This window comes from Methylotenera sp. L2L1, assembly GCF_000744605.1.
In the GTDB taxonomy this organism is placed as follows: domain Bacteria; phylum Pseudomonadota; class Gammaproteobacteria; order Burkholderiales; family Methylophilaceae; genus Methylotenera.
Genome location: NZ_JQMG01000001.1, coordinates 2,075,673 through 2,133,343, shown reverse-complemented (window position 1 = coordinate 2,133,343; position 57,671 = coordinate 2,075,673). Strand labels below are relative to the sequence as shown.

The window sequence follows — 57,671 nt, the reverse complement described above, 5'->3', positions numbered from 1 at the left end:
ACGCGAGGACCCGCTAAAGCCCCTTCTTTTGTCACGTGGCCAACCAATATCACAGTAATGCCTGCTTGCTTTGCCAAACGTGTCAGCTGCGCAGAGCATTCTCTTACTTGTGCAACAGACCCAGGGGCCGATTGTAGCGCCTCAGAGTATACAGTTTGAATAGAATCGATGACTGCAATATCAGGCTTATGCTTTTGCAGCATGCTGATAATTTTTTCTAGATTAATTTCTGCAAGTAATGATATCGGGCTTGCGTCTAAACCAAGTCGCTTAGCACGCATGGCAATTTGCTGGGGTGACTCTTCACCACTGACGTAAATTGCTTTTCTTACACTGCCTATATGGCATAAGGTCTGGAGCAATAAAGTAGATTTACCTATACCGGGGTCGCCGCCAATTAACACCACGCCGCCGGACACCAAGCCACCGCCAAGCACGCGATCAAACTCACTCACGCCTGTAGGTTGTCTTGGTACTTCCGCAGCTTCCACTTCCGCTAGCTTTTGTAAACCAGCCGTTTCTGCCAGTGGCGCGAAACGGCTTGCACTTGCTGTTTCAGCGATGGTTTCAACCAGCGTATTCCATGCATGGCAGCTTGGACATTGCCCCTGCCATTTGGGCTCGCTTGCGCCACATTCAGTACAAGTATAAATGGTTTTGGCTTTAGCCATTAATCAACCACTTTCATTGGTACGCGTGGGGCAACCGCACAGAGCAATTCATAACCAACTGTATCAGAAGCTGCCGCGACGGCATCTACAGGCACTTGCTTACCCCACAGCTCGACTGGGGAGCCAATGTTCGCTTCGGGTATGTTCGTTAGATCGCAAAACAACATATCCATTGAAACACGCCCCAATGTGGAGGTTAATTTTCCCGCAACTGCGATTGGTGCGCCGCCCTGCTGATAACCATTCACCAAACCAGCATGTCTCGGGTAACCATCAGCATAACCACAGGCTACGATACCGATACGTGTAGCTTTTATAGCCGTAAAGCGGTTGCCGTAACCAACAGTTTCACCAGCTTGAACCTCTTGTACCCCAATAATTTCTGAAGTAAGTTGCATCGCTGGCACCAAGTCATATGCAGCTGCGGCCGTATCACCTACTGGGCTAGCGCCATAAAGCATAATGCCAGGACGCACCCAGTCTGCATGCGCATCTGAATGTCGTAAAATAGTGGCAGAGTTAGCCAAAGACACGGGAGAGTCTAATCCCTGCGTAATTCTTTTAAACAAACTCAAGGGCTTCTCAATACCAACGTCATCATCTGCAGTTGCAAAATGTGTCATTAGCGTAATGTCAGCAACGTTTTTGCAAGCTTTCAACCGCTCATAAGCTGCAATGAAAATGTCGGGCTTGAACCCTAATCGATTCATGCCTGTATTCATTTTAAGGTGAACGTGCATTGGTTTGGCTAAGGTAGCAGATTCCAACATAGCAAGCTGCTGTATAGAATGAATGACAATATTAAGACCAAAGCCAGACGCAACATTAAGCTCTTGCTCGCAAAACACGCCTTCTAGCAATAAGATTGTTTGCTGAAACCCAGCATCACGCAAATCAATGGCTTCATTAATACCAAGTACGGCAAAGCCATCAGCAGCGCCTAATCCATGTGCGACATTGATTAAACCATGTCCGTAGCCATTAGCTTTAACTACTGCCATCACTTTTGAACGAGGTGCAAACTTTCTTACAGCAGCTAAATTATGCCGTAATGCATGAAGAGAGACAGTGGCTAGGATTGGACGCATTGCTTCACTCTAGTATTCTTGCGACTAATACTATTAAGACTAGTACTCATCGGCCATGTGCCCACTACCAGCAAAATTCTCAAAGCGCGTATGTTGGCCAAGGAACGTCAATCGAACTCTACCGATTGGGCCATTCCGTTGCTTACCGATAATGATCTCTGCAGTGCCTTTGTCTGGAGAGTCTGGGTTATAAACTTCGTCACGGTAAATAAACAAAATGACGTCCGCATCCTGTTCAATCGCACCAGACTCACGTAGGTCACTCATCACCGGACGCTTATCCGGACGCTGCTCTAGGCTACGGTTTAACTGAGAAAGCGCAATCACCGGTACATCAAGCTCTTTAGCCAACGCTTTTAATGACCGTGAAATTTCCGAAATTTCTGTTGCACGGTTTTCGCCCTGCTTACCTGATGGCGCTGTCATTAACTGTAAGTAATCGATAACGATTAAACCTAATTTACCGGTCTGACGATGTAGCCTTCTCGCTCTTGCTCGCACATCGAAACTGCTTAAACCAGCACCTTCATCAATAAACAGAGGCGCCTCATTTAACTTGCCTAGCGCGGTTGTCAGCTTTTCCCAGTCTTCATCTTCTAATCGACCTGTACGCATACGATGCTGATCTAATCGACCTACAGAGCCAATCATACGCATTGCAAGCTGTGTACCTGCCATCTCCATTGAGAATACAGCCACAGGCAAGCCAGTATCAAGCGCTACGTTTTCTGCAATATTCAGTGAGAAAGCAGTCTTACCCATAGAAGGACGACCTGCGACAATGACCAAGTCACCGCCTTGAAGGCCAGAGGTCATTGAGTCTAAGTCAGCAAAACCAGTTGGAATACCAGTGACGTCTGATTGATTATCACGTGAGAATAATTGATCGATACGATCGGCCACCTGCGGCAACAACACTTTAATGTCAATAAAACCCTCAGTGCTACGCTTGCCGCCTTCAGCAATTTGGAATATCTTGGCTTCGGCTTCATCCAGCAATTGCTGCGCATCGCGACCATTCGGCGCGTAAGCACTTTCTGCAATCCCTGAACCCACAGCCACCAATTGACGCATCACATAACGCTCATGCACAATCTCTGCATATCGACGAATATTGGCTGCAGTTGGAGTATTTTGTGCCAACAAACCTAGGTAGGCAATACCACCAACTCCAGAAAGTTCAGCGGAGTTTTCCAGCGACTCAGCCACTGTGACAATATCAGCGGGCTTGTTGTGCTCGATCAGCTTGGAGATATGTTCAAAAATAAGCTTGTGGTCGTAGCGGTAAAAGTCTTTACCACTAAGAATATCAGCGATTTTATCAAGCGCCTCATTCTCAAGCAGCAAGCCGCCAATAACAGATTGCTCTGCTTCTACAGAATGTGGAGGTATTTTAAGTGCATCTAATTGATCATCGGCCATAGCCATGATTATATCAGTGCACGATTAACTCGCTAAGCGTTTATGTCATCAAAATTTTATTATTGATTTCTACTGGCATAGTATACGTTTCCGGTTTTCGACTAGCGGAACCAACTAGCTGATTCATAAATATGCGCATAAAACATTTAGCTTAAGTGATGACCTATTTAGATGAAAATGTGAATGAGACGCCAAAATGCAAAAAGCCGACCATTTAGGTCGGCTTTCTTCAAAGCTATAACTTAATTACGCTTCAGCAACCACTGTAACAGTGATGTCTACTACAACGTCGTGATGTAACGCTACTGTTACTGCGTGATCACCAATTGTTTTCAATGGGCCGTTTGGTAAACGAACCAATGATTTAGCAACTTCATGACCTTGAGCAACTAAAGCTTCAGCGATATCACCGTTTGTTACAGAACCGAACAAACGACCATCAACACCAGCTTTTTGAGTAACTGTCACAACAAAACCAGCTAATTTCTCACCACGCGCTTGTGACGCAGCCAAAATTGCAGCTTGTTGTTTTTCTAATTCAGCACGGCGCGCCGCAAATTCAGCTTTGTTAGCTTCTGTTGCACGTTTAGCTTTACCTTGTGGGATCAAAAAGTTACGACCGAAACCGTCTTTAACTTTAACAACATCACCTAACACACCAAGATTAGCTACTTTTTCTAATAAAATTACTTGCATGCTTATATCTCCTTAGCCTGGGTGTTTGTCAGTGTATGGTAACAATGCCAAGAAACGAGCGCGTTTAACCGCTGATGTTAATTGACGTTGATAGCGAGCTTTAGTACCCGTCATACGTGCTGGGATGATTTTTGCATTTTCAGAGATGAAATCTTTTAAAAGATCAACATCTTTGTAATCTACTTCTTTGATGCCTTCTGCTGAAAAACGGCAGTAACGGCGGCGTTTGTACATATCTCTTGCCATCTTAAACTCCTAAATTCTTTAATTTATGTAAGCACTGCTTACATCGTCTTTATGTCATTAATATGCATAACCAATTGTGTGCTTTTAAGACTGCGTTTAGCTAAAAAACCTTGCGCCATTATTTGAACGCCTTGCTTTAAGCCTTTTAATGCTAGGTCACCTAAGACTACTGCATTAATTTCACACTCTGCTTTACGTTTCATGCCAGCTTCAACTTGCTCTGAAACATGCCGCAATACAACACTTAACAACGGTATGCCTGCTGGTGTGTAGCGAAGCGGTTCAATTTGCACCACCTCAGCCTGTATCACCAATTTATTCAATTAAGCAGCAGCTGCCTCAGTTGGCGCAGCCGGTGCTGCATCTTTACTCAACACTGATTTAGATTTCTCTTCTTTCATCATTGGTGATGGTGCAACTACAGCAGTTTTAGTAGCCATTGTTAGATGACGCAATACTGCATCGTTGAATTTAAAGCCATGCTCTAATTCTTCTAACACTGTTTGGTTACATTCAATGTTCATTAACACGTAGTGTGCTTTGTGAATTTTTTGGATTGGATAAGCCAATTGACGACGGCCCCAGTCTTCTAAACGGTGAATTGCACCACCGTTAGTAGTGATGAGTGCGCGGTAACGCTCAATCATCGCTGGCACTTGCTCGCTTTGGTCCGGATGGACGATAAATACTACTTCATAATGTCTCATAGACACTCCTTTTGGATAAAAGCCACCCACTTTATGCAGTGTGACAAGGTAAAAAAACAAAAACTACTCGATATCACTACCGAGCAAGCGCAGAATTATAGACAAAAGCACAACACTAATCAAATTATATTTAATAAAATCAATCGTTTTGCACTATAAAACTTAACTATCATGTAGCTTTAGGCATTTAACGTTTACCTAAGCACTAAACAAGGTCTGGCATTTCCGCACCATAAAATTTAATTCTGAGCTTTTTAAGCTGATCCCTAAAGTCTGCAGCTTTTTCAAACTCCAGGTTTTTAGCGGCATCGTGCATGGCTTTTTCCAAACGCTTCATTTCTTTAGTGATTTGTTTTTCACTTAAAGATTCGTAATTCGCCTGATCTTGCAACGCCTTACGTTCGCGCAAGGCTTCATCTTTATCATAAACGCCATCAATAATATCTTTAATGCGCTTAGATACACCCTTAGGCACAATGCCGTGTTTCTCGTTAAAGGCTTTTTGCACTCCACGCCTGCGTTCGGTTTCATCCATCGCCAACTTCATACTGCGCGTGATTTTATTGGCGTAAAAGATTACCTGACCATTTAAATTACGTGCTGCGCGCCCTGCCGTTTGAATCAAGCTGCGCTCAGAGCGAAGGAAGCCTTCTTTATCTGCATCCAACACCGCAACTAAAGACACCTCAGGGATATCCAGACCCTCTCGCAGTAAGTTAATTCCAACCAGCACATCAAACTCGCCCAAGCGTAAATCCCTAATAATTTCCACACGCTCTACGGTATCAATATCGCTATGTAAATAGCGCGTTTTAACGCCATGCTCGCTTAAGTAATCCGTTAAGTCCTCAGACATGCGCTTGGTGAGCGTGGTCGCTAACACGCGCTCGCCAACATCAACACGCTTTTTGATTTCGCCAAGCAGGTCATCCACTTGTGTATCTGCTGGTTTGACGATGATTTCAGGGTCTATCAAGCCGGTTGGGCGCGCAATCATCTCCACCACTTGCTGCTGATGATTTTTTTCATAGTCCGCAGGGGTAGCAGAAACAAACACACTTTGACGCATGATGTGCTCAAACTCTTCAAACTTTAACGGCCGATTATCCAGCGCAGATGGTAAACGCCAGCCGTAATCCACTAAATTCTCTTTACGCGAACGGTCACCTTTATACATAGCGCCAATTTGCGGCACCGTCACGTGGCTCTCATCGATAATCATTAAAGCGTTATCGGGCAAATAATCAATCAGGGTTGGTGGCGGATCACCCGGGTTACGCCCAGATAAATGGCGTGAGTAGTTTTCAATCCCCTTGCAGAAGCCAATTTCATTCAGCATTTCAAGGTCAAAGCGTGTACGCTGTTCAATTCTGGCTGCTTCTACCAGCTTATTATCTTTCAGATAAGCACTTACGCGGTCTTTGAGCTCATGCTTGATTTTTTCCATCGCACGTATTGTTGTCTCGCGTGGTGTCACGTAGTGGCTAGACGGATAAACCGTATAGCGCGGGATTTTATTAAAGACTTGCCCAGTCAGCGGGTCAAACAAAGTGATTGATTCAATCTCATCATCAAACATTGAAATGCGTACCGCAGTTTCGTTGTTTTCAGCGGGGAATACGTCGATTACATCGCCGCGCACCCTGAAAGTACCGCGCGAAAAATCAAACTCGTTTCTATCGTATTGCATGCCTACCAAGCGCTGAATCATATCGCGCTGCGCTATTTTTTCACCCACCTGCACATGCAGCACCATGCCGTGATAATCGGTTGGGTCGCCAATACCATAAATCGCCGAAACAGTCGCCACGATAATACTATCTTCGCGCTCCAGCAGTGCCTTGGTTGCAGAAAGCCGCATCTGTTCAATATGCTCATTGATGCTGGAATCTTTTTCAATAAACAAATCACGCGACGGCACATACGCCTCAGGCTGGTAGTAATCGTAATAGCTCACGAAATACTCAACAGAGTTATTTGGGAAAAACTCTCGGAACTCACTATATAACTGTGCGGCCAATGTTTTATTCGGCGCCATGACGATTGCAGGGCGACCTGTACGCGCAATTACATTAGCCATCGTAAAGGTCTTACCGGAACCGGTCACACCGAGCAAGGTTTGAAACTTAAGCCCATCGTTAATGCCTTGCGTTAATTTATCAATCGCCTGCGGTTGATCGCCTGCGGGAGGAAAAGGCTGATGGAGCTGATATTTACTATTAGGAAATGTAACGAACACGTTATGCTTTATATTGATATAAACACTTAAATTTTAACAGAAAATTCAATAACAACCGCCAACTAATATTGGCCTGCATTTTCTTAAAATTTGAATGATTCGAACTTTGCTAATGATGCAGAGTCTTTTAACAAAGACTGGGCTAAGAGCATACAAAACATCAATCATTAACACTGTTAGCGATTACCCGTTTCTATTAGCACGTATTAATAATCAGCATCATTAACTTTTGGAGTCACTCATGCGTAGATTTGTTCTGCTTGTAGTATTAATGAGCCTTACACACACTGCCTCAGCATTAGATCAGGCTAAAGTTCTTAAATCTTTACAATCAGTAGTGATGATCCGTGGGTACAACAGTAGTGGCGGTTTAGCATATGGCTCTGGTGTTGTTGTCGCGGAAAATAAAGTCATTACCAATTGCCATATTTTCCGCAGCACTAAAGCCCCATGGGTAACACGTGGAGAAGATACGTATGAAATTGATTCGGTTCAAGCGGATCGCTGGCATGACCTATGTTTAGTCACAGCAAAACTACCATTCACCCCAGCACCTATTGGTAGTAGCGCTAATATAAAAAGAGGCCAAGAGGTACTATCTATAGGCCACTCTAATGGTGTACTTGCGCCAATCACCTCCTCAGGAGTCATTAAAACCACTTATGACTTTGATGGTGGAAAAGTTATCCGCAGTAGTGCCAAATTCTTAATGGGTGCGAGTGGAAGTGGAATATTTGACACTGAAGGCACCCTTTTAGGCATTAATACATTTAAAACACCTGGTCGCCCAGCCTACTTTTACTCACTCCCTATCGAGTGGCTAGCAAACTTACAAAAGCTACCAGTTGAAACCACATTCCCAATTACTGGCAAAGCATTTTGGGAGGAGGACGATAACAACAAGCCATTTTTTATGCAGATGGCTATCCCTGAAATTAACCAAGACTGGCCTAAATTAATGCAGGTCGCGACCAAGTGGACTGAAACCTACCCTAAGGATACTGAAGCATGGTACGAACTTGGCGTCGCTCAAGAAAAATTAAATAAATTAGATGATGCAAAAAAATCCTACTTACAATCAGTGGCGATTGACCCTACGAACACCAACGCCCTGTTTAGACTAGGTGCAATTGCGCAATCGACCGGAGATCAAGTCAGCATGAGTAAAATCAATTCAACGATTGCTAAAATTGATGAAAATCTAGCCAAAGAATTTAGCGAAATGTTAGGTTGCAACATCCACTGCTAGACTAGCATAACTCAATCCGCAGCCAATCAATCCGAGACGGCATCTATTTGCTTGCCGTCTTCTTGCACTTTTTAGGCGTCGCGCTATTCCTAATCCACATATTTGTGCGTAAAATGGCGGCAATTCAACCGGTTACATACAAATTTGTCTTAAGGAACAGACCTTGTCACACTCCGTATTATCTCAACGCGTTTTATCAATCAAAGAGTCTCCTACACTAGCCATTACAGCAAAGGCTGGCAAGTATAAAGCTGAAGGTCGTGACATTATCGGTCTAGCAGCTGGCGAACCAGATTTTGATACGCCCCAACATATTAAAGATGCAGCCAAAGCTGCTATTGATGCTGGCTTTACAAAATACACCCCCGTTGCTGGTATTCCAGGGCTTAAAAAGGCGATTGTTGCAAAATTCAAGAACGAGAACGGCTTTGACTACGCACTGAATGAAGTGATTGTAGGCGTTGGTGGTAAACAAACTATTTTTAACCTTTGCTTAGCCGTACTGAACAAAGGTGATGAGGTGATTATTCCTGCACCATACTGGGTGTCTTATGCAGATATCGCATTGGTGGCAGAAGCTACACCGGTAATTCTTGAGTGCGGCATTGAACAAGGCTTCAAACTGACAGCTGCCCAATTAGAAGCGGCAATCACACCAAAAACCAAGTTATTCATGATCAACTCACCGTCTAATCCAACGGGCGCTGTCTACACACTGGCTGAGTTGCAAGCATTAGGTGGAGTTTTGCTGAAGCACCCACATGTTTTAGTAGCAACAGATGACATGTATGAACACGTGAACCTCACCGGCGACAAGTTCTATAACATCCTAAACGCTACACCAGCGTTAAAAGACCGTTGCATCGTGCTTAATGGCGTATCCAAAGCGTACTCTATGACCGGCTGGCGTATTGGCTATGCAGCAGGCCCCGCTTACATCATTAAAGCGATGGAGATCTTACAGTCTCAATCAACCAGCAACCCGACTTCTATCTCTCAAGTGGCAGCACAAGCAGCACTAGAAGGCTCTCAAGAATGTATCGTACCGATGGTCACTGCATTTAAAGAGCGCCACACTTATGTTGTTAACCGCTTCAACAGCATGCCAGGGCTAAGCTGCCTAATGGCTGGCGGGGCGTTTTATGCATTCCCAGATGCACGTGGCGCAATTGATAACTTATTTCAGGCTGGAAAAATTAAGGCAGCAACGGATATGGCGCTAGCTGAATATTTGCTTGAAGAATTTGACGTTGCAGTGGTACCTGGCTCCGCATTTGGTGCAGAGGGTTACTTCAGAATTTCATTTGCAACATCAATGGATAACTTACGTAACGCACTAGATCGCATTGAAAAAGCACTAAAATAACTTAGCACTAGCGACTTGCCCACATGGCTTAAATTGAACGATTTAAGCCATACAAGGTTTACATGTCAGACCACACATGCAAACTAAGAGTGTAATCACAAATAAAGGCTTGTTTCGAACAGTTAATCGTTCTGAAATAAGCCTTTAAGTTTATCTAGCGCACCAGCGGCTTTTATACCCACACTAGTACCAACACCAGGGCCTAAAATTGCAGTTCCAGCTACAGCGCCAGCGATTGCTGCTTTCGAAGGTAAAACCACAGGATTATCAACGGTACCAGACACATCAAGCGGGATTGCAACCAAACTGACACTACGCTTGAGCTCTATTTCACCAGTACCGTCCAGCTCTTTATTCGCGTTAATCTTAACCTGCCCTGTTCCAGACAATAAACCTGAAGTCATTTTAAGATGACTTAAGTAATATTGCTTACCCTTAGCATTGAGCGTCCCCGAGAACTCATCAAACGCCGTTTGGCCACCTGCAGTTTGCTTGGTTAATAGACTTGCTACTTTTATTAAATCCAGCCCATGCAATACACCATGATTCACTGTAAATTTAAAATCTGCATTTAAATAATCTGCCAAGGCACTAACATCTTTTGCCGAGCCAGAGAAGCGACCGTTACCTGACAAATCACCACTCAAATAAACGGCTCGACTTACCAGCCTGCTTGGTTCTTTAACAGCAAGATTTTCTATGTTCACGTGGCCGCTGGTGCGCCAATTCTTGCTCCAAAACACATTCAGGTTCGCAGTAATTTTGCCACCGTACAGAGCAACATCCACACGTGGAATTTCCAATCGATCCGCTTTTAAATGCATATCTAGCTCAGCGCTATCAATAAACAAGGGCAAGCCAGCTGGTAACGTCCATTTCTTAGCCCTGACAGAAATCAAATGTGCACCAGCCTCAGGCGTTATATTGGCAACTAAAGTAGCATCTAGCGTCTCAAGTTTCGCAGAGTCTAATTGATTAGCATTAGTTAAATTAACCTCAAGGTTAAGCGCAGGCAGCTTCATATCAGGCCAATCAAGGGTTAGCGCATCAACAGCAACATGCCTCACATTAACAACAGTACTAGGCTCACTAGTCTCTTCTTGATTTTTATCAAGCAGCGCAGACAGGATAACTACCGCCGCTTTTTTGACTGTTGGTCTAGTAACGCTAATATCAACGACTCTAGTCTCAGAAAAAACAGTACTTAAAGATGGAATAACAGCAAGCTGTTCCACCTTCAGCTCATCGTCATTTCCCACACTTAAACCATCGATAACAACGCGCGGACTAGGAAACAACATCAAGTGACCAGAAGAAATACTGACAGGCACCCCTAATTGATCACTAGCAAGCTTTTCTGCTTCATTTAGGTAAGTTCTAATCGGAATGAAAAAAGGTAGAATAATCAACACGCTAATTAAAGCCAGCATTCCAATTAATATTTTTTTATTTTTTTTCATTAAAATTTCCTAGAATTTAGCGAGTAGTGATTGACCAAAGCGCGCTCCATAAGTATTATAGCGCCTTCACCGATTCCTCAATAGCTCAGTTGGTAGAGCGCCGGACTGTTAATCCGTAGGTCCCTGGTTCGAGCCCAGGTTGAGGAGCCAATTTAAGCCTTGCAATAATAGGCTTTATATCGAGTGAAACCAATATTCCTCAATAGCTCAGTTGGTAGAGCGCCGGACTGTTAATCCGTAGGTCCCTGGTTCGAGCCCAGGTTGAGGAGCCAAACACAAAAAACCTTGCAGAAATGCAAGGCTTTTTCTTTTGCAGCAAAGACTCCCCGCCCTTTTCATACATCACATTAGCAATCACTAGTGATTACCCATGCCAACGCCTATGTACAATGGCATAAATCCAAGTCAGCTTATTGCACATTCAATACGTTCGGTGCAATATACAGCGTATATGTAATTAAGGTATAAAAAACCATGCTCTGGAAAAACTCAAATACGCGCTACGGTAGCATTTCAATCATCTTGCACTGGTTAATGGCATTGGTATTTATTGGCGTATATGCTTGTATTGAGCTACGCGAGCTTTATCCTAAAGGCAGTGACCCTCGCGAAGCGCTAAAAGCTTGGCACTTTATGCTGGGATTATCGATACTACTTCTAGTGACGATGCGCTTATACTTTAAAGCCACCTCATTAACTCCAGCCATCACCCCTCTGCCTGCAAAATGGCAAATACTCAGTGCAAAATGGGCGCACCTAGCACTTTATGTGCTGATGATCGGCATGCCCGTACTCGGTTGGTTTCTACTAAGTGCGGCTGGCAAACCCATTCCGTTTTTTGGCTTAGAGCTACCGGCGCTCATCACAAAAAATAAAGACTTGGCTTCATCCCTAAAAAAACTGCATGAAACCATCGGTGTGTTAGGTTACTACCTGATAGGATTGCATGCCATAGCTGCGTTATTCCATCATTACGTCGTCAAAGACAATACATTGGTTAGAATGCTACCTCGCCGTTAAGAAGTACATGTTGTTATAACAATTAACTATAAATACTAGATACGAATAAAAATGAATAGGCTTGAGGTTTAAATGGCACGTCCTGAAAAGATTCGCCTTGGTGAAGTGTTGGTTCAGCAAAATTTAATTACTGCTGAAGATTTAAATAAATCTCTTGAAGAGCAAAAACGTACAGGCCGTAAGCTTGGCCGTATTTTTGTAGATAGCGGCTATGTCACAGAAACACAGATTTCTGAGGCGTTGGCACATCAGCTAAAAATCCCTTACATCAATATCCAGCAATTCAGCACAAAAACTGAAATCATTAATAAGCTACCAGAAGCACAAGCACGACGTTTTCGCAGTGCCGTATTAGAAGATAGAGGCGGCACTTATTTAGTGGGTATGGTTGACCCAACCGATCTGTTTGCCTACGATGAAATCGTACGCATATTGCGTAAAGACATTGAGCTTGCTGTTGTGCAAGAAAATGCCCTACTGCAATTGATTGACCGCAGTTACCGTCGCACCGACGAGATTTCAAGTCTTGCCATGGAGCTTGGTCAAGACCTTGGTGATACCACTATTGATTTTGCAGCACTTGGCATCACAGGTAATAGTGAAGAAGCACCCGTTGTTAAATTGCTTCAAACTATTTTTGAAGATGCTGCACAAGTACGCGCATCTGATATCCATATTGAACCACAAGAAAATAAGCTGCATATTCGCTTTAGAATTGATGGTGTGATGCATCTACAAACTGAAGCTGAACTAAAAATTGCTTCAGCATTAGTTTTACGCCTTAAGTTAATGTCTAGTTTAGACATTTCAGAAAAGCGCCTACCCCAAGACGGTCGATTTGCATTAAAAATCAAACAACAGCCTGTTGATGTACGTATATCCACCATGCCAACACAATATGGCGAGTCAGTGGTCATGCGTATGCTGATTCAAAATAGCAGTAATTTTTCATTAGAAAAATTAGGCATGCCGCCTGATATGCTTGAGCGTTTTCGTAAACTGATTCATCGCCCAAGCGGCATGGTGTTGGTTACCGGTCCAACTGGTAGCGGTAAAACAACTACGCTATACGCGGCTTTGAACGAACGCAACTCAGCTTCTAATAAAATCATCACTGTTGAAGACCCTGTTGAATACCGCTTGCCTGGCATCAACCAAGTGCAAGTGAATGAAAAAATTGATTTAGACTTCTCACGCGTACTTCGCTCAGCCTTAAGGCAAGATCCAGACATTATTCTTGTGGGTGAAATGCGCGATCATGAAACAGCGCAAATCGGCTTAAGGGCTGCGATGACAGGCCATTTAGTACTATCAACATTACATACCAACGATGCAACTAGCACCTTGGTTCGAATGATAGACATGGGCGTACCCCGCTACATGGTAGCAACCTCCATATTAGCCGTGATTGCACAGCGTTTAGTACGCATTATTTGCGAGGGCTGTTCTGAACCTTATGAACCCCAACCATTTGAGCATGCATGGTTACGCTATGAACTTGGAAACGACACCGAGCGTCATCAATATGCTCAGGGCAAAGGCTGTAGTTTATGCAATGGTACTGGCTATCAAGGTCGACTTGGTGTTTACGAACTGCTCGAAATGAATAATGAGCTGATTGATGCCGCAAGCCACCATGACCCCAATCACTTTATTAAATTAGGTCGCCAAACCATGGCGGGTAAAACTTTGCGTAAAAGTGCAATTGACCTCGTCATCACTAAGCGTACGACCGTTGCCGAAGCCATGCGCATTAGCAATCAGTTTGAGGAATAAGCAGCATGCCATTGTTTGCTTATAAGGGTAGAGACACTCAAGGTGCACTAGTACAAGGGACGCTGGAAAGCACAGACAGCAGCAATGCCGCCTCTCAACTGGCAAACCTCAACATCACCCCTATAGAAATAAAACCACAGACAGCTAAAGCTACATCAAAAGAGATAAGCTTTGATTTTTTTGAAGAAAAAATCAGCACACTGGATGTGATGCTATTTAGTCGCCAAATGTACACCTTGCTTAAAGCAGGCATTCCAATCATGAATGCGCTTAATGGTTTGCAGGCTTCCACACAAAACAAAACCTTTTCTGTAGTGATTGGCAACATCCGTGAAAGTCTTGCTGGCGGACGCGAGCTTTCTGTCGCGCTGGCACAACACCCTAAGGTGTTTTCCAGCTTTTATATCAGCATGGTGCGTGTAGGTGAAAGTACCGGCTTATTAGACAGCGTATTCTTAAGGTTATTTGAGCATCTTGAGTTTGAACGCTTCATGCGCGATCAAATTAAAGCCGCCTTGCGCTACCCTACTTTTGTCGTCATTGCGATGGGCGTTGCCATTGTCGTCGTCAACTTATTTGTGATTCCTGCATTTGCAAAAGTATTTGAAAGCTTCGGGGCGGAACTTCCACTAATGACCAGAGTGCTTTTAGGCTTTTCAGGGTTTATGCAAGCATCATGGCCTTATTTGTTAATCGCAGGGATAGGCGCAGTACTTTTGTTTCGCTCATATATTGCAACAAGTATTGGCAAATATAACTGGGATAGTTTCAAACTAAAGACCCCTATCGCAGGTAAGATTATTCATAAAGCCACCATGGCGCGCTTTGCCAGAAGCTTTGCACTTGCCAGTAAAAGCGGTGTCCCTATTACCAATGGGCTAAAGCTTGTTGCCCAAACTGCCGATAATGATTATGTAGGTAGTCGCATTGACCAAATGCGTGAAGGCGTAGAACGTGGCGAGAGCATTTTACGCACAGCCACTAATAGCGGCGTATTTAACCCGATTGTTCTACAAATGATTGCTGTAGGCGAAGAATCAGGCTCATTAGATGACCTGATGGAAGAAGTCGCCGACATGTACCAACGTGATGTTGAATACGAAATTAAAACCTTAGGCGCACAGATTGAGCCTATCTTAATCGTATTTTTAGGGGTAATGGTATTGATTCTAGCTTTAGGTATCTTCTTACCAATATGGGATTTAGGCAGCATTGCGTTGAATAAAGGTTAATCACAATGCCGGCTTTTATAAAAAAGCACAATATTGGCCTACATCGGTTTGACTTTGCCATTACCTTAATCATTATCAGCATATTAGTAACAGTGCTACTGTATAGCGTTAACCGTATTCAGACTAACATTCAAAAGCTGACACATGAGGCTGAGCTTAATAATATTAGGCTAGCCATTGCAGAAAGCTGGGTACATAAACACGCGATACATGAATCTGTGAATGTACAGGATTTAGTGAACACCAACCCCATGCGCTTTATTAACGAACGGCCGAGCAACTATATTGGTGAAAAATCCGTCAAACCGAGCGGTTTATATAGCATTTGGTATTTCGATACACTAAAAAAACAGTTAGTATACGTATACAGTAATCATGCAGAAGCACGATATATACTCACTAACACAGCAAGCAAAACCAGAGCGTCACTATTAAGTACGGGTGGTCTAGATTTAGTGCTGATAGCAAACCAATAGTTTTATCAATAAAAAGGAAATGCGAATGAATAATAAAATTAAAGGCTTTACCCTCATTGAGTTAATTGTCGTGATTATTATTCTTGGCATTTTAGCCGCGGTTGCATTGCCTAGATTTACCAACTTACAACGTGATGCACGTGTTGCCAAGCTTAATGCAGCTAGAGGTAGTGTTGCAGCGGCGGCGGCATTAGCACATGCAACAGTATTGGCCAGAAACAACGTAGCTGACACAACGGCTTGCCCGGGTGGCGGAACTGCAGATAATAGCAATGCCGCAACCGGTACAGTATGTACTGAAAATGGCATTATTAACCTAGTGAATGCATACCCAGATGTCACCGCTATTGGTGTAGCTGGCGTACTTTCCGCAGCTGGTTTAACTACCACATTTAATCCAACCCTAGCGCAATTGCAGGCAGATGGTTATAACTACACTAGCACAGCTACAGTTGGCACGTTCCAAATCCAAGGTGCGCCTACGCCTGCACAATGCCAGTTTACTTATACAGAGGCGGTTGCAAACGGTGCACCAGATATCACACCAATTGTGACAACAGGATGCTAGTTTAATCGCTATCAAATTAAATCAGCATAAATGGTGTTTAAAACCAAGAATCGCATATTTGAAGTACTGAGGGTAGTTTCAACAAAGCAATTAACCACTAATTTTTAATCAGTCTTGTGTTTGTAAGTAAAAAAGTTTAGCTATTTCAGGTTTATTTAAAGTCTTAATTTTTAACGTTTAGGGAGTCATCTGTAATGAAACATCAACAATCTGGTTTTACTTTAGTAGAGTTAGTCGTCGTTATTGTGATTTTAGGTATTTTGGCAGCGACTGCATTACCTAGATTTATCAATCTAACTGGTGATGCCCGCATAGCTGCAGTAAATGGCTTAGCTGGTGGTTTACGCTCATCTGTAGGCATAGTGCAAGCAAGACACTTTGCAAGCGGTGGTATAGCGGCTACAGTCAACATGGTTGACGGAACAGTAGTTGCCGTTGCCGCAGCCACAGGCATACCTACAGGCGCGCTAGCTGGTATCGGGGCAGCAATGACTGGCTTAACAGTAGCTGAAGGTGTTACTCCTGACTACACAACCGCAACAGCGGTTACATTCCGCCCAGTTAACGGCGGCAGCGCCACCTGTCAAGCGAGTTACAACGGCACTACAGGTGCAGTCACCGTGACGACCACTGGCTGTTAGTTGCTTACATAATTGACGCTTAAGGTCCCCCCCATAAGTATTGGTGCAGCGCATACCTGTTCAAGCATGCGTCAATTAAGAGGCTTTACTGTAGTAGAACTTGTGGCAGTCATTGTCATTACAGGGTTAATTGCCGCAATTGCTGCTCCTCGTTTTATTGGTCGAGATGCTTTTGATGCTAGGGGTGCTTATGGCACCCTTACCTCAGCTTTACGCTATGCTCAAAAAACTGCAATTGCGCAACGTACCAACGTATTTGTGAATGTAAACCTAGGCACAAGAACAATTTGCTTAGGCTACACTAGCAACTGTAACGTTGCGGTACTCGACCCAGCAACTCAAACAGCCTACATTAAAATATTGCCAAATAATATAGCGCTTAACACTGCCACACCTACTATTGGCTTTGATGGATTAGGTAGACCAATCCCCAATGCCACAGCTACTTTTCAAATTCAAAATACCGTTGTGCCTGCCGAACCTGCACGTACTATTACTGTAGAGGCAGAAACTGGCTATGTACGATAAGCCAAGTCGGCCTAGTAACGGGTGCGAGGAGACGCAACCCTCACCTAGTAAAAGATTTTGTAAAGCTGCATTTCAATCCGGCGTGACTTTAGTAGAGTTGGTTGTTTTTATTGTCATTATGGGGGTTGCGCTGGCTGGTGTACTTAAAGTACTTGAAATCACTAGCCGTAACAGTGCTGACCCACTCGTCAGAAAACAAGCTTTATCGATAGCAGAATCATTACTGCTAGAGATACAACAACAGTCTTTTACCTTTTGTGACCCTGAAGACGCCAATGCTTCAACCGCAGCAAACCATGCTAGCTGTGCAACACAATCACAAGACACAAACCCAGCAGGAGCAGGTGCTATCACTGGCCCCTTCCCTAATACTGAAAGCCGCTATAGCAATACAGATCCTTATGACAATGTCGCCGATTATGGTGGATTTACCATGCCTAACGCGCAATGTGCTGGCATTTGCAACCCTGGCAACAATACACCACTAGCTGGTTTAAACGCATATGCGGCTACGGTCACCATTACCAGAGCTGGTGGTGTTTTAGGTTTGAATAATGATGCAGCGCTTAGAATTACCGTTAGCGTCACTGGTCCGGCTAATACCGTAGTGACACTAACAGGTTATCGGGTTCGTTATGCGCCTAACATTTAACCTACCCTTATCACTAAAAAGGTTGCCACCATCGCAATTGCAGATGCGCATGTTTACGCATCAAGGCTTCACACTGGTTGAGTTGGTGGTGGTGATTACAATTGTTGGCATACTTGCAGGTGGCGTAGCGCTATTTATTGGCAGACCTACGCAATCATTTTTTGATACTGAACGTCGTGCAGATTTATCCGACCGTGCAGATACCGCCTTACGCAGAATGGCGCGCGATATCAGAAACGGATTGCCAAACAGTGTTAGAACCACAGTAAACGGCGCTGATAGCCTGCTTGAGTTCACACCAATACTTCAAGCAGGACGCTATAGAGCCGCTGTTGGCACAAATGCAGCAGACAACCCTTTAGATTTTTCTGACCCAGCAGACAAAAGTTTTAATCTATATGGCACAACCATGACTGTCGCCAATACCGATTCATTGGTTATCTACAATTTAGGCATTGCTGGTGCCGATGTTTATGAGGGTTCTAATAGACGCGCATTAAATACCGCAAACAACAGTAATACGCTTACCTTTACTGGAAATAGCTTCCCTTTAGCCTCACCTTCCAGCCGATTTTACGTAGTTTCCACTCCCGTAACTTACGCATGCGATATGACTCTCCGTGTATTGTGGCGTTATGAAGGCTATGCGTTCCAAGCGGCACAACCTGCAAGCATCGCAGCATTAAATAATTTAGCTGGTGTAACACGAAACCAACTTGCAAACACTTTAACTGGCTGCACAATTACCTATGCCCCTGGCATTTTGCAAAGATTAGGCATTGTTACTATTAATTTAAGCATGGCAGAAGGCACTGCAAACATCACACTCATGCACCAAGTCAATGTCACTAACTCACCATGAATAAACACTACGCTCGAGGGTTTTTACTACCAGCCGCTATTTTTTTATTAGTAATTTTAGCTGCGCTAGGTGCATATGCTTTAAATATAAGCAGCACTCAGCAAGCAACATCAAAACAAGATGTGCAAGGAGCAAGGGCTTATCAAGCCGCGCGCACTGGCTTAGAGTGGGGAATATTTCAAGTACTAGCGCCAGGAACTGCTAACCTGGCAAGCTGCCCAGCCCCTAACCCAACTGTTTTTAATATTGAAACCTATGTCATTACCGTCTCTTGCGTTCAATCTGCTGACGTTAACGAGCAAGGCACAGATCGTACGATTCGTTTATTTGAAATTACATCCAGAGCAAGTTTTGGTGTTGCTGGTACAATTGACTACAGCGATCGCCAATTACAAGCAACCGTTAGCAAATGCCGTGCAACTGACGCAATACCGGCTTATGAATGTCAATAAACGTTAGTCAAATAAATACGTGAATACTTTATTTTAACTGCATCATCAACAGAGCTGGGTAATGTCCATTATCAATCGTCTACAGTTTAAAAAATGCCTTCAAGCGGGCTTAGTATTTTTTATTGCTACGCTAGTATCCATCAGTGAGGTATTTGCATACACATTACCTGCAGACATTGGTACATCACCATTTAATAACTGTAGTTTCTCGGCTGGCATCACTTACAACTGTACAGGTAACATTTCCTTCGGTAATAACCAAACGATTAACATCACAACGCCCATCACACTAAACCTTGTTTCAGGCTCTTTAACGGCTGGCAACAACTTTATAATTAACAACAATGGCCACAACTTCAATATTGTTGTTTCTGGAAACATCACGATAAATAACAACTTTGAGGGTTCGGTTAACTTAAGTGCTAATGGCACTATTGATATCGGCAACAACGCAGACATCACTGGCAACTTGACTGCTAATACACTAGTGCTTGGCAACAATACAACGGTGCTTGGCAATTGCACGCCTAGTAACAGTAAATGTACAGCGCCTCCAGCTCCAGCTCCTATTGCAGAATTTCGAATGAATGAATCAGCATGGTCTGGCACAACAGGAGAGGTAATTGATGCTATTGGAAGCTACTCTGGTGTGGCTGCCAGTTTAAATGCAACGAAACCAAGTACAGCAAATCTATCTCCCGCTATCGCTGGCAGCCCTGGCACGTGTCGCTATGGTGTATTTAATCGCACAAATAAAGACTATGTAGCACTACCCTCAAGCCTTCCTAATTTAGGTGCCAATGGAACATCCTTTACTATTACAGCATGGGTGAGAACAACCAATAACAGCCTTTCAGGCCAGCGTATCTTTGTGGATGATGAAAACAATAGCGGTGGCTTTGGTTTTAGTATTGGCGATAGCGGTGTTGGAGGTTTGCGTTTTTTTAGTCGAGGAACACCATCAGCGCTTAGCTTGGATACTGGAAATATCATTGCAAATAACACTTGGTATTTTGTAGCAGCAGTCGCTGATATCCCAAACAAAAGAAAACATATTTATATTTTCAACACGTCAGGAACGCTATTAACAAACGTCAGTGCAACATGGACAGAAAATACGTTTGGTTCAGATAGTGGCATTGCATCGATTGGCGGTGAAACTAACGCTTCGGGAGAAGGTAACAATAGCTTTGGCTTTGCCGGCAATATTGACGAATTAAAAGTTTTTCAATCTGCACTGGGCAGTAGCCAACTTAATGAAGTTCGCCAAGACAGCAATATTTGTGCAACACTAGACCACGTAAGACTTAGCCACACAGGAAGCGGCGTCACCTGCACGGGCTCATCCGTGACCGTGAATGCATGTAATAGTTTTGACACAGGAAATAGCTGTACGGTTAACACCAATGGACTAAGCGGCAATGTCATCGCAAAAAGCGCTAGTGGCGTTATCTTAGCTACAGTTCCATTTACTATTCCAGTAGGTAGCAGTGCCACAACCATCATTGTACCTGTCACCTCAGTACAAACGGCAACATTTGAAACTAGCGGACTGTCCGTTACACCAGCGAATTTATGGACTTGCTGGAATGGTAGCACCGCCAGTTGTAGCCATACTTACAACGACTCTGGTTTTATCTTTAATGTACCTAACCATGTTGCTGAAACCACTCAAACCGTTAATGTTAGTGCTGTCAGAAAATCAAACAGCACGCTTGCATGTACGCCAGCATTTGCAAGTTTGAATAAGAACGTTAACTTCAAATGTAGCTACAACAACCCAGTTACTGGCACGCTTCCAGTCCGTGTCAATAATATGCCACTGAATACTACCAATAGCGCATCAGCCGCATGTGATGCCACGGGGCGAAATGTTAGCTTGTCTTTTAATGCATCGGGTGTTGCTAGCACTAGCTTTCAATATGCCGATGTTGGCAATATATTGCTCAATGCAACTTATACAGGTTCAGGGGCTGATGCCGGCCTCAGTATGACTGGCAGCGATAACTTTATTGCAGCGCCTAAAGACTTTGTATTTAGCAATACCAGCGCTGCGCCGATCAAAGCTGGTAATAACTTCAACACAACAGTAACCGCCAGAAATAACGCTAACACAACCACACCAAACTTTGGTAAAGAAAGCACCCCAGAAAATGCGACACTGGCTTTTAGCAAATGCCAACCTACGGGCACTAGCGCGGTTAATGGTAGCTTTACCGGTTCTTTAGGGGCTTTTACCAATGGCGTAGCAACATCCAGCAACCTCAATTGGTCTGAGGTTGGTAATGGAGACCTCACCGCAACGTTAACAAGCGGCAGTTATTTAAGCTCGGGTATTACTGCAACTGGCAACACAGGTACAAGCAGCGCAGTGTGTAATGGTGTGGGTAATGTTGGCCGCTTTATCCCAGACCATTTCGACACCATCGTGACACAAGGGTGCAATGCTGGAAACTTTACCTATTCGGCACAGCCTTTTAATGTACAAGTTAGAGCGATGAACGCGTTTGGTAATATAACGCAAAATTATGATGGCTCAGCAAACACCACCCCTACTTTTTCTAAAGCCACCACACTCAGTGATGCTAACGCCGTAGCTGGTTCATTTTTAAACAACAGCATACCAGCAACCGCTTTTTCACAAGGCATTGCTAACGCCACACCAAGCTATACATTTACTAACGTGCTTACCTCGCCTGCTATCATTAAGTTAAGAGCCACTGATGCAGCCCCTAATCCAGTTAGTTCAGCCACAGGAACAGAGGGCGTAACGACAATACGTAGCGGACGCATGCGTATACAAAATGCTTACGGCTCGGAGTTTTTAGACTTACCTACCTCGCTTATCACACAATACTGGAATAACGGTTCATGGGTACTCAACAGCAGTGATACCTGCACGACGGGTGTCAGCCTTGCATTTACTGATGTAAACCCAGCAGATGGGCTCCAACCAAATGAGGTGTGTGTGTTAGATACAGGAAGCCCAGGCAACAGTGGCTTAGGTTGCAACGCGGCTGGTAGCGTACTTAAAAGGTTTAACGAACCGCCAGCAAATGGCAATTTCAACTTAACGTTAAGAGCACCAGGTAGTGGCAACTCAGGCTCTATCAACATAACAGCAACCGTACCTGACTGGCTAAAATTCAATTGGTCAGGGACTGGAAATACCAACCCAAGTGCACGTGCTACTTTTGGTATTTACAAAACGCCTATCATTTACTTACGTGAAAATTACGGGCCTTAATTCAATGCATTTTTTGATTAAGGTCATATAGCCGTTAAAAAATTATATTTTCCAATAAAATAATTACAATAAATACATATATTACAATAAGTTATAACGTACAACTTAATGTGGTATATACTGTTTGCAAACGATAAGAGACTTTTGGTTTCGATAAACACTCATGATGAAATTTTTTACCAAGAAAAAATCGCAAGGTTGGCTTTCTATAGAGCCATCAGAGCAAAGCACACAGCTTGTGCATATCGTAAAAAGCAATGGGCAAAAACCCATGGTAAAGCTGACTTTTTCTCAGGTTAAAAGTGGTAAAGAAGCCTTTGATATTCAATCCATCATTGCTGACATTAACCTTGATATAGATAGCTATCATTGCACCTTGCTGATTAGGCAAGGCGAGTACCAAATATTTCAGATTGAAAAACCGAATGTTCCTGACAATGAGCTAAAACAAGCCCTTAGCTGGAAGCTTAAAGACATGGTTGACTACCCTGTTGAGCAAGCAACCATTGATGTTATTCACATTCCAACCGATGACAGCAAATCTAATCGACAATCTTATGTTTATGCTGTTTCTTCAAAAAATGCACTGATTGGTGACTTTATGCAGAAGTTTGCCGATGTTGCTAAATCAGGTTTAGAAGTGATTGATATTCCTGAAATGGCGCAAAGAAATATTGCAGCTTACATTGAAGAAGAAAACCGCGGCTTAGCTTTGTTATCCATTAATAAAAACGGTGGTTTGCTTACATTCACAGCTAACAAAGCGCTATATCATGCAAGGCAAATTGAACTCAATACTGAAGCAATTTCCAGTAACAATAGCGAACAAAAGTCTAATATTTTTGAAAGACTCGCGTTAGAAGTTCAACGCTCGCTTGATAACTTTGAACGGCAATTTCCTCAACTTGCCATCAATCGCCTTGTATTAGCGCCATTTGTTGGTCGCGAAGATTTTTATGACTACCTTACCTCTTACTTATACATTAAAGTTGAGCGTTTAGATTTAGCTGATATTTTTGATTTTGAAGGTAGTGCTAAACTTAACACTCTAGAATCCCAAGCCTTGTTTTTCCCCGCACTCGGTGCTGCATTACGCGATGGAGATGAGCTGTGAACCAACAGATTAACCTCGTTAACATTGCTTTAGTCAAACAAAAGAAGTTTCTAACGCTCAACAGTATGGCCGCGATGCTAATTGCAATGACGCTTGTACTGCTAGCCTATTACGCTTACGCGCAGAAAGAGGTTTCAGCGCTCAGCATGCAACGCCAGCAAGTAGCAAACGAGCTTATTAAAATACAAAATGAACTTAAAGCCTTGGCTTTATTGCATACACCACTCGAGAAGGACCTATCGCTAGAGAAGCAAATTGCACAGTTAGAACAAAAAGCACAAGTACAACAACAAATACTTAACATACTCAGCCATAGCACCAATACACCAGATAACAGCTATGCAGAATTAATGCGCGCATTCGCTAGACAAAGTATTGAAGGCCTTTGGTTAACTGGCTTTAGTGTTGACAGCCAAACCGATACACTTAATATTCAAGGTAGAGCATTGCAAGGGGATTTAGTACCGCTATATATTAACCGCCTGAGCAATGAACCTGCGTTAAAAGGTAAATTATTCTCTGGTTTAAATATTAGTTTGCCTAAACCTGATACTGTAGCTAACAACCCTTTAGCCAACAATCAAACTACACCAAACACCGCACCGCAAACGCTGCCGAGCAAAACAGCTGCTGTAGCAGGAAAGCCCGGCGTGCAAAATGCATCGCCTATTACAAACGCACCCAATTACATTGAGTTCTCGCTAACGTCCAAACTTGACGAGGCATCGCCCCCTACCCCTAACGGCCAATTAAACACAGCTCAGCAAACGCCTGCCACTGGAGATAAACTTTGAAAGCCACTTTTATAGAAAAATGGTTGTTGCTCTCCGATAAATTTGACGCGCTCAATAATCGTGAGCGTTTAATGGTATTTGGGGCCTTAGCATTAGTGACGTACACGGCGATTAATATGCTATTAATCACGCCATTAGACATTAGCAAACAACGATTTTTATCTGAGATATCGACAGATCAATCAGTATTGTTAGATCTACAGCAACAAGTGAATTTGTTAAAAAACAAACAACCGATTGATCCAAATGCACAAAACAAACAACAAATTTCAGTGCTACAAGCTGAATTACTTTCGCTTAATACCGCACAAAATCAGCTAGATATCACCTTAATTAGCCCTGATAAAATGCCAGAGCTACTACGAGACTTATTAGCCAAAAATGGCAAATTAAAACTAATTTCACTCAATACATTACCCATTCAAAACTTATTAGAACAACATTTGAACGCCACTAACGATTCAGCCACTCAACCGACACCTAATCAAATTGCCGAACAGGACAACCCTGTATTTAAACATGGTGTAGAAATTACTATTGAGGGACGTTATTTAGATTTACTTGAGTATGTGTCTACTATTGAAAAAATGCGTTGGCACGTACTTTGGAATAAGGCTGAACTCACAACCAAAACATATCCGAATAACCAGCTTAAGCTCACTGTGTATACGCTGAGCTTAGATAAAGCATGGTTGAGCATTTAAACATGAACTCGCACTTAATCCCTTTTAAGCACTTTGCAAAACAAATACCTAAATGGCTAATAGGCACTGTATATTTATTGTTACAAAGTAATGCGTTGGCCGAAACGCTTAAGGACCCAACACAACCCCCTACAGCCTTTTATCATCAATCATCTAGCAGCCTAGGTGACGAGTTGTTGAGCGGCCCCGTGTTACAATCGGTCATCCTTGGTTCTAATTACCATGCAGCGATTATTAATGGGCAAAAAGTAATGTTAGGGCAAAAATATGATGGCGCTACATTAATCAAGCTTAATGAGCGAGAGGCTGTGCTACGTAACCCCGACAGAAGTTTGAAAACATTAACGATGGACTACTCAATACAGAAAAAAATACTGCCTGCTAAAAATCAGGCTGACTTTTCTAAGCAAAGAAGCCAATCTAAGTAAAAAATATTGCTCAATATAGTTAGAATGAACTGAACGAGAACAACATGCCAACAATCGCAATACGACTATCTCCACTATTGATTGTAATGCTACTCACTAGCTGCGCTGGCTTTATGCAAACTCATCACCAAAGCACGCTAAGCACGATCAAAGATGAGCTAAGCACTGGCGCAGAAATCAAACCATCCGCACCAACGCCGGTTGAAATCAACGATGCGCTTTTACCACCCTTAAAAATTGAGATTCCAAAAGCAACAGCAAAGAAGCTTGAGCAACGTTTTGATTTAGTAATCAACAATGCGCCAGCTAACCAAGTATTGATGGGTATTGTTGGTGGTACACGCTATAGCATGCTTGTTCATCCAGACATCACGGGCGATATCTCAGTAAATTTAAAAGATGTCACCGTATTTGAGGCACTAGATGCACTAAGATCCTTATATGGCTATGAATATAAAGTAGATGGCTCACGCATCTTTATAGAACAACAATCAATGCAAACGCGCGTGTTCCAAGTGAATTATATTGTTGGTCAACGTAGAGGCTCCTCTGACACACGCGTGACATCAGGCTCTATCAGTGGCGGACAAAATAACCAACAAGGTGCTAATAACACTGGCGGTGCGTCACAAGTCACAAACAACATTGGTAATTCAGGTAACAATACAAACCGCGCGTTAACAAGCACAAGCATCACCACCTCTTCTAACAATGACTTCTGGCAAGATTTAACCGATTCGCTTAATGGGATTGTCGGTAATGAAAATGGTCGCCGTATTATTGTAAACCTACAATCTGGCGTGATTGTTGTGCGCGCTATGCCCAATGAGATTCGTAATGTTGAATCCTTTTTACGGCTAATGCAGGTATCAATCGAACGACAAGTGATTCTTGAAGCAAAAATCATCAATGTACAGCTTAATGATTTATCTCAAAGTGGGGTAAATTGGTCTGTCTTTGGCAGTAGAGGTTCTACCACAGGTATCGTAGGCAATATTAACGCAAACACACAACTGGCAAGTAGCGGCAATGGCAACTTAATCAGTGGAGATTTAGCTGCGGCTAATGGTAACGTAATCGCCAATGCGGCAACAACAGCGTTGGGGGGACCATTGTTTGCCATCGCACTGCAAGGAGCTAACTTTTCAACGTTACTATCGTTCTTAGAAACACAAGGCGATGTACAAGTGCTATCTAGCCCGCGCATTGCCTCTATCAACAACCAAAAAGCTGTGCTAAAAGTAGGAACAGACGAGTTTTTTGTGACAGGTATCTCATCAAACACCACCGCATCTGTAGGCGCAACGACCACCGTTCCTGAAGTGATATTACAACCGTTTTTCTCTGGTATTACGCTGGATGTCACCCCCCAAATCGACAGGGATGACAATATCATCCTGCACATGCACCCCTCTATTAGCCAAGTATCTACGGTAAACAAACAAGTGACATTGGGCGGCACTGCAGGTCAAATCAACCTACCTTTGGCGTCTAGTAACATCAGCGAAACTGATAGCATTGTCCGCACACGTGATGGGCGTGTGATTGTGATTGGCGGTTTAATGACGGAAAGTGCAACTAGCTCTAAATCTAAAGTACCTGGTTTAGGTGATATAAAAGGCGTAGGTGCTGCGTTCCGCCAACAAGGTGCTTCTAAAACAAAGTCTGAGTTGGTAATTTTACTTAAAGCATCAGTTGTTCAAGGTCAAGAAAGCTGGGCTAACGATATGCTATCCAGCAAACAACGCATCGAAGAAATGCAAAGACCTGCTCCGACAGAGGATAAATAGCCAATGTATCTGCAACATTTCGGGCTTAATGAGTTTCCTTTTAGCATTACGCCAGATACAAGCTATTACTTTGCCTCTGCAAGTTATCAGGATGCATTAAACACCGTCATATTTGCAGTCACCACTGGCGAGGGCTTCATTAAAATCACGGGAGAAGTCGGCACTGGTAAAACATTGCTATGCCGCAAGCTCATGTCTAGCTTAGACCAAAGCTATAAAATAGCGTATGTGCCCAATCCATACCTTGAGCCGCAGTCACTTTTAATGGTATTGGCTGAAGAGTTAAATGTTAGCCTGCCGTCTGATGTACCAGCAACACAGCATGCAATACTCAATGCGCTCACACACGCCCTGTTAAACTTTGCACGAGACAATATCAAAGTAGTGGTATGTCTTGACGAAGTACAAGCCATGCCCATAGAAACATTAGAAGCGCTACGCTTGCTAAGCAACCTAGAAACTGAAAAAAGAAAGTTGCTACAAGTGGTTATTTTCGGACAGCCAGAACTAGAAGACAAATTAAACCACCCTTCTATCAGACAACTTAAACAAAGAATCACATTTGACTATCAGCTTGATCTACTGAGCCGCGATGAAATGGCCTACTACCTAAACCATCGCCTCACCATTGCAGGTTATCAAGGTAGCCGTATGTTTAGCCGTACCGCTTTATACCTGATGTTCTATCATTCAAAAGGCGTGCCAAGGCTCATTAACATACTGGCTCACAAAGCCTTATTAGCGACTTATGGTAAAGGCAAGCACCAAGTAGGTATGCGCGAAGTGTTGGCAGCAGTTTCCGACACTAGTTCGGTTGAGTCAAATTGGCTAAAAATTGGATTAAAAAGCTTATTCTTGACTATGCTATTAGGGGTGTTTGGCCTAGTCTTATTTATGTTTATCAACAATCAAACACTATATTAAACCTCGATCACAAAAAGACTAACAATGAGTTTAATCAACCAAATGCTAAAAGATCTTGAACAACGTGGCGCAAGGCCCACCGATGTTCAACAAGCAATTACGCCACAATTTGGCGCATCCAAAAAGAGAAGTAACAACAAGGCTATTGGCACTATCGGTCTAATACTGATTGTAATTGCAGTTGCTTATGCTGTTTTTTTTGCACTTGAACAACCAAACCGTATTAAAGATTTACTAGGGTTTAATAGAGCGAGTGAAAATAGCACTGAAAACCAAACAAACAAGATTAAACCTGCAAACTTTGGACAAACTATTCAAGACAAAGGGTTAGCAGAAGAGGTATTACCAGCGGCGCCAATCACATCTGCTAATGACGCAAATGAGTCAGGCATCAATACCCAAGCACAGCAGAATACGCAACCAAGCAATTTATTTGAGACTACTCTTAGGTACGACCTAGATCAGCGGTATAAGCTAGATCAGCCAGCTAAAACGACAATAATCGTTAACACCCCCAAAATAACAGCGCCTACAGCCACTGAGCATGAAAAAAAACCTAGGGAGCCAATTGAAGTAAAACAAAACCAAAAAATAAATGAAAGCCAAAAAAGTGAGGCCGTCACAACCCCTGCTAGTAAGAGCATTAGCCCCCAACCGATCGCTAGTAAACCACAGGCAAATATCAACAAGAAAATAAGCCCTGAACAAAATGCCAATAGCTACTATCAGCAAGCACTTAGCTATTTACAACAAGGTAGAGTTGCGGAATCAGAGGCTAATTTAGCAAAAGCACTTGAATTTAACCCAACACATCATGAAGCTAGATTAACCCTTGCAAGTTTATTACTAGATAACAAACGGCTGAATGATGCAAAAGACGTACTAAATACAGGCTTACAAATTAGCCCTGAACAGAACGAGTTTCGTATCGCTTTAGCGCGCCTGCAAATTAATGCTGGTGATCAAGCAACGGCATTAAGCACCTTAGAGCATGGTCTGCAATATGCGGCTAACCACGCAGCCTATCAGGCTTTTCTAGCTACATTATTACAGCGCAGTGGCAGACATGAAGAGGCCATTAGCCATTACATGAAAGCAGTGTCACTTGAAACAAACGCTGGCAGTGTAAAAAGCAATACGCTGGTTGGCTTAGGGATTTCTTTACAAGCAACAGGTAAGCTAGAGCACGCACAACAAGCGTTCATTAAAGCCCAGCAAACGGGTTCACTCGGTCCTGGGCTCTCAAGCTTTGTAGACCAACAACTAAAGAAAATCAGTCAAAGTCTCACTAAATAAAGCACTAGATAGGTAAAACGCTAGCAAAGTAAAATTCTAAACTGATAAGTCTCTAGCTAGCTAAGCTTTTAGGTAAGTAGCAACCGAAGTAGCAACCTAAGATAAGTACAAAGTTTAAGTGAAGACCTAATTCAACATGGTTAATGTGCTAAAAGCGACAACTATCCCAAGCTTTTACGGGCGCCATAATTTGAGCAATAACGCATTAGAAATCACACTCACGCTACTTAATGCCATTGCGGCTCCTGCCAATACAGGGCTTAACACCCCCATGGCAGCCAGTGGAATACCCACGACGTTATAGATAAATGCCCAAAATAGATTCTGCCTGATTTTTTGATAAGTACGTTTAGAAATATCAATCGCATGTGCAACTAAAGCAGGGTCACCTCGCATCAAGGTAATCCCCGATGTATGCATGGCAACATCAGTACCGCTAGACATTGCAATCCCCACATCAGCGACAGCTAGCGCGGGGGCATCATTTAATCCATCTCCCACCATAGCAACTAACCCGTCTTGTTTTAACTGGGTGACGATAGTGGCTTTTTCATCTGGTAATACTTGTGCGTAAAACTGCGAAATACCTAATTGGCTAGAAACGCTGGAGGCACTGCCTTGATTGTCACCTGATATCAATACAGTTTTTATGCCTAACTTTTCTAAATCAGCAATCGCCTGATGAGCTGTTGTCTTAATCGCATCGCCAAAGGCGAATAAGCCTAATAGCTTAGGTGCAAAATGATCAAGCGCTCTCGCTTGTGCTAACCATGAAACACTGTACCCTTTTTGCTCTAACGCTAACGCATCATCTTTAAATTTAGAGAGGTTGACCTTTAAGTCACTCATTAGGCGCGCACTTCCCAAATATAAGGTTTGCCCACCTACTTCACCCACCACACCCTTACCTGCTAACGCCTGTAAGTTTTGTGCCATTTGTAAAGGTAAGCCTTTAGCATTAGCGGCATTAGTGACGGCTTTTGCCAACGGATGCTCACTACCTACTTGCAAACTTGCAGCCAATATCAGCAGTTGGTCTACGTCCTGATCACGACTCTCTTTGGCAGATGATTGCATGGCAATCAATTTAGGATGCCCTTCAGTTAATGTGCCAGTCTTATCAAACGCAACGGTTTTAACAGCATGTGCAAGCTCTAGTGCCTCTGCATCTTTAATTAAAATGCCATGTTGCGCAGCAACGCCAGTACCAACCATGATTGCCGCTGGGGTTGCCAAACCCAGAGCACATGGGCATGCAATCACCAAAACCGTGACCGCATTAATAATGGCAGCTTCCCAGTTTCCATTTAGCACACCCCAAACAATCAGCGTAAGTGCTGCAATCACAATCACAATCGGTACAAAGACCGCACTCACTTTGTCTACCAGTCGCTGAATTGGTGCTTTTTTCGCTTGTGCAGACTCTACTAATCGCACAATACGCGCTAATACAGTTTCCGTGCCTACGGCGGTGGTAATCATAGTCAACACACCCTCGCCATTCATGGCACCACCAGTTACTTTGTCGCCTGTCACTTTGGGAACTGGCAGACTCTCGCCAGTAATCAGTGACTCATCGACTTGGCTATCACCACTCTGCACAGTTCCATCAACAGCAATACGCTCGCCAGGTCTTACTAAAACTAAATCCCCCACTTTAACTAACGCAATAGAGACTTGTTGTGGCTGTCCATTTTTTACAACAGTAGCAAACGCTGGCCGTAATGTATTGAGGGCTCTTATTGCTTGCGTAGTTTGTGCTTTTGCACGTCCTTCAAGCCATTTCCCAAACAACACCAAGGTAATCACTATCGTAGAGGATTCAAAATACAAATGATGCGCACCTGCGCCGTGAGAAGGGGCAAACAACAAATACACACTCAAACCATAAGCAGCAGAAGTACCAATCGCAACCAGTAAATCCATATTACCAGCACCAGCTTTAAGCGCATGCCAGCCTGCTTTATAAAAACGCCAACCTAACCAAAATTGCACCGGCGTTGCTAAGACCCATTGCAACCATCCAGAAAGTTCACCTTGCCAACCCAGCCACTGTGCAACCATTACAATCACTAGCGGCAATGACAACATAGCAGCAAGCGCACTTGGCCACCAATGGTTCTGCCTGTAAGACTCAGCAAGATGCTCAACGCTATCGTGTTCCGCAGTTAACAACTGCGCCTGATAACCAGCAGTAACCACCGCATCAACTAACTGCTGTGTAGTCACTTTATCTATGCCAGCAACCTGTGCAGTTTCTAAAGCAAGATTAATCTCAGCTGTCACTACCCCTGGCACCTTAAGCAGCGCTTTTTCAACACGACTAGCACAAGATGCGCAGGTCATGCCCTTAATTGCTAATGTCCATTCATTACTTGCTTGATTAGCCATGATTTTTAATCTCGATAAAGTTGATTATGGTGGTAATCCATTATAATCCTCGTCATTGTAATTAAACCTATCAACCTTTATTTAGATAACTTTTGTTTAGAAACGAGCAATCATGGCCGGTGCAAGTCTTTTAACGCTTATTGATGATATTGCAACTATTTTAGATGATGTATCAGTCATGACTAAAGTTGCTGCTAAAAAAACTGCTGGCGTATTGGGCGATGATCTTGCGCTAAACGCACAGCAAGTATCTGGTGTAAATGCAGATAGAGAGCTCCCTGTTGTTTGGGCAGTAGCCAAAGGCTCTGCAATTAACAAAGTGATTCTAGTGCCTTTGGCATTGGTGATTAGTGGCTTAGCTAGCTGGTTGGTCACACCACTGCTGATGCTAGGCGGCTTGTTTCTATGTTTTGAAGGGGTTGAAAAGCTGTTCCATAAGTTTTTCCATGCTGAAGAGGATGTCCACCATAACCCTAAAAAGTTAATTGGTCAGGATGAAAGCAAAACTCTAGAAGTACTAGAAAAAGAAAAAATCAAAGGTGCTATTCGCACAGACTTCGTGCTCTCTGCAGAAATTATTGTCATCACATTAGGTGTTGTTGCCACAGAAGTATTTACTAAGCAAATTTTAGTGTTATCAGGGATTGCTGCAATAATGACGGTTGGCGTTTATGGCCTAGTTGCCGGCATCGTAAAACTTGATGATGGCGGCTTATATCTAGCCAGCTGCAAAGGCAAAAGCTTAGCAGCTATTTTAAAACGCAAGCTTGGTTTTGGCATATTATGGTTTGCGCCTCATATGATGAAAACTTTGTCAGTAGTCGGTACTGCTGCAATGTTCTTAGTGGGCGGTGCAATTCTGGTACATGGCATTCCTATGGTGCACCATGCAATTGAGCACATAAGCAACGGGACAAGCAGCGGGTTCTTACAAGCCATTATGCCAACGTTATTAGATGGAGTGTTTGGCGTTGTTGCTGGTATTGTTGCGCTCGTGATAATGCTTGGCGTTAAAAAACTATTAAAGATAATTAAAGCGAAATAATGTTAGATATGGCGGATTTAGTTGGTTATTTATCGGCATTTCTAACCACATTTGCATTTGTGCCGCAGGCGTTGCACTCATGGAAAACCAGAGATTTGTCTGGTGTTTCCCTACCAATGTATAGCCTGTTTAGTCTGGGTGTGTTTGGCTGGTTAATCTATGGCATCATGATTGTGAGCTGGCCGATTATTGTAGCCAACAGCGTCACCCTCATGCTCGCATGTGTAGTGCTTTACCTAAAAATCACACACAAAGATTAACGTATTTAAACCACTAGTTTTTCAGAAAACCAAAATCGGATAAAGCACTTTTTAAGTCTGTGGCCACAATACGGTAACCATCTGCGTTCGGGTGTATTGGGTCAGCTTTCAAGCTATTCTTTGCCAATACATCGGAAAATACACTGTCAATAAGCGGTGTGTTTGTTTGATCCGCCAGTTTCTCATACAAGGGATGATCTTCCAGATTACCAAATGCTGCGCCTATTGGGCTAAATTTAGGAATTGCGATTAATACAGTCTGAATATTTCGCGCCTTACTTTGCGTGAGTATTGCATTCAAATTACGTACGGTTTCTGTTTCAGGCACGTGTTTCAAAAAGTCGTTGCCGCCTAACTCTACTATCAGCAAATCTATTTTCTGACTGCCATCATCATGCGATGCTAACAACCCATCCAGCCGACTTAAACCATCAGCTGATGTATTACCGGGCACGCCAGCGTTCATCATCTTCCAGCCAGTATCTGCACTCAAGAGACTCACGTAATCTTCCCCATCCGCAGCACCTGTGCCGTAGGTAAGACTATCGCCTAACACCACAACGTTTGCATTTGCAGAAAGCGTCGTAAATTGATGACCTGAATCACATGCAGCAAATAATACGACGATGATGCCAAGCAGAAATCCTCTGACCATTCAATATCCTATGAATATCTTATTGATTAAGGGAGCGCGTAAACAAGCACTTGGTCCCCAGATGGGAAGCCAAAAATAGCATTGCCGCCGGCAACCACCGCCACATATTGTACGCCATCAATTTCATAACTGATAGGCGGTGCATTAACACCAGCAGTCACCTTTGTCTGCCAGATTAATTGACCAGTATCGCTATTGTAGGCATTAAAGTGACCACTGCCCTCACCCATAAAAACTAAGCCACCACGTGTAGCTAGCACGCCACCCATCAACGGCTGCTCTGTTTTTACTTGCCAACGCATTTTACCGGTCGTTAAGTTAATGGCAGACAGAACGCCCCAACGTGCATCTTTAGTGGGCTCTGAAGAGACATATTGAATAGCAGGCAAATCATCTTTCGCAGGCTCGTCTACCAGCGTATATTTAATTGGCGCATGAATGCCAGCAACAAAGCTGGTTTGACTACGCTCATCCAGCGCGCTTGGGCTCCAGTTTGCACCGCCTAAAATACCAGGATACAACACGGTGCCCTCTTTTGTGGCCTTAGCAAATAAATTATGCTGAGGGACAAAAGCGTCTGATTTTGTTAAAAGTGCACCTGTTTTTCTATCGTTTACGTAATACCAACCCGTTTTACCAGCCTGACCAACTGCTGCGATTGTTTTACCATCTTTCACATAATCAAATAGCACTGGCGGGCTTGCTACATCGTAACCCCAAACGTCGTGCGGCACTTGCTGGTAGTGCCATTTAATCTTGCCTGTTTCTGTGTTTAAAGCCACTAAAGACACTGTGTATAAATTATCACCCGGACGTGAAACATCATTCATCTGCGGTGAAGGGTTACCCGTACCAAAAAATAGCGTATTGGTTTTGGTATCAATGGCTGGGGTAGTCCAAGCCGATCCACCACCATATTTCCAAGCGTCCTGATGTGTTTTAAAGTTCTCTTTTTCTGCTGCAACATCCCGATTAAGCACCAAGCCATCAGAGGTTGTTTCTGTAAACACCCCTTCCCATCCTTGTGATGGAATCGTGTCGAACTGCCATACTTTTTCACCGTTTTGCACATCATAAGCAGCTAAAAAGCCTGGGCGCCCATATTGACCACTCACACCAACCACTGCTCCTAATGGTGCATCTAGCCTTGGTTTATCTATATGCAGGCCATAACCAACCCCTGTTACACCAACAATCACCTTACCGCGATATACGACCGGTGCCATTGCTATACCAACGCCAGTACCGCCATATATCTCTTTTTTACTTTTAGCATCGGCTTTACTTAATAGGCCTGTGTTCTCTGTTAAGGCGGTATCTTCTGCCACATCAATATCCCATAGTTTTGCACCAGATTTTGCATCTAGCGCAATCAACCTTGCATCTACAGTACCAATAAACACTTTACCGTCACTGACCGCCACGCCACGATTAGCCGGACCACAGCACATTTTCCAATCCGATTTACGCTTGTGCTCGTAGCGCCAAATCTCTTTACCTGTCTTCGCATTAAGCGCCACCACATGGTTAAACGGCAAAGCCACATACATCACACCACCCGTCACTACCGGCGTCGCCTGAAAACTGGCAGAAACGCCTGTTTTAAACTCCCATGCCAGCGATAATTTCTTAGCATTCTCTGTGTTAATTTGTGTAAGAGGCGATAAACGCTGATTCGTATAATCTCCCCCATACACAGGCCAATCTTGACGAGAAGATGAGGATGACTGATGACTTATTCCTGAACATGCAACCATGGTAACGGTAGCCCCTATCAGCATCGCATTACCGCTGATAGATTTTAACTGCTTTAAGCTCAAGTACTTATACATCAACAACATCCTTATATTTAACTTTAGTACAAAATATTCAGCTTAAAGTATACAGATGTGTATACTTTTTGCCAATTAACAAGCGGATTTAATTTTCAATACGCAGCAATAAGCCAATATGACGCTATACTCATGTCGTTGGACATCTATTTTCCATCGCGTTTCAATTTATTTAAACCATATAATTAGCGCATAAAACTAGGAGTTTGCATGAACGAACGTATTCAGCAGTTGCTAAATCAAATTACCGAGCTAGAAGATGATTTACGCACTGCGCTGAACGAGCAACAGTCCACCATATTCTTTCAAATTAAAGGCAAGCGTGTTGAGTTTGAAAAGTCTATGAAAGAAACGCATAAACGTCTTAAAAGAAACTTTTTCACTTGGCTAGTCACCAATCGCCCACAAAATTTGATTACAGGGCCAATCATTTACGCCATGATCATTCCATTGGTCATTACCGATATCTTCATCACACTTTACCAACTCACATGCTTTCCAATTTACGGCATCAAAAAAGTGCGCAGAGCAGATTACGTCATCTACGATCGACAACAACTACAATACCTAAATTTTATAGAAAAATTTCATTGTACTTACTGTGCGTACGGTACCGGCATGATTGCCTATATCAGCGAAATTGTGGCGCGCACGGAACAATACTTTTGCCCGATTAAACATGCCAGAAAAATTCTGGGTGCTCACTCACGCTATTCACGTTTTATAGATTACGGTGATGCTGAGAGCTACCAAGAAAGACTAGAACAATACAGGCGCGCGCTTAATCAAGAAAAGTAAGCTAGAGAAATAAGCTAAGAAAGTAAATTAATCGGCTAAATTCACGAGTTATTTCGATAATTACTCCCAAAAAACTCCATCATCAGAAAATCTTCTAAGCCTGCGTTATCTTCTAATCTTGCAGATTGCGTTACCGAGCGACCAAGACGATGAGACTCCCACGTAAAGTCACCTTGATAATGCTCACGGATAAGCGTAATCATGCGTTTTATCATCATCAACCTGACATCCTGACTACCATTAGCCTCTATCTCAAAGAACTGACGTTTAGATGCACTAAAATCATTGGTCCAGCCTCTAAATGCAAACGTTGCGTGACGTGAATTTAAGCTAGTGATTTCGAAAATACCGTTAGTACCACTTTTAAAGTTATTCTTAATGCGCTCATCTCTTTTTTGTTCTTCACTCGGCCCACGCTCGCTAGCAATCGCCTCAGCATTTTGTCTCGCTGCATCGTATTCCGCACCCCGCCTACTGGCTTGTACTGCTTTCATATATGACGCCATATCAGGGAATTTTGCTGGGTCTAATACAGGCTCTTGCGCTTGTGGCTTAGGCACAGGGGTCGGATCTGGCACGGTAAATTCTGGTTTACTCAATGGTTTAGGAGCCTTTGCGATGACTTTAGGCTGCTTAACAGGCTTAACAACGGGTTGCTCTTTCACCGGTTCAGGGATTGGCTCTGGTAATGGCGCTGCCACTGGCTTTGCTTTTGGTTGCGCAAAGCTCACTTCAATGGTGGTCGCTGGGCTTGCTGGCGGTTCATCAAATTTAACATTAGGCGCAAAAAAGAAAATACACGCATGAATCAATAACGAAAGAACAATCGCAATGATGGTATTGCGGCTGATATTAACGCTGATAGATTTATCATTAACGCTACGCAGGCGGAGTGCCTGCGCTAAAAACTCATCAAAGTTTTGCTCATTACTATGGTTAATGTTAGCTTGATTAGACTGCATAATGTTTAGAGGCGAAGGTCTGCCCATGTTTTCTCAAGACGCTTTAACGACACAGGAAATGGTGTTTTAAGCTCCTGTGCAAATAAAGATACGCGTAACTCTTCAATCAGCCATCTAAAGTCATGCAAGCTTTGTGGAATATCCAAATGTGCGGCGTTTAACGCATTTACTTTGTCTTGCCACTTTTGCCAGAACAAACCCACACTGGCGGCATTCTTGCCATCACGATCAGGGTTGGCCGGGTGCTTCTCGATACGAAGTCTTAGCGCTTTTAAATAACGTGGAACATGCTGCAACTGCTCCCAAGGCGTTTGGCTAAAACATCCTTTATATACTAACAATCCTATCTGCTGCTCTAAATCTCGCTTTAGCCGATTAACGGTTGCAGCCATTTGCCCCTGCTTCTGCACAAGCAATTGATACTCCCCAGCAATTGCCTGCGCTTGCCGCGCGACAGCTTGTGTCACTGCTGGCAAGCGTGTTCTGGCACGTTGTTTCAGCACCATAAAGTCTGCATTTGTTCGCGGCAAATCATCTTCGCCAATAAATGCACGGTCGGCAATCGCCAAAATCATATCTTCACGTAAGTCATCGGCTGACATGACATTACGTAAAGTGAGTGCATATTGATTAAAGTTTGGTAGGCTTTTCTCCAACTGCTTCATTTGCTCTTTTAGCTCAAAACGCATCAATCGGCATACACCCTTACGATGGCTCAGCTCAGCTTCACGTTCCGTATCAAATAGCTTAACGGCAATACTATCATTAGCATCTTCAAGCGCCGGATACCCAGTCACTTTTAAGCCATCCCGCTCAAAACTAAGCGTTTGTGGCAGATCACCAAAGTCCCATTGTTTTAACCCTGTTTTTTCAATATCAGGTGACGTGTTTCTAAAGGTAAGTTGCGCCGCAGACCCTAGCTGCTTTTTAAGCGCGTTCCAGTCGCGCCCCATTGCAAGCTCGCGCCCACCATCATCTAACACACTAAAGTTCATTAAATGATGTGGCGGTATGTCACTAAGCGTCCAATCTTCCTTGCCGACTTTTAGCGTTGTTTTGCGCTGTATATAGGCAGCCAAAGTCTCCAGCATAGGCTGTGAAAACTGATCATTCACATCATCTAAAAAACCCGTTACAAATTCTGGCACAGGCACACACACACGACGGAATGTTTTAGGTAGCGCCTTAATCAGATAAGTAATCTTCTCACGCAACATCCCAGGCACTAGCCACTCAGTTTGAACTGGATTCAGTTGGTTCAGCAAGGCAAGCGGCACCGTAGCTGTCACACCATCTAAAACGTGACCAGGCTCAAAGCGATATTTCAACGTGGTTTCAACGCCATCTAACATGATTTTTTCAGGAAACTGCACAGCCGTAATCGCATCTGCGCCATGCCGCATTAAATCATCGCGAGTCAGGTATAGCAACCTTGGGGATATTTTCTCAGCATCAGCACGCCATTTCTCAAAGCTTGCAGCATTAAAAATATCCGCTGGTATTTTGGCATCATAGAATGCAAAAAGTTTATGCTCGTCTACCAGCACGTCTTGTCGGCGCGCTTTATGCTCTAGCTCTTCAACTTCTGCTATCAAGCGCTCATTTTCTGTAAAAAATGCAGATTTTGTATCAAATTCGCCATTTGCCAGCGCTTCACGTATAAATATCTCACGCGCTTCAGCAGGATTAATCGGGCCATAATGTACACGGCGTTTTGGAATAATCGTGAGCCCATACAGGCTGACGCGCTCCCACGCGTTGACCATGCCCATTTTCCTATCCCAACGCGGGTCTGAATAATGGCTTTCTGTTAAGCCTCTGGCAAGTGGTTCAATCCAATCTGGTTCAATTTTGGCGACACATCGTGCGTATAGCTTGGTGGTATCCACCAGCTCTGCCGCCATCACCCATTTGGGACGAGACTTTTTAAGGGTTGAGCCGGGCGCTACGTGGAAACGGATACTACGCGCACCCGCGTATGAGTCACTATCTCCATCTTTAAAGCCAATGTTACCTAATAGGCCAGCCAACAGCGCTTTGTGAATCTGCTCAAAGTTAGCCTCTTTTTCATTGAGCTTAAATTCCATCTCTAAGACAATATCTAATAATTGCCCATGTAACTCACGCCATTCCTTCAAACGCAGGAATGATAAAAAGTTACTGTGACATTGATTCAGCAAATCTTTATTAGATTTTTTGGTTCTTAACGCACTATCAAAGAAATCCCATAGTTTCAAGTAGCTCATAAAATCTGAGCCCTCACCCGCAAACTTAGCATGTGCATTATCAGCCGCTTCACGCTTATCCATTGGGCGCTCACGTGGGTCTTGTATGCTGAGCACACTCGCAATAATCAAGATTTCTTTTAAACAATGCTCGCGCTTAGCGGCAAGTATCATCCGCCCTACCCTTGGGTCTAGCGGTAGCTTAGCAAGTTGCAAGCCTGTTTCAGTAATCTGGCGACGTGCATCTACCGCGCCTAGCTCTTGCAATAAGAGGTATCCATCGGCAATTAAGCGTGATGATGGTGCCTCAATAAAAGGAAACTCTGTGACATCACCCAAACGTAATGCAGCCATGCGTAAAATAACAGCGGCTAGTGAGCTGCGTAAGATTTCGGGCTCGGTAAATTCTGGGCGGCCATTAAAGTCCTGCTCAGAATAAAGCCTGACACAAATACCGTTTGATACGCGACCACAACGCCCTGCACGTTGTTTAGCGGCAGCCTGACTAATCTTCTCAATCTGCAATTGCTCAACTTTTGCACGGGTACTATATCGATTCACCCGCGCTAAACCAGCATCAATCACATATTTAATACCTGGTACTGTCAGTGACGTTTCTGCCACGTTGGTAGCCAACACAATACGCCGACTACTATGGCTTTTAAAAATCTTTTGCTGGTCTTCAATACTCAAACGCGCAAATAAAGGTAACACCTCTATATGCTTTAGCTTGGCAGAGCGCCCTTGGTATTTGCGCAAATGGTCAGCAACATCACGAATCTCTCGCTCGCCCGGCAAAAATACTAAAATATCGCCATCACCTTGACGTAGCAAATCATCGGCAGCATCTAAAATGGCCTCTTCAATTGCTTCTTCTTCGTCATCTTCCTCTAGCCAGCGCGCCTCTGTTTTAGCTTTACGTGCAATGCCAAAGACGGTGTCATCATCTAAATCGAACTGAGCATTTTCTGCCTCGGCAATTTCCTTGGCACGGAAACCCGCCGCACCTAACGGACGATAGCGAATCTCTACGGGGAAAGTACGTCCAGACACCTCAATCACGGGTGCGCCATTGAAATGCTGCGAGAAACGATCCGCATCGATAGTGGCAGAAGTGACAATGATTTTCAAATCTGGGCGTTTAGGCAACAGCTGTTTGAGATAGCCAAGTAGAAAATCGATATTCAGGCTACGCTCGTGTGCCTCATCAATAATAATAGTGTCATAAGCGTTTAAAAACTTATCGCCCTGCGTTTCTGCGAGCAAAATACCATCCGTCATCAACTTAACATAGCTGGACTCTGATAATTTATCGTTGAACCGTACCTTATAACCCACAGCCTCACCCAATGGCGTTTTCAGCTCTTGTGCAATACGGCTGGCTACAGACCTTGCCGCAATACGACGTGGTTGTGTATGGCCAATCAGCCCAGTGACGCCACGGCCAAGTTCTAAACAAATCTTAGGTAACTGCGTTGTTTTACCAGAGCCAGTTTCGCCACACACAATCACCACTTGGTGTTTGCTAATGGCGTTGGATATTTCATCTCGTTTAGCGCTGACTGGGAGCTCTGGCGGGTATTCTGGCTTAGGTAAATTTGTTAACCGCTGCTGGTACTTTTGCTGTGAAGTATGCATTTTTTGCACAACTTCATTCACCATACGTTGCGCCTTTGCTGAGGACTTTTCATCATTTAGCTTTTGCAGTACGTTGATCTCCTGCATTTTACGACGCAAGGCATGCCGATCTACCAGCATGCAGGTTTGTAGCGCGTCATTAAAATTAGCAGGAATTAGATTATCAGGTTTACTCACATTCATAGGCGCAAATTTTATCATGCCGCGCTCGTCTGCTTGAGTGAATCATGCAAAAGCATTAATAATCTATGCGTGAACGCTCATTTATTGAGATGTCTATTTGAAATAACCTGATCAACACACAAAAATGCGTGTGCTATAGAGCAAAACTGGACACTATCGACTACTTACTTTTTGCAGCGTTGGCTGTCATCCAGTATGGAGGGCTATGATTAGCAGTATTGATGGTGACCATCTGTTTACGTCTAAAATTTTCATACGCTTCATTAAATGACACACCCGAAGCATTGGCAAACTTTTGTGAGATGGGCTCAGCAAATTTTATCCAGAGAGAATTTTCTATATACCCATTATCATTCATACACACTTGAAAAACGCGCATTTTTCGCCCTTCAATTTCAAGCTTTTGAAACTCTAAAAATGCATTTAAGTGAGCCACGGATTTGGCTGCTATCGCCTGACAGCTACTGATTGAAAGTGCCAACTGACTTGGCACTGCCTTCGTATGGCTGGTTGATGATAACGCGCGCTCATCAGCCACCCAATAAAATAGCACTAACAGCAACGCGATGACTGGAAGGCTATATGTTAAATACTTTTTCATTATCAGAGCCAATATGTATCAGCGATTGGTAGACAATTGATTAGCACTTAATGTATCGTTCAAGCCTTCTAACGCCTCATGACTAATTTCTTTTACTTGAGACTTAATCTTACTTAGCTCTACTAAATCTCCTTGAGATTGCGCAATTAATGCCAATGCACTAAGGCTTGCCGGATGCATGTCATGAAGTGCCAATGCTTTTCTGAAATGTTGCACAGCATGGGGTATATCTCCCAAATGTTGAAATGATGCGCCCAAGTAATACCAAGCTTCGGCATTTTTTGGCTCATCGTTTACCCAATGCAAGGCAATTTCCCGCACATCAACCCATCGGCTGTTTTGAAAAGGCATCACAATCTGCATAAAAAACGGGCGTTTTTCTTCAGGTGCATCCCAAAAGGGTAAATCGTGTAATGCATTTAAGTCTGTTGACTCATGAGTCAACAGTGCTTTAATCCACTTGACAGGCATATTGTAATAATAAGCCTTACGTCCCGGACTTTTGAACGTGCTGATGCCAATCAGCTTGCCTGCATAGTCAAAAATCGGGCTGCCACTAGCGCCAATAGAAAATGCTGCTTCCGTTCGCACTACCTCTGCGCCATCCATCGGATATAAAGCTTTAATGTTACTTAATGCCACATAAGGCGCGGGAGAGTCTGTTGGCATTGAAATGGAAATCACTGGCTGTTCGTAATGCAGGTTATCTGAATCAGACATTACAACAGGCTTAAGATCAGCCCACTCAAACTTTAAAATACATAAATCGTGTTTCCAATCTGCCTGCAAGGATAAAGGCGCATATTCCACCCCCCATTTACTAATGCTGATGCCATTAGCATTCGTCAGTACATGGCAATTGGTCACCACATGGTCTTTACTGATTGCCACCCCTGTGCCAAAGCTATGGCCGCCAGACTTAGTAGTAGTGGTTACTTTAACCAAGGACTGTTTAAGATGGTATAAAAACTCATCTGTGGGTGCAGGCATATGTTCCGCATACACGTTAGGTGTCATCAATACAAAAAATAGTCCTAATTTATTCATACTTATCATGGCTGTTCACCCTAAAAATCTGACGCATCAGACTAAAATAAAGAAATGAAACAATTCGAAATGCATTAATCAAAACACTTTAAGACTTATTTTTGTATCACTGAAATCACTTTCCACCCAATACGGTTAGGTGTTTATCTACAGTTGAGTTACTGCCTATACTAACACCCCATACCGTAAAATAACTACTTATGTTGACACCTAATCACCATCATATGTTCCTGTTTTTATTCGCTGTTTTTCTATGACCACTCTATAAAAAAGGCCCAGCATAAGCCAGGCCTTTTTTATTGGTAAAGAATCTTTACCTGCTCCTAAGAGTAAAAGAGCACAATTGCTTGATTATCCGCATTAAACTTCTGCGGTTTCTTGCAAACAATTGCTGAGTTGCTCAATATCAACAATTTGGAGCATTTGCGCTTGCGAACCAGATAACACTAACTCTTTCACAACTTGGTTATAAACAGAAATTTCAGCGCCGACTGGACGAATCTGTTCTATTGAAACATCCATCATTTCACCTAGCGCATCAACCACCAACCCCACATAATCTCTTTGAATTTTAATCACCACAACTTCCGTGATTTTTTTATTGATAGGCTTCACCCCTCCTAACAACATAGAGGTATGAATAAGTGCCAGTGAGTTGCCTCTATACATTATGTACCCAGCCACAATATCTTCTTCACCACCTGAAATTGGCAGGTGCGTATCTACTTGAATCGCACTTGCTACCTGGCTTGACTTGAGTGCCAACCAGTTATTGCCTACATAAAAAGTGGCCAGTTGTAAGTTGTGGCTTCCATTATGGATAGTCTGCTGTACATAATCTGGCTTAATAGGCTCAGATTTCTGTAAGGCTTGCGTCTCTGCGCCTAAATGAATCAACACAAACGCAAACACCTCTTGCTGATAATGATCAGTGCTGCCTTTATACTCACGATACCCTGCGGATTTACTACATCCCACAGCATAGTTTTGCTGACGGAAGGTCACTATCTTGCACATAGATTGCCCGGATTGCAGCGCAAAAAAGTCATCGCTAATTTCAAACAAATCTCCTGCTGAGATATCAGGTGCGGTTGAAGCAATCACAGACTTGGCCGCATCTGTATAAACAGCAAAGCTGTTACCCAATAGGTTAGTCGGCTGGTCTTTGGGTAATACATCCTGCAACATCGTCAAGAACTGCGGAGTGGCATCGAACACAATACCAATACCGCCCAATACCTGACGATTATCGACGGCATGAATGGCTGTGGCATAAATATAACTAGGTAGATTGTTATATAAAGGTGTTTCAACAAAGTCTGACACCACATAGTCTTGAGCAGAACTTAATGCCAGCGCTTTTCTCACCCACGGCTCAGATAGCACGCTTCCTTGTAGATGCTGCTGTTGCGGGTTAGAAACGGCGATTACTTTTCCTTGCGTATCAAACACAATGATATTGCCATATACGGTGTACAAGCTATTAATATAATGTAGTAAAGACTGTATCTCAGCAGAGTCTTGTGCGCTCAGCTCTTTTTTAGCGAGTAAACCTCTTAACTTAGTGGTGAGGGCCCACCAGCGACAGTCATTGGCACGCTCATATAAATTGCGGTCCATGATATCAATGGCGAGTGCGGCCATATTCATGCTGTTTTGTAACACAGAGGCAATCACCGTTTTTTGTATATCCGCAATCGAGTTCTCAAAGATATGCTTAGTCAATACACCCGTATGTTTAATCTCACTCAGCAACACTTTTGACACCACGGCATCACTACTGCTTTTATCTGTTGCCTGCTGCACGTTGCCATTCCAAACTAATCGATTCAACTCACGCTGAATTTGGCTTGCGCTGACAGGAATATTTTTAATTTCATCATTAAACAATGTACCCTGCATGACAGAATCCAACAACGCAGTAGGTAAATCTATCGCCGCATTCGATTGCTGACTGAATATTTTTGCAAGCGGCACCATTACATGACCAAGCCAACCCGACCCATGATAACCCTGAAAGCCATCAGTTTCTCGTGTGCAGCAAAAGTACTCTACCCCTTCATAGCTCACCACACTGTAGTCTTGATTGGTCGCTAGTTTAAATTTTGTATGTAAAGCGACCTTGTCTGAGCTACTTGCGATTACCTTACCTTCTTTATTCAGCAAAGCAGAAATGGCTAGATTATCGTCACCTAATAAATTAGAAAAAATACCATCGCACTCGTTTTTGAATTTAAAACAAAGACAGATCACCCCTAAAGCACGCCCATCATCTGGCGACACAACACGATATGAATAAATCAAGCTATCTTGCTCAACAGGTAACAAATCGCTGTGTCTAAAGTTTTCTACATACGCATTTTCTGTATGTAGTGACTCCATAATCAACGGATCTTTAGACTGAGTAACTGGGTTACCTTGGTCTAATTGCAACACTACATTGCCTTGCGTATCCAGCAAAATTATATTGTGATAAACAGAATACTTAGCCACATACTGCTCAAAATGATCCAGTAAATATTGGCGTTTTTCACTCAGCATCTCTGATGCGGCATTAGTTTCTAGTAACTTCAAAAACGTACAGATATCATCATCTGTTGCAATAAAACCAATATCTGCAGTGCGCTCAAACAGATTACGTATCATGATATTGATGGCTACTTGTGCCTTAAACGCATATTGATGTAACGATTTTTTAAGCAGCTCCAAGCCCAATTGATTGAGTAGTGCACCTGTCAGCTGGGTAAACTCCTTACGGGTTTGAGACAGCTCTGTATCTAACTTAGCAAGCTGCCCTAGCACGGACAAATAATCCCACGCTACCTGTTGCTTTTGTAAATCATCTCGATAATGTTCAACACTTTTCATATGCCTAATCACTGCATATAAACGATCATCCACTTCAAAGCCCTTGTAATAGGTCATTCTGACTCACCTTAAGATTCAATCAATAGCTACAGCCAAACTATCTTTATTGTTGTAAGTTCACTGTTATAAAAAATGCTAAAAATACAAAAAATTTGGACGAAAAAAAGGCGTCTGATCACCAACCAACTCTTAAAAAAGAATGGGTTAATCATCAAGACGCCTTTGCCCTGAATTGCTTTTTAGTGCGAGCCGACTTTGGCTCTAAATTTTCTACTTAGTTTGATGCGTGTGTAAATCCACCGTTGGACATTCACCATCAAACAACTTGTTACAAATGCTTACATTTCATTAATCATATCAGAAAAATATCTATCGCAAACGGCTTATTCATTATCAACAAGATGTGGCTTAATTGGTGTCGTCATTGCTTGATATAGTGTTTTAATCATTCAACACTTATAAAATCAATCAAAAATATGACATTAACAACTTACACCAGACTCAACTTAACACCAGTATAAGCAGCACTTAATCCCAGCTTAATGCACCACCTGTCTGATACTCAGTGACCCGTGTCTCGAAAAAGTTTTTTTCCTTCTTCAGGTCCATCATTTCACTCATCCATGGGAATGGGTTATTCGCCCCTGGATATAGCGCCTCTAATCCAATCTGCTGGCAACGGCGGTTAGCAATGAAACGTAGGTATTCTTTAAACATGGTTGAATTGAGACCCAACACACCGCGTGGCATGGTCGCTTCAGCATACTGATACTCCAACTCCACCCCATGCTGCATTAAGGATTTAATCTCCTCCCTGAACTCAGGCGTCCATAAATGAGGATTTTCAAGCTTAATGGTGTTGATAACATCAATACCAAAATTACAATGCATAGATTCATCGCGCAGAATATATTGATACTGCTCAGCCGCACCCTGCATTTTATTTTGGCGGCCCAATGCCAGAATCTGCAGGAAACCCACGTAGAAGAACAACCCCTCCATAATGCACGCAAATACAATAAGTGAACGTAGTAGTTGCTGGTCTGCCTCTGGTGTACCTGTTTTAAACTCTGGGTCAGTCAAAGTATTGATAAACGGTATCAGAAAATCATCTTTTGCTTTAATGCTAGGTATTTCTTGGTAAGCATTGAAGACTTCCGCCTCATCCAAGCCTAGGCTTTCAACGATATATTGATAAGCATGGGTGTGAATCGCCTCTTCAAAACCTTGACGCAGCAAGTATTGGCGGCATTCTGGTGCTGTGATGTGTCGATAGGTGCCTAACACGATGTTATTTGCTGCGAGTGAGTCTGCCGTGGTGAAAAAACCTAAATTACGCTTCACAATCAAGCGCTCATCATCCGTGAGTGCAGTGCTATCTTTCCACTGAGCAATATCACGGCTCATCGATACTTCTTGCGGCATCCAGTGGTTGGCACAACCTGCAAGATACTTATCCCACGCCCAATGGTATTTAAACGGTACTAGCTGGTTGACGTCGGTCTGGCCGTTAATCATGCGTTTATCCGAGGCGTTTACACGGCCTGAGATAGAGGGTTGGTTTGCGGCTACGGGTGTTGTGGTTTGTGTGTTTGGTGTTGGCACTGGCGCAAGCTTTGGTGCAGCTGGCGCTTCGTAAACCTCATCTTCAAATGAGAGCATGTTTTTTCCTTAATTCTTTATTTTTTAAAAACCATACTTACCACCGTCATTCCCGCAAAAGCGGGAATCCATGTTGACTTTAAAAAGTTTAAAATCCATCCATTTAAGATGATTGAATCATTCCAAAAATGGATTCCCGCTTTTGCGGGAATGACGATTAGGGAAGTTTATTTGCCTATTGGCAAGATTCGCACTCTGGATTATCTATACTGCACATCTTGGGCGCTGCTTCTGGTGTGGCTGAAACCGCATTCAACTCACCACCGCTACCAGTAGATTTCTCCGCTGCAGTTGCCCCTAATGAGCGCAAGTAGTACGTCGTTTTTAGGCCACGTTTCCAAGCCAGCATATAGGTATCATTTAGCTTCTTGCCTGATGGCACAGCAAAGTACAGATTGAGCGATTGCGCTTGATCTATCCATTTTTGGCGGCGTGCAGCTGCTTCAATTAACCAGCTTGGGTCAACATCAAATGCCGTGGCATAAAGCTGCTTCAAATCTGCAGGTACACGGTCTATGGGGGCGAGTGAGCCATCAAAATACTTCAAGTCAGAGACCATTACAGCATCCCATAAACCGCGGTTTTTCAGATCAATCACCAACTGCTCGTTCACAATCGTAAACTCACCAGAAAGGTTAGATTTCACGTAAAGATTCTGATATTCAGGCTCGATACTTGCAGAAACACCTACGATATTAGAGATAGTTGCCGTAGGTGCAATCGCTACGCAGTTAGAGTTACGCATACCCACTGTTTGAATGCGTTTACGCAAAGCATCCCAATCCAGCGTTTTGCTTCTATCTACCTCTACATTGCCACCACGTTCATTTGATAGTAAATCCAGTGTATCCAATGGCAGAATGCCTTGATCCCACAAGCTACCTTTAAAGCTTGAGTAAGCACCGCGCTCTTCTGCTAACACAGTGGATGCCCAATAAGCGTTGTAACACACGGTTTCCATCGCACGGTCAGCAAACTCCACCGCTTCATTACTTGCATAAGGGATACGCATTGCATGCAGGCAGTTTTGGAAGCCCATAATCCCCATACCGACAGGACGGTGACGGTAGTTAGAGTTTCGAGCTTTGCCCACCGCATAGAAGTTAATATCAACCACGTTGTCCAACATACGCATGCCCACTTTAATGGTCGCCTGTAGCTTGTCGTTATCTAATACTAACTTTCCATCTACTTCTTTCAAGTGTTGTACTAGGTTGACAGAGCCTAAATTACACACGGCAATTTCCGTATCGGAGGTATTCAGCGTAATTTCGGTACAAAGGTTAGAGCTATGCACCACACCTACATGCTGCTGTGGCGAACGAATATTGCATGGATCTTTGAACGTAATCCAAGGATGGCCAGTTTCAAACAACATAGACAGCATCTTGCGCCACATTTGCAGTGCAGGAATGCGCTTGAACAGTTTAATCTCACCATTATCTGCACGGCGCTCATATTCAACATAAGCCTCTTCAAACGCTTTGCCATATTTATCATGCAGGTCTGGCACGTCTGACGGCGAGAATAATGTCCACTCACCACTCTCAGTCACGCGGCGCATGAATAAATCAGGAATCCAGTGCGCTGTATTCATATCATGCGTGCGGCGGCGGTCATCACCGGTGTTTTTACGTAAATCCAGAAACTCTTCAATATCTAAATGCCAAGTTTCTAAGTAGCCACACACAGCCCCTTTACGCTTGCCGCCTTGGTTTACCGCGACAGCAGTGTCATTCACGACTTTCAAGAATGGAATCACGCCCTGGCTCTTACCATTAGTGCCTTTAATGCGTGAGCCTAATGAGCGTACTGGCGTCCAATCATTACCCAAACCGCCTGCGTATTTTTGTAGCAATGCATTTTCTTTGATGCCTTGATAAATACCATCTAGGTCATCACTCACCGTGGTGAGGTAGCATGAAGACAGTTGTGAATGCAAAGTACCACTATTAAACAAAGTAGGCGTTGAGCTCATGAAATCAAAGCTAGATAGCACGTGATAGAACTCAATTGCACGGTCCTCGCGGTCAATCTCATTAATTGCTAAACCCATCGCAACGCGCATAAAGAATATCTGCGGCAACTCGATGCGGCGCTCTTCAATGTGCAAGAAATAACGGTCATACAAGGTTTGCAGGCCTAAGTAGCCAAACTGAAAATCACGCTCTGCCACAAATACTGCGCTCAATTTACTTAAATCAAACTGCGCTAATTTAGCGTCCAATAAACCGGCTTCAACACCCATTTTGATATAACGCGGGAAATACTCGACATAACGGCTTTTCATCTCATTTTGGCGTGCACTCTCCCCTAGCACTTCAGTGCGGATTAAATCTAGCTGCAGCCTAGCAGTTACATAGTTGTACGCGGGTTCAGTTTCAATCAGGCTGCGTGCTGATAAGATTAATGCTTTGCGCACCTCATCAAATGGAATGCCGTCATACAGATCGCGCACGGCTTGCTCTACCACAATATCAGGATTAACTTCTGCACCTAGGTCTTGGCATGCCTCTGCTACCATCGAGGTTAAGAGCTTGATATCTAAAGGGATAAGCTTTCCACTTACATTAACATTGAGTGTGTGGCTTGATGCTGGTGCTGTATGGTTTATCTTGTCTGCCGCACGCTCCGCATTACGCTTTTCACGATACAGCACATAAGCGCGTGCTACATCATGGTTACCATTACGCATCAGGGCAAGCTCAACCTGATCTTGAATATCTTCAATATGAATCGCACCGCCGGCAGGCAATCTGCGCAATAGTGCGTTATTCACCAACTGACTCAAAATAGCGACTTGCTCGCGCACACGCTGCGATGCTACGCTTTGGTTTCCCTCTACGGCCAGAAAAGCTTTGGTAATGGCAATCGAGATTTTATCAAGATGATAGGCAACGACATCACCATTACGGCGAATGACTTGCAGTGTAGGTAACGACTCAGAACTTAGTCCATTAGTATGACTGGAGCCATTGTTATTAGATGTATTGATATGATGTGAAACTGCATCATCCATTTTGATTTCCCTTTTCTCAAAGGGCAGGACACTTTTTATTCAGCGCAAATCATTTCCAAAAAGCTAAGACCAGAAAGCTAAGAAAAGACCGCTCGCTCAAATAAAAACCAGCATGGCGAAGTGAATGTGCAAAGACAAACCACTCCATCTGCCGAGGACACCCCGCCTCAAACGTTATAAAAGTACTTTTACACAATCAAACTTAAAGTTAAACCATGTAAAAAATGTCTACGGCAGGTCTCCTGGCTTTCAGGTCAATATATTTTGTCAGCCTTCCCACCTTGATTAAAAGGCAGTGGCGTGTCAGACAAAATACTCGCTGATTACAGTTGCGGGGGCAGCTTCGGCATTGCAATTTCAATGATAGAAATTGCGCACCGTATTCCCTATTATCTTAAATTAAGATTGAAATTTAAGAACCGTATGTGCTTACTATAACGCAACATGGTGGGTTATTTCAACTTAAAAACACAATATATAGCTAAATATTTAATATAAATAGCTATATATATGTTTTACAAGATATTATTTATTGAGACAGGTTAATCAAGAAAGTTAATGAATTAGGCTAAATTGCTTTCTTAATGTTTTTGCAACATTGACCATGTTCTGTAATGCCTGCCTTGTCTCATCCCAGCCTCGCGTTTTTAGGCCGCAATCTGGGTTAATCCAAAGCCGCTCAACAGGCACCACCCTAATTGCGTGGTACATGAGGTGCTCCATTGCATCAACACTAGGAACTCTCGGTGAGTGAATGTCATAAACACCTGGGCCAATTTCATTGGGATAATCAAATTCACCAAATGCATCTAGCAACTCCATGGCTGATCTAGATGTTTCTATCGTAATCACATCCGCATCCATAGCAGCAATGGCAGGCAGAATATCGTTAAACTCGGCATAGCACATGTGCGTATGTATCTGTGTACTGTCATGTGCCACACTGGCACTCAGCTTAAATGCACGTACTGCCCAAGCTAAATAATGCTCCCATACAGTCTTTTGCAAAGGTAAGCCTTCACGTAATGCTGGCTCATCAATTTGAATAATCGCAATGCCAGCTTTCTGCAAATCATCTACCTCATCACGTATCGCTAATGCTAACTGCATAGCAGTCGTCGAGCGCGGCTGATCATCACGGACAAAAGACCATTGCAGCATCGTAATTGGGCCAGTAAGCATGCCCTTTACCGGTCGGTCAGATAATGACTGTGCAAAACGCGCTAAATCAACTGTCATTGACTTAGGTCTATAGACATCACCATAAATCACTGGTGGCTTCACGCAACGTGAACCGTAGCTTTGCACCCAGCCATTTTCTGTAAATACATAACCAGACAATTGCTCGCCAAAGAACTCCACCATGTCATTACGCTCTGCCTCACCGTGAACCAGCACATCTAGGTCTAAAGACTCCTGCTCACGAATAGCATGTGTGATATGAGACCTAATTTCCACCTCATATTCTGCTAAAGATATCTCTCCTTTTTTAAGTGCCGCACGACTGGCACGAATATCACGCGTTTGCGGGAATGAGCCGATTGTTGTGGTAGGCAATAACGGTAAATTCAAACGTGCTTTTTGTGCAACTTGCCTTACCGAAAAAGGACTATCACGATGTTCATTCATCGTGTTAATTGAGGCAACGCGCGCTTTCACGCCGGCAGAATGCACCAACGTAGATTGATGACGTGAAGCAATCGCAGCGCGTGATAACGCCAACTCATTAGCCACTGATTCAAGCCCATGATTCAAGGCCTTAGCGATAATACTTAATTCAGCAATTTTTTCATCTGCAAAAGCCAGCCATGGTTTAATCTCTGCATCTAGCTTTACCTCATGCGCTAAGGTCACTGGCGTGTGTAACAATGAACAGCTCGGAGCTACCCACAAACGCTCACCAAGTCGTTGCACCCAAGGTGCCAATAAAGCGAGTGTTTTATCTAAATCGTTACGCCAAATATTACGGCCATCTATCACACCTGCAGACAATACCCAATGACTAGGGATTGCATTCACCCAAGGCCCAAGCTGCTCCGGCGCTCTTGCTAAATCTATATGAATGCCGTCTACAGGCAAGGTTGATATAAACGCTTGGTAGCGGGAAACATTCGCAAAATAAGTAGTGAGCAACAGTTTTGGACGCGAGGCTCTAAACCATGCATACGCACGCTCAAAGGCCTTTAACCAAACATCATCTAAATCTAACGCAAAAATAGGCTCATCAATTTGCACCCATTCTATTTTTCTAGCACGTAGCTCTTGTAGCAGATGCGCATATTGCTGTGATAGCGCATCTAACAAATCCAGCTTATTCACATTGCGTGCTTTACTCAAATATAAAAAGCTCACAGGGCCTAACAGCACAGGCTTCACATGTTTATCTAGTTTTTGGGCTTCATCTAGTTGCACTAAATAATCATGCGCATTAATCAAAAACTTAGTATCTTCATTAAGCTCAGGGACAATATAGTGATAGTTGGTATCCAACCACTTGGTCATCTCCATCGCTGGTTGTTCGATATTGCCACGTGCCATTGCAAAATATGCAGCTTCAGCTGAAATGTTCTTTGTGCCAAAAGGAAGCTTACCAAAACGGCTTGGTGATGCCCCAAACAGCACGCTGTGATCAAGCACATGGTCGTAAAGCGAGAAGTCGTTACTTGTGATAAAGCTCAAACCAGCGTCTTTTTGTTTTTTCCAATGTTCAGCACGTAGTCTTCGGGCAGTTGTTTGCAGTTCATTAGGCGATGATTCACCACGCCAAAATGACTCTTGTGCGAACTTTAATTCACGTTTTTCACCTATCCGAGGGTAGCCTAGAATATGGCTCTTAATTGTATTTTCTTTCATTTCTATTCTCATCTAAAAGCAAGATGCGCATTTTGTGCTGTGAAAATAATTTAATAAAGCGAAAGTTTTTATGATAAATTTGAATTAAATTCATATCAAAGTTAGATATAAAAACATCATGCTAGAAATTCGCCACCTAAAATCACTTAAAGCTATTGCAGAAACAGGTAAGCTTGGCTTAGCCGCCGAACGTGTATTTCTGACGCAATCCGCGCTCTCTCACCAAATTCGTGCATTAGAATCACATTATGAGATCACCCTATTCAAGCGCGGCGCTCACGGCCTGCGATTCACCCCTGCAGGGCAACGACTGCTAGATTTAGCCAATGAACTATTACCCCTAATCGACAAATCGGAGCGTGACTTAGTACGCTTAAAAAGCAACCAATCTGGAGAACTAAGAATCGTACTAGAGTGCCATACTTGCTTTGATTGGCTGACACCAGTGATGGATGTTTTTAGAAGAGCATGGCCAGAGGTGGAAATTGATTTAGTCGCAGGATTTCACAGCGACCCTTGGCACTTACTGCATGAAGGCAAAGCTGATTTAGTAATAGGCGGCTTACCAGAAAAAATAGGCGCGCTAGCCCACCAACCACTATTCAAGTTTGAGATTATGGCAGTCATTCCTCCAGACCATAGCAAACACAAGAAAGCTAGATTTCTAGCGGAAGACTTTACCAACGAAAAATTGATTACCTACCCAGTGCCTGAAGAGCGAATCGACATCATTCGCCATGTGCTCAAACCAGCAAATATTGACTTTGGAAGACGCACCGCCGAACTGACCATTGCCATTATGCAACTAGTTGCAAGCCGCAGAGGAATAGCTGCACTACCCAGCTGGGGCATCCAAAGTTATGTCGACCATGAGTATGTCATTGCTAAATCGATAGGGAAAAAAGGGCTATGGTCAGAACTCCATGCGACAGGCTCTCCAGAAACAATCGCGCTCCCCTACACAGTCGACTTAGTTAGTATTATTAAGAATACCTGTGCGGCCCATCTAAAAGGAATTAAGTTGTTAAATAATACTAATGCTTAACATGGCATTGAAAAATACATATGATTCAAATACTCATCTATTGTTAATCCGTTGCAACCACTAACGAAACCAATTTAACCACGACAGGCCTTACAAAAAGCACACAAATAAATGCAGAAGGCATTGCCAGCGTGTACGCATGAATCACGCGCTGTAAATAGCCAGCATTAACACCACTACTAACAGCAACGATGATTGCAGACATCAAGATCGCCATAATGGCAGCCATAAAAAATGCAAATACGAGATGTGAATGGCGTTTAGGTACTTTTATATTCATTGCATACTTTCCAAAGTAAAAATCATTACGTCACTTTAATCGCTAAGTAAATAAACCGATAGTAGACTAACGCTAACGCCAGTATCAATATAAACTATCGAATCACTATTTTCATTCGATAGCTATTATGGATACGTTAAGAAGCATTGAAAGTTTTGTGAAAGCCATTGAGGGTGGAAGCATCGCCGCAGGTGCGCGTATGCAAGGCATTACCCCAGCGGCAGCCAGCCAGAATATTCAAAGGCTTGAGACGTCATTAAACGCACGCTTACTTACACGGACAACACGTAGCTTAGCACTCACCGAAGCAGGTGAAATTTACTATGAAAAAGTGCGCCATGTCGTCAATGATATTGAAAATGCAAAATCGCTCGTCACAGAGTTTCATGGCGAACCCCAAGGTAAACTGAGAATAGCCTCATCGGCAGCATTTGGTCGGCATGTACTGTCTTCTATCATTCCGTCATTTACAGCGCTATACCCTAAGCTATCCATTGAGTTAATACTCACCGATCAAAATATTGACCATGTCAAAGAAGATATCGACATCAGTATTAGATTCAAACAACAATTAGAACTTGGCTTGGTTGCCAGAAAAATTGCCACTATTCCTGTTTTATTTTGCGCCTCCCCCACTTACATCGCACGTAAAGGCCAGCCGCATACACCTGAGGACTTACAGTTTCATGACTGCTTAATGTTCCGCATGCCAACCAATGGGCGGCTATTAAGCTGGGGATTCTTACGTGACGAATTGCGATTTGAAGCAGACATCAAACCATCCATTATCAGTAACGACATCAACTCATTAGCAGAGCTAGCCATTGCCGGCGCAGGCATCACAAGGCTTTCTGCATTTATTGCAAACCCACTCATCAAAGATGGAAAATTAATCGCATTATTTGCACAAGATATACAAAACAAAACTATTGCTAGCTCAGACAATGAGCCTTTGGAATTTTACGCATGTTTTCGGGATCACCACGCCATGACATTAAAAGTAAAAGCTTTTGTCAGTCATTTAATGGCCTCGACTCCACGTAAATGGTAAGGAATGTAACCGTCATAATCAAACACCAGCTTAATATTTAGCACTAAGCATGAAAAACTGCCTGATTCTTACCCGTCGCTTTTGCTTTATACATGGCTTCATCCGCAGCTAAAATCAACGTCTTAATGTTTTTAACTTGGTCGGGGTAAATAGCGATACCAATGCTAACCCCCATAACCACATCGCTTCCAGCGATTGTCATAATAGGTTCTTTAAGTGCTTGAATAATACGATTGGCCAGTACTAATAACTCACTAGGGTCATTAAAGTTATGTACCACAAGTGCAAACTCATCCCCACCGACTCTTGCAAGAAAATCAGAGTCTCGTAGCACCTCATTGATTTTAGCAACAGACCCAATCAAGGCATCATCGCCAACATCATGTCCATATTGATCGTTAACTAACTTAAATCCATCAAGATCCATATATAACAAACCCACTTTTTGCCAATGTCGATTAGCCTGTGAAATTGATTTTTTAAGATACTGCTCAAAATTTCTTCTATTGGGTAAATGGGTTAATGCATCATGCATTGCAAGGTAACCAAACTCTTCAGCAAGCTCTTGGCTAGATGACGCATGTTCAAATAACCAAATGGTTCTTTTATAGTTAATCAGCAAGATGGTAATAATGAGAATGACGACCATTAATGAGCCTAATTTCAAGCGGTTAATCGTCAGGTTCAGTTTTACATCCACCTGCTCCGCCTCGGCCTGCAGAATCTTATCTAATTGATTAATCTCAACAGCAATCTTATCTATCAGCACTTTGCTGGCATCGGCCGAAATCGTTAAATGCGGGGAGTATGAGCCAGCAGTGAGCTGAATTCTAAGCGTTGATTTAATAATGTTGGACTTTTCCTGTATTAGCTTATCTAGCGTAATCAGTGAAGTTTTGAAGCCAGTGAAATCTTCTTCACGGCTTTTTATTTGAGAGAATAATAAAGCAGTTTCTTCAGCTGAACGGTTATATGGCTCAAGAAACTGCACACTGCCTGTTAACAAATAGCCTCTGAGGCCTGTTTCAGCATCAACAATGGTGTTCATCAGCTTAACGACTTCGTAACGTGTATCTGAAATTTCCACTTTACGATTAGTGAGCGCCATCAAACTTTGTGCGCTAAAAAAAACCCACGACATTGCAATCAACAAGATGATTGACGCAACTATCGGCGGCAGTAAAATCTGCTTTCTGTAATTTAGAATAGTGGTAATGATAAGCCTCAGTTATTAAGAACAGAAAAGCTTTCTTTCTTAAAACACCAAAATCTACAGGCATCACAGCTTTAATTACACTGAAATCTCAAAAACATTATCTTATTCAGTCTATTACAGTATACATAAAGCACCAAAAATGTGCCATAAAGTATCTTCAGATTATATTGCACAACTTAAGTGCAATTCATCTCTTTATTATGCAGCACTCCCCTGTTTGAGCAAATCTATCCGCGATGGTTCGCTTGGTGTTTATATTACGTTTCTATTCACTATTTTATCTCGCGTGATGAATGCTAATTGCATGCAATTAAAAGATTTATTTCTACTTTTATATTTCGCTTAAATAAAATTGAGTGTAGATTACTAGTCGTAAGCAATATTATTTTCTG

47 protein-coding genes, 2 tRNA genes and 1 riboswitch (1 of these 50 only partly in view) are annotated in these 57,671 nt (G+C 43.1%); of the genes, 27 read left to right on the top strand and 22 right to left on the bottom strand.

Annotated elements, in window-relative coordinates; translation table 11 throughout:
* The 8 genes from radA to uvrB form a co-directional block, all read right to left on the bottom strand.
* Positions 1-671: the 5' end (the start) of a DNA repair protein RadA gene (radA, locus tag FG24_RS10060; RefSeq protein WP_036303109.1), read on the bottom strand. Its footprint begins 688 nt before the window's first position; 671 of the gene's 1,359 nt are visible here — the first part of the coding sequence; its start codon is at positions 669-671; the stop codon falls past the left edge of the window.
* The gene (alr, locus tag FG24_RS10055) at positions 671-1,759 is read right to left on the bottom strand and encodes an alanine racemase (protein WP_036303107.1); all 1,089 of its coding nucleotides are present in this window, start codon (positions 1,757-1,759) and stop codon (positions 671-673) included. Before alr ends, radA begins: the two co-directional genes overlap by 1 nt.
* 39 nt (positions 1,760-1,798) lie before the next feature.
* The gene (gene dnaB / locus FG24_RS10050) at positions 1,799-3,181 is read right to left on the bottom strand and encodes a replicative DNA helicase (protein WP_036304240.1); all 1,383 of its coding nucleotides are present in this window, start codon (positions 3,179-3,181) and stop codon (positions 1,799-1,801) included.
* 246 nt (positions 3,182-3,427) lie between these two features.
* Positions 3,428-3,877, bottom strand: a complete 450-nt coding sequence (gene rplI, locus FG24_RS10045; RefSeq protein WP_036303103.1) for a 50S ribosomal protein L9 — start codon at positions 3,875-3,877, stop codon at positions 3,428-3,430.
* Between the two features lie 12 nt (positions 3,878-3,889).
* Positions 3,890-4,123, bottom strand: coding sequence for a 30S ribosomal protein S18 (gene rpsR, locus FG24_RS10040; RefSeq protein ID WP_015832124.1), 234 nt, complete (start codon positions 4,121-4,123; stop codon positions 3,890-3,892).
* A gap of 38 nt (positions 4,124-4,161) precedes the next feature.
* Positions 4,162-4,446, bottom strand: coding sequence for a primosomal replication protein N (gene priB / locus FG24_RS10035; protein ID WP_036303100.1), 285 nt, complete (start codon positions 4,444-4,446; stop codon positions 4,162-4,164).
* On the bottom strand, positions 4,447-4,830 hold the full coding sequence (gene rpsF / locus FG24_RS10030; protein ID WP_036303097.1) for a 30S ribosomal protein S6: 384 nt from the start codon (positions 4,828-4,830) through the stop codon (positions 4,447-4,449).
* A gap of 205 nt (positions 4,831-5,035) precedes the next feature.
* On the bottom strand, positions 5,036-7,069 hold the full coding sequence (gene uvrB / locus FG24_RS10025) for an excinuclease ABC subunit UvrB (protein WP_036303094.1): 2,034 nt from the start codon (positions 7,067-7,069) through the stop codon (positions 5,036-5,038).
* A 241-nt stretch (positions 7,070-7,310) separates the two neighbouring features.
* Between uvrB and FG24_RS10020 the strand changes: the two genes are divergently transcribed.
* Both FG24_RS10020 and FG24_RS10015 read left to right on the top strand, forming a co-directional pair.
* Positions 7,311-8,318, top strand: coding sequence for a trypsin-like peptidase domain-containing protein (locus tag FG24_RS10020; protein ID WP_036303089.1), 1,008 nt, complete (start codon positions 7,311-7,313; stop codon positions 8,316-8,318).
* 163 nt (positions 8,319-8,481) lie between these two features.
* The gene (locus tag FG24_RS10015) at positions 8,482-9,684 is read left to right on the top strand and encodes a pyridoxal phosphate-dependent aminotransferase (RefSeq protein WP_036303087.1); all 1,203 of its coding nucleotides are present in this window, start codon (positions 8,482-8,484) and stop codon (positions 9,682-9,684) included.
* A gap of 122 nt (positions 9,685-9,806) precedes the next feature.
* On the opposite strand, the gene FG24_RS10010 is transcribed toward FG24_RS10015, so the two are convergent.
* Complete coding sequence (locus FG24_RS10010) at positions 9,807-11,144, bottom strand: AsmA family protein (protein WP_036303085.1); 1,338 nt, start codon at positions 11,142-11,144, stop codon at positions 9,807-9,809.
* 74 nt (positions 11,145-11,218) lie between these two features.
* Here FG24_RS10010 and FG24_RS10005 point away from each other — a divergent pair.
* The 20 genes from FG24_RS10005 to FG24_RS09910 all read left to right on the top strand — a co-directional run bounded on the left by FG24_RS10005 (position 11,219) and on the right by FG24_RS09910 (position 29,648).
* A tRNA-Asn gene (locus FG24_RS10005) sits at positions 11,219-11,294 on the top strand.
* Between the two features lie 46 nt (positions 11,295-11,340).
* A tRNA-Asn gene (locus tag FG24_RS10000) sits at positions 11,341-11,416 on the top strand.
* Between the two features lie 202 nt (positions 11,417-11,618).
* Positions 11,619-12,164, top strand: coding sequence for a cytochrome b (locus tag FG24_RS09995; protein ID WP_036303083.1), 546 nt, complete (start codon positions 11,619-11,621; stop codon positions 12,162-12,164).
* A 72-nt stretch (positions 12,165-12,236) separates the two neighbouring features.
* Complete coding sequence (locus tag FG24_RS09990; RefSeq protein ID WP_036303081.1) at positions 12,237-13,940, top strand: GspE/PulE family protein; 1,704 nt, start codon at positions 12,237-12,239, stop codon at positions 13,938-13,940.
* 5 nt (positions 13,941-13,945) lie between these two features.
* A complete protein-coding gene (locus tag FG24_RS09985; protein WP_036303079.1) occupies positions 13,946-15,172 on the top strand; it encodes a type II secretion system F family protein in 1,227 nt (408 codons plus the stop codon).
* Positions 15,173-15,177: 5 nt separating this feature from the next.
* Positions 15,178-15,648, top strand: a complete 471-nt coding sequence (locus FG24_RS09980) for a hypothetical protein (protein ID WP_036303077.1) — start codon at positions 15,178-15,180, stop codon at positions 15,646-15,648.
* 25 nt (positions 15,649-15,673) lie between these two features.
* Positions 15,674-16,216, top strand: coding sequence for a prepilin-type N-terminal cleavage/methylation domain-containing protein (locus FG24_RS09975; protein WP_051901516.1), 543 nt, complete (start codon positions 15,674-15,676; stop codon positions 16,214-16,216).
* A gap of 194 nt (positions 16,217-16,410) precedes the next feature.
* Entirely contained in the window at positions 16,411-16,857 is a 447-nt protein-coding gene (locus FG24_RS09970; protein ID WP_036303071.1) for a prepilin-type N-terminal cleavage/methylation domain-containing protein, read from the top strand.
* A 66-nt stretch (positions 16,858-16,923) separates the two neighbouring features.
* On the top strand, positions 16,924-17,385 hold the full coding sequence (locus tag FG24_RS09965) for a GspH/FimT family pseudopilin (RefSeq protein WP_036303070.1): 462 nt from the start codon (positions 16,924-16,926) through the stop codon (positions 17,383-17,385).
* The gene (locus FG24_RS09960; protein WP_036303067.1) at positions 17,375-18,037 is read left to right on the top strand and encodes a type IV pilus modification PilV family protein; all 663 of its coding nucleotides are present in this window, start codon (positions 17,375-17,377) and stop codon (positions 18,035-18,037) included. The genes FG24_RS09965 and FG24_RS09960 overlap by 11 nt, the downstream gene beginning before the upstream one ends.
* A 49-nt stretch (positions 18,038-18,086) precedes the next feature.
* On the top strand, positions 18,087-18,899 hold the full coding sequence (locus FG24_RS09955; RefSeq protein WP_036304238.1) for a type II secretion system protein: 813 nt from the start codon (positions 18,087-18,089) through the stop codon (positions 18,897-18,899).
* The gene (locus FG24_RS09950; RefSeq protein WP_036303064.1) at positions 18,896-19,351 is read left to right on the top strand and encodes a hypothetical protein; all 456 of its coding nucleotides are present in this window, start codon (positions 18,896-18,898) and stop codon (positions 19,349-19,351) included. The genes FG24_RS09955 and FG24_RS09950 overlap by 4 nt, the downstream gene beginning before the upstream one ends.
* A 61-nt stretch (positions 19,352-19,412) precedes the next feature.
* Positions 19,413-22,598 carry a DUF6701 domain-containing protein gene (locus FG24_RS09945; protein WP_036303061.1) on the top strand — a complete coding sequence of 1,062 codons (3,186 nt, stop codon included), beginning with the start codon at positions 19,413-19,415 and terminating at the stop codon, positions 22,596-22,598.
* Positions 22,599-22,761: 163 nt separating this feature from the next.
* Positions 22,762-23,712: an agglutinin biogenesis protein MshI gene (locus FG24_RS09940; protein ID WP_235189759.1), complete on the top strand. Its 951-nt coding sequence runs from the start codon at positions 22,762-22,764 to the stop codon at positions 23,710-23,712.
* Positions 23,709-24,506 (top strand): MSHA biogenesis protein MshI, encoded by a 798-nt coding sequence (locus tag FG24_RS09935; protein WP_036303054.1) that lies wholly within the window; start codon positions 23,709-23,711, stop codon positions 24,504-24,506. Before FG24_RS09940 ends, FG24_RS09935 begins: the two co-directional genes overlap by 4 nt.
* Positions 24,503-25,210: an MSHA biogenesis protein MshJ gene (locus FG24_RS09930; RefSeq protein ID WP_036303052.1), complete on the top strand. Its 708-nt coding sequence runs from the start codon at positions 24,503-24,505 to the stop codon at positions 25,208-25,210. Before FG24_RS09935 ends, FG24_RS09930 begins: the two co-directional genes overlap by 4 nt.
* 2 nt (positions 25,211-25,212) lie before the next feature.
* Complete coding sequence (locus FG24_RS09925; protein WP_235189758.1) at positions 25,213-25,638, top strand: hypothetical protein; 426 nt, start codon at positions 25,213-25,215, stop codon at positions 25,636-25,638.
* Between the two features lie 44 nt (positions 25,639-25,682).
* Entirely contained in the window at positions 25,683-27,428 is a 1,746-nt protein-coding gene (gene mshL / locus FG24_RS09920; RefSeq protein ID WP_036303048.1) for a pilus (MSHA type) biogenesis protein MshL, read from the top strand.
* A gap of 3 nt (positions 27,429-27,431) precedes the next feature.
* Complete coding sequence (locus FG24_RS09915; RefSeq protein ID WP_036303046.1) at positions 27,432-28,352, top strand: ExeA family protein; 921 nt, start codon at positions 27,432-27,434, stop codon at positions 28,350-28,352.
* A gap of 24 nt (positions 28,353-28,376) precedes the next feature.
* Positions 28,377-29,648, top strand: a complete 1,272-nt coding sequence (locus FG24_RS09910) for a tetratricopeptide repeat protein (RefSeq protein ID WP_036303043.1) — start codon at positions 28,377-28,379, stop codon at positions 29,646-29,648.
* 174 nt (positions 29,649-29,822) lie between these two features.
* Here the strand turns inward: FG24_RS09910 and FG24_RS09905 are convergent, their stop codons facing one another.
* Complete coding sequence (locus tag FG24_RS09905; protein WP_036303041.1) at positions 29,823-32,039, bottom strand: heavy metal translocating P-type ATPase; 2,217 nt, start codon at positions 32,037-32,039, stop codon at positions 29,823-29,825.
* A 112-nt stretch (positions 32,040-32,151) separates the two neighbouring features.
* Here FG24_RS09905 and FG24_RS09900 point away from each other — a divergent pair, with 112 nt between their 5' ends.
* Positions 32,152-33,084: a DUF808 domain-containing protein gene (locus tag FG24_RS09900; RefSeq protein ID WP_036303040.1), complete on the top strand. Its 933-nt coding sequence runs from the start codon at positions 32,152-32,154 to the stop codon at positions 33,082-33,084.
* 8 nt (positions 33,085-33,092) lie between these two features.
* Positions 33,093-33,344 carry a SemiSWEET transporter gene (locus tag FG24_RS09895; RefSeq protein ID WP_369797045.1) on the top strand — a complete coding sequence of 84 codons (252 nt, stop codon included), beginning with the start codon at positions 33,093-33,095 and terminating at the stop codon, positions 33,342-33,344.
* Positions 33,345-33,357: 13 nt separating this feature from the next.
* On the opposite strand, the gene FG24_RS09890 is transcribed toward FG24_RS09895, so the two are convergent.
* Together FG24_RS09890 and FG24_RS09885 are read right to left on the bottom strand one after the other, a co-directional pair.
* Positions 33,358-33,999: a GDSL-type esterase/lipase family protein gene (locus FG24_RS09890; protein WP_036303032.1), complete on the bottom strand. Its 642-nt coding sequence runs from the start codon at positions 33,997-33,999 to the stop codon at positions 33,358-33,360.
* A 26-nt stretch (positions 34,000-34,025) separates the two neighbouring features.
* Positions 34,026-35,831, bottom strand: a complete 1,806-nt coding sequence (locus FG24_RS09885) for a pyrroloquinoline quinone-dependent dehydrogenase (protein WP_200876889.1) — start codon at positions 35,829-35,831, stop codon at positions 34,026-34,028.
* Positions 35,832-36,041: 210 nt separating this feature from the next.
* On the opposite strand from FG24_RS09885, the gene FG24_RS09880 reads away from it, so the two are divergent.
* Positions 36,042-36,629 carry a hypothetical protein gene (locus FG24_RS09880; protein WP_036303029.1) on the top strand — a complete coding sequence of 196 codons (588 nt, stop codon included), beginning with the start codon at positions 36,042-36,044 and terminating at the stop codon, positions 36,627-36,629.
* Positions 36,630-36,670: 41 nt separating this feature from the next.
* On the opposite strand, the gene FG24_RS09875 is transcribed toward FG24_RS09880, so the two are convergent.
* The 8 genes from FG24_RS09875 to metE all read right to left on the bottom strand — a co-directional run bounded on the left by FG24_RS09875 (position 36,671) and on the right by metE (position 53,687).
* Complete coding sequence (locus tag FG24_RS09875) at positions 36,671-37,591, bottom strand: hypothetical protein (protein WP_036304235.1); 921 nt, start codon at positions 37,589-37,591, stop codon at positions 36,671-36,673.
* 5 nt (positions 37,592-37,596) lie between these two features.
* Positions 37,597-41,655: an ATP-dependent RNA helicase HrpA gene (gene hrpA / locus FG24_RS09870; RefSeq protein WP_369797034.1), complete on the bottom strand. Its 4,059-nt coding sequence runs from the start codon at positions 41,653-41,655 to the stop codon at positions 37,597-37,599.
* Between the two features lie 142 nt (positions 41,656-41,797).
* A complete protein-coding gene (locus tag FG24_RS12440) occupies positions 41,798-42,238 on the bottom strand; it encodes a hypothetical protein (protein ID WP_051901514.1) in 441 nt (146 codons plus the stop codon).
* Between the two features lie 18 nt (positions 42,239-42,256).
* Complete coding sequence (locus FG24_RS09860) at positions 42,257-43,294, bottom strand: trypsin-like peptidase domain-containing protein (RefSeq protein ID WP_081880974.1); 1,038 nt, start codon at positions 43,292-43,294, stop codon at positions 42,257-42,259.
* 351 nt (positions 43,295-43,645) lie between these two features.
* Complete coding sequence (locus tag FG24_RS09855) at positions 43,646-46,210, bottom strand: chemotaxis protein CheW (RefSeq protein ID WP_051901513.1); 2,565 nt, start codon at positions 46,208-46,210, stop codon at positions 43,646-43,648.
* A gap of 471 nt (positions 46,211-46,681) precedes the next feature.
* Positions 46,682-47,815, bottom strand: coding sequence for a ribonucleotide-diphosphate reductase subunit beta (locus tag FG24_RS09850; RefSeq protein ID WP_036303023.1), 1,134 nt, complete (start codon positions 47,813-47,815; stop codon positions 46,682-46,684).
* A gap of 175 nt (positions 47,816-47,990) precedes the next feature.
* Positions 47,991-50,834 carry a ribonucleoside-diphosphate reductase subunit alpha gene (locus FG24_RS09845; RefSeq protein ID WP_036303020.1) on the bottom strand — a complete coding sequence of 948 codons (2,844 nt, stop codon included), beginning with the start codon at positions 50,832-50,834 and terminating at the stop codon, positions 47,991-47,993.
* A 215-nt stretch (positions 50,835-51,049) separates the two neighbouring features.
* Positions 51,050-51,273, bottom strand: a riboswitch (cobalamin riboswitch).
* Positions 51,274-51,389: 116 nt separating this feature from the next.
* Complete coding sequence (gene metE / locus FG24_RS09840) at positions 51,390-53,687, bottom strand: 5-methyltetrahydropteroyltriglutamate--homocysteine S-methyltransferase (protein ID WP_036303016.1); 2,298 nt, start codon at positions 53,685-53,687, stop codon at positions 51,390-51,392.
* 118 nt (positions 53,688-53,805) lie between these two features.
* On the opposite strand from metE, the gene FG24_RS09835 reads away from it, so the two are divergent.
* Positions 53,806-54,732: a LysR family transcriptional regulator gene (locus FG24_RS09835; RefSeq protein WP_036303013.1), complete on the top strand. Its 927-nt coding sequence runs from the start codon at positions 53,806-53,808 to the stop codon at positions 54,730-54,732.
* 43 nt (positions 54,733-54,775) lie between these two features.
* Here the strand turns inward: FG24_RS09835 and FG24_RS09830 are convergent, their stop codons facing one another.
* Positions 54,776-55,012 carry a DUF2798 domain-containing protein gene (locus tag FG24_RS09830; protein WP_036303010.1) on the bottom strand — a complete coding sequence of 79 codons (237 nt, stop codon included), beginning with the start codon at positions 55,010-55,012 and terminating at the stop codon, positions 54,776-54,778.
* 127 nt (positions 55,013-55,139) lie between these two features.
* On the opposite strand from FG24_RS09830, the gene FG24_RS09825 reads away from it, so the two are divergent.
* The gene (locus tag FG24_RS09825; protein ID WP_036302999.1) at positions 55,140-56,063 is read left to right on the top strand and encodes a LysR family transcriptional regulator; all 924 of its coding nucleotides are present in this window, start codon (positions 55,140-55,142) and stop codon (positions 56,061-56,063) included.
* Positions 56,064-56,106: 43 nt separating this feature from the next.
* Here FG24_RS09825 and FG24_RS09820 read toward each other — a convergent pair whose 3' ends face one another.
* On the bottom strand, positions 56,107-57,204 hold the full coding sequence (locus FG24_RS09820; RefSeq protein WP_036304226.1) for a diguanylate cyclase domain-containing protein: 1,098 nt from the start codon (positions 57,202-57,204) through the stop codon (positions 56,107-56,109).
* Positions 57,205-57,671: the final 467 nt, after the last annotated feature.

Bases quoted from the DNA above. Each gene is read 5' to 3' on its own strand.
- metE (WP_036303016.1), bottom strand. From the start codon at position 53,687: ATGAAAGAAAATACAATTAAGAGCCATATTCTAGGCTACCCTCGGATA.
- FG24_RS09940 (WP_235189759.1), top strand. From the start codon at position 22,762: ATGATGAAATTTTTTACCAAGAAAAAATCGCAAGGTTGGCTTTCTATA.
- FG24_RS12440 (WP_051901514.1), bottom strand. From the start codon at position 42,238: ATGAAAAAGTATTTAACATATAGCCTTCCAGTCATCGCGTTGCTGTTA.
- FG24_RS09950 (WP_036303064.1), top strand. From the start codon at position 18,896: ATGAATAAACACTACGCTCGAGGGTTTTTACTACCAGCCGCTATTTTT.
- FG24_RS09985 (WP_036303079.1), top strand. From the start codon at position 13,946: ATGCCATTGTTTGCTTATAAGGGTAGAGACACTCAAGGTGCACTAGTA.
- FG24_RS09860 (WP_081880974.1), bottom strand. From the start codon at position 43,294: ATGATAAGTATGAATAAATTAGGACTATTTTTTGTATTGATGACACCT.
- alr (WP_036303107.1), bottom strand. From the start codon at position 1,759: ATGCGTCCAATCCTAGCCACTGTCTCTCTTCATGCATTACGGCATAAT.
- mshL (WP_036303048.1), top strand. From the start codon at position 25,683: ATGCCAACAATCGCAATACGACTATCTCCACTATTGATTGTAATGCTA.
- FG24_RS09975 (WP_051901516.1), top strand. From the start codon at position 15,674: ATGAATAATAAAATTAAAGGCTTTACCCTCATTGAGTTAATTGTCGTG.
- FG24_RS09955 (WP_036304238.1), top strand. From the start codon at position 18,087: ATGTTTACGCATCAAGGCTTCACACTGGTTGAGTTGGTGGTGGTGATT.
- FG24_RS09890 (WP_036303032.1), bottom strand. From the start codon at position 33,999: ATGGTCAGAGGATTTCTGCTTGGCATCATCGTCGTATTATTTGCTGCA.
- FG24_RS09875 (WP_036304235.1), bottom strand. From the start codon at position 37,591: ATGCAGTCTAATCAAGCTAACATTAACCATAGTAATGAGCAAAACTTT.
- FG24_RS09990 (WP_036303081.1), top strand. From the start codon at position 12,237: ATGGCACGTCCTGAAAAGATTCGCCTTGGTGAAGTGTTGGTTCAGCAA.
- rplI (WP_036303103.1), bottom strand. From the start codon at position 3,877: ATGCAAGTAATTTTATTAGAAAAAGTAGCTAATCTTGGTGTGTTAGGT.
- FG24_RS09880 (WP_036303029.1), top strand. From the start codon at position 36,042: ATGAACGAACGTATTCAGCAGTTGCTAAATCAAATTACCGAGCTAGAA.
- FG24_RS09910 (WP_036303043.1), top strand. From the start codon at position 28,377: ATGAGTTTAATCAACCAAATGCTAAAAGATCTTGAACAACGTGGCGCA.
- dnaB (WP_036304240.1), bottom strand. From the start codon at position 3,181: ATGGCCGATGATCAATTAGATGCACTTAAAATACCTCCACATTCTGTA.
- FG24_RS09900 (WP_036303040.1), top strand. From the start codon at position 32,152: ATGGCCGGTGCAAGTCTTTTAACGCTTATTGATGATATTGCAACTATT.
- rpsF (WP_036303097.1), bottom strand. From the start codon at position 4,830: ATGAGACATTATGAAGTAGTATTTATCGTCCATCCGGACCAAAGCGAG.
- FG24_RS10020 (WP_036303089.1), top strand. From the start codon at position 7,311: ATGCGTAGATTTGTTCTGCTTGTAGTATTAATGAGCCTTACACACACT.
- FG24_RS09855 (WP_051901513.1), bottom strand. From the start codon at position 46,210: ATGACCTATTACAAGGGCTTTGAAGTGGATGATCGTTTATATGCAGTG.
- FG24_RS09885 (WP_200876889.1), bottom strand. From the start codon at position 35,831: ATGTATAAGTACTTGAGCTTAAAGCAGTTAAAATCTATCAGCGGTAAT.
- rpsR (WP_015832124.1), bottom strand. From the start codon at position 4,123: ATGGCAAGAGATATGTACAAACGCCGCCGTTACTGCCGTTTTTCAGCA.
- FG24_RS09995 (WP_036303083.1), top strand. From the start codon at position 11,619: ATGCTCTGGAAAAACTCAAATACGCGCTACGGTAGCATTTCAATCATC.
- FG24_RS09830 (WP_036303010.1), bottom strand. From the start codon at position 55,012: ATGAATATAAAAGTACCTAAACGCCATTCACATCTCGTATTTGCATTT.
- FG24_RS09960 (WP_036303067.1), top strand. From the start codon at position 17,375: ATGTACGATAAGCCAAGTCGGCCTAGTAACGGGTGCGAGGAGACGCAA.
- FG24_RS09970 (WP_036303071.1), top strand. From the start codon at position 16,411: ATGAAACATCAACAATCTGGTTTTACTTTAGTAGAGTTAGTCGTCGTT.
- FG24_RS09980 (WP_036303077.1), top strand. From the start codon at position 15,178: ATGCCGGCTTTTATAAAAAAGCACAATATTGGCCTACATCGGTTTGAC.
- FG24_RS09925 (WP_235189758.1), top strand. From the start codon at position 25,213: ATGAACTCGCACTTAATCCCTTTTAAGCACTTTGCAAAACAAATACCT.
- FG24_RS09845 (WP_036303020.1), bottom strand. From the start codon at position 50,834: ATGGATGATGCAGTTTCACATCATATCAATACATCTAATAACAATGGC.
- FG24_RS09835 (WP_036303013.1), top strand. From the start codon at position 53,806: ATGCTAGAAATTCGCCACCTAAAATCACTTAAAGCTATTGCAGAAACA.
- FG24_RS09905 (WP_036303041.1), bottom strand. From the start codon at position 32,039: ATGGCTAATCAAGCAAGTAATGAATGGACATTAGCAATTAAGGGCATG.
- hrpA (WP_369797034.1), bottom strand. From the start codon at position 41,655: ATGATAAAATTTGCGCCTATGAATGTGAGTAAACCTGATAATCTAATT.
- FG24_RS09895 (WP_369797045.1), top strand. From the start codon at position 33,093: ATGGCGGATTTAGTTGGTTATTTATCGGCATTTCTAACCACATTTGCA.
- FG24_RS09820 (WP_036304226.1), bottom strand. From the start codon at position 57,204: ATGTCGTGGGTTTTTTTTAGCGCACAAAGTTTGATGGCGCTCACTAAT.
- FG24_RS09945 (WP_036303061.1), top strand. From the start codon at position 19,413: ATGTCCATTATCAATCGTCTACAGTTTAAAAAATGCCTTCAAGCGGGC.
- FG24_RS09965 (WP_036303070.1), top strand. From the start codon at position 16,924: ATGCGTCAATTAAGAGGCTTTACTGTAGTAGAACTTGTGGCAGTCATT.
- FG24_RS09850 (WP_036303023.1), bottom strand. From the start codon at position 47,815: ATGCTCTCATTTGAAGATGAGGTTTACGAAGCGCCAGCTGCACCAAAG.
- FG24_RS09825 (WP_036302999.1), top strand. From the start codon at position 55,140: ATGGATACGTTAAGAAGCATTGAAAGTTTTGTGAAAGCCATTGAGGGT.
- FG24_RS09915 (WP_036303046.1), top strand. From the start codon at position 27,432: ATGTATCTGCAACATTTCGGGCTTAATGAGTTTCCTTTTAGCATTACG.
- FG24_RS10010 (WP_036303085.1), bottom strand. From the start codon at position 11,144: ATGAAAAAAAATAAAAAAATATTAATTGGAATGCTGGCTTTAATTAGC.